At 72.1% G+C, this 56743-nt stretch carries 49 protein-coding genes, 1 tRNA gene, 1 other RNA gene and 1 pseudogene; 19 read left to right on the top strand and 33 right to left on the bottom strand.

Annotated elements, in window-relative coordinates; translation table 11 throughout:
- Positions 1–10 precede the first annotated feature (10 nt).
- Entirely contained in the window at positions 11–1303 is a 1293-nt protein-coding gene (locus QT196_RS21655; RefSeq protein ID WP_290355467.1) for a cytochrome P450, read from the top strand.
- A 145-nt stretch (positions 1304–1448) separates the two neighbouring features.
- Here QT196_RS21655 and QT196_RS21650 read toward each other — a convergent pair whose 3' ends face one another.
- Positions 1449–2282 (bottom strand): class I SAM-dependent methyltransferase, encoded by an 834-nt coding sequence (locus QT196_RS21650; protein WP_168480630.1) that lies wholly within the window; start codon positions 2280–2282, stop codon positions 1449–1451.
- A gap of 246 nt (positions 2283–2528) precedes the next feature.
- Between QT196_RS21650 and QT196_RS21645 the strand changes: the two genes are divergently transcribed.
- On the top strand, positions 2529–4388 hold the full coding sequence (locus QT196_RS21645) for a prolyl oligopeptidase family serine peptidase (protein ID WP_168483890.1): 1860 nt from the start codon (positions 2529–2531) through the stop codon (positions 4386–4388).
- A gap of 467 nt (positions 4389–4855) precedes the next feature.
- Here QT196_RS21645 and QT196_RS21640 read toward each other — a convergent pair whose 3' ends face one another.
- The 11 genes from QT196_RS21640 to ffs all read right to left on the bottom strand — a co-directional run bounded on the left by QT196_RS21640 (position 4856) and on the right by ffs (position 17334).
- Positions 4856–6004: a cation diffusion facilitator family transporter gene (locus tag QT196_RS21640; RefSeq protein ID WP_290356697.1), complete on the bottom strand. Its 1149-nt coding sequence runs from the start codon at positions 6002–6004 to the stop codon at positions 4856–4858.
- Positions 6005–6271: 267 nt separating this feature from the next.
- A complete protein-coding gene (locus QT196_RS21635; protein WP_168480629.1) occupies positions 6272–7228 on the bottom strand; it encodes an SURF1 family protein in 957 nt (318 codons plus the stop codon).
- Positions 7229–7315: 87 nt separating this feature from the next.
- The gene (locus QT196_RS21630) at positions 7316–8905 is read right to left on the bottom strand and encodes a hypothetical protein (protein ID WP_290355466.1); all 1590 of its coding nucleotides are present in this window, start codon (positions 8903–8905) and stop codon (positions 7316–7318) included.
- Positions 8902–9477, bottom strand: a complete 576-nt coding sequence (locus QT196_RS21625) for a SigE family RNA polymerase sigma factor (RefSeq protein WP_042150609.1) — start codon at positions 9475–9477, stop codon at positions 8902–8904. Before QT196_RS21625 ends, QT196_RS21630 begins: the two co-directional genes overlap by 4 nt.
- Positions 9478–10040: 563 nt before the next feature.
- Positions 10041–11156: an aspartate-semialdehyde dehydrogenase gene (locus tag QT196_RS21620; RefSeq protein WP_248001249.1), complete on the bottom strand. Its 1116-nt coding sequence runs from the start codon at positions 11154–11156 to the stop codon at positions 10041–10043.
- Positions 11153–12424 carry an aspartate kinase gene (locus QT196_RS21615; RefSeq protein ID WP_042150611.1) on the bottom strand — a complete coding sequence of 424 codons (1272 nt, stop codon included), beginning with the start codon at positions 12422–12424 and terminating at the stop codon, positions 11153–11155. Before QT196_RS21615 ends, QT196_RS21620 begins: the two co-directional genes overlap by 4 nt.
- A gap of 344 nt (positions 12425–12768) precedes the next feature.
- Complete coding sequence (locus QT196_RS21610; protein ID WP_168480628.1) at positions 12769–13431, bottom strand: DUF5063 domain-containing protein; 663 nt, start codon at positions 13429–13431, stop codon at positions 12769–12771.
- Positions 13424–14023, bottom strand: a complete 600-nt coding sequence (gene recR, locus QT196_RS21605; RefSeq protein ID WP_168480627.1) for a recombination mediator RecR — start codon at positions 14021–14023, stop codon at positions 13424–13426. Before recR ends, QT196_RS21610 begins: the two co-directional genes overlap by 8 nt.
- 51 nt (positions 14024–14074) lie before the next feature.
- Positions 14075–14425: a YbaB/EbfC family nucleoid-associated protein gene (locus QT196_RS21600; protein ID WP_168480626.1), complete on the bottom strand. Its 351-nt coding sequence runs from the start codon at positions 14423–14425 to the stop codon at positions 14075–14077.
- Positions 14426–14591: 166 nt separating this feature from the next.
- Positions 14592–17189 (bottom strand): DNA polymerase III subunit gamma and tau, encoded by a 2598-nt coding sequence (locus QT196_RS21595; protein ID WP_290355465.1) that lies wholly within the window; start codon positions 17187–17189, stop codon positions 14592–14594.
- Between the two features lie 46 nt (positions 17190–17235).
- Positions 17236–17334: signal recognition particle sRNA small type (gene ffs / locus QT196_RS21590), an RNA gene on the bottom strand.
- A gap of 130 nt (positions 17335–17464) precedes the next feature.
- On the opposite strand from ffs, the gene QT196_RS21585 reads away from it, so the two are divergent.
- A tRNA-Ser gene (locus QT196_RS21585) sits at positions 17465–17552 on the top strand.
- A 184-nt stretch (positions 17553–17736) separates the two neighbouring features.
- Here the strand turns inward: QT196_RS21585 and QT196_RS21580 are convergent.
- Positions 17737–18903 carry a serine hydrolase domain-containing protein gene (locus QT196_RS21580; protein ID WP_290355464.1) on the bottom strand — a complete coding sequence of 389 codons (1167 nt, stop codon included), beginning with the start codon at positions 18901–18903 and terminating at the stop codon, positions 17737–17739.
- Positions 18904–18957: 54 nt separating this feature from the next.
- On the bottom strand, positions 18958–20133 hold the full coding sequence (locus QT196_RS21575; RefSeq protein ID WP_290355463.1) for a serine hydrolase domain-containing protein: 1176 nt from the start codon (positions 20131–20133) through the stop codon (positions 18958–18960).
- 141 nt (positions 20134–20274) lie between these two features.
- Between QT196_RS21575 and QT196_RS21570 the strand changes: the two genes are divergently transcribed.
- Positions 20275–21516 (top strand): histidine kinase, encoded by a 1242-nt coding sequence (locus tag QT196_RS21570; RefSeq protein WP_290355462.1) that lies wholly within the window; start codon positions 20275–20277, stop codon positions 21514–21516.
- Positions 21513–22220 (top strand): response regulator transcription factor, encoded by a 708-nt coding sequence (locus QT196_RS21565; protein WP_290355461.1) that lies wholly within the window; start codon positions 21513–21515, stop codon positions 22218–22220. Before QT196_RS21570 ends, QT196_RS21565 begins: the two co-directional genes overlap by 4 nt.
- A gap of 198 nt (positions 22221–22418) precedes the next feature.
- On the opposite strand, the gene QT196_RS21560 is transcribed toward QT196_RS21565, so the two are convergent.
- Together QT196_RS21560 and QT196_RS21555 are read right to left on the bottom strand one after the other, a co-directional pair.
- Entirely contained in the window at positions 22419–23729 is a 1311-nt protein-coding gene (locus QT196_RS21560) for a VanZ family protein (RefSeq protein ID WP_168480622.1), read from the bottom strand.
- Positions 23730–23763: 34 nt separating this feature from the next.
- Positions 23764–24171, bottom strand: coding sequence for a hypothetical protein (locus QT196_RS21555; RefSeq protein WP_266737985.1), 408 nt, complete (start codon positions 24169–24171; stop codon positions 23764–23766).
- Positions 24172–24706: 535 nt separating this feature from the next.
- Between QT196_RS21555 and QT196_RS21550 the strand changes: the two genes are divergently transcribed.
- From QT196_RS21550 to QT196_RS21540, 3 genes are all read left to right on the top strand, one after another.
- Entirely contained in the window at positions 24707–25051 is a 345-nt protein-coding gene (locus QT196_RS21550) for a hypothetical protein (protein WP_168480620.1), read from the top strand.
- 108 nt (positions 25052–25159) lie between these two features.
- Positions 25160–25564 carry a DUF6153 family protein gene (locus QT196_RS21545; RefSeq protein WP_290355460.1) on the top strand — a complete coding sequence of 135 codons (405 nt, stop codon included), beginning with the start codon at positions 25160–25162 and terminating at the stop codon, positions 25562–25564.
- Positions 25565–25658: 94 nt separating this feature from the next.
- On the top strand, positions 25659–26330 hold the full coding sequence (locus QT196_RS21540; protein WP_290355459.1) for a DUF305 domain-containing protein: 672 nt from the start codon (positions 25659–25661) through the stop codon (positions 26328–26330).
- A 236-nt stretch (positions 26331–26566) separates the two neighbouring features.
- Here the strand turns inward: QT196_RS21540 and QT196_RS21535 are convergent, their stop codons facing one another.
- Positions 26567–26863 (bottom strand): SHOCT domain-containing protein, encoded by a 297-nt coding sequence (locus QT196_RS21535; RefSeq protein WP_290355458.1) that lies wholly within the window; start codon positions 26861–26863, stop codon positions 26567–26569.
- A 313-nt stretch (positions 26864–27176) separates the two neighbouring features.
- Between QT196_RS21535 and QT196_RS21530 the strand changes: the two genes are divergently transcribed.
- Positions 27177–29216, top strand: coding sequence for a TerD family protein (locus QT196_RS21530; RefSeq protein WP_290355457.1), 2040 nt, complete (start codon positions 27177–27179; stop codon positions 29214–29216).
- Between the two features lie 34 nt (positions 29217–29250).
- Here QT196_RS21530 and QT196_RS21525 read toward each other — a convergent pair whose 3' ends face one another.
- From QT196_RS21525 to QT196_RS21495, 7 genes are all read right to left on the bottom strand, one after another.
- Positions 29251–30909 (bottom strand): APC family permease, encoded by a 1659-nt coding sequence (locus QT196_RS21525; RefSeq protein ID WP_290355456.1) that lies wholly within the window; start codon positions 30907–30909, stop codon positions 29251–29253.
- A gap of 268 nt (positions 30910–31177) precedes the next feature.
- Complete coding sequence (locus tag QT196_RS21520) at positions 31178–33202, bottom strand: ABC transporter ATP-binding protein (RefSeq protein WP_290355455.1); 2025 nt, start codon at positions 33200–33202, stop codon at positions 31178–31180.
- 116 nt (positions 33203–33318) lie between these two features.
- Positions 33319–33453, bottom strand: a complete 135-nt coding sequence (locus tag QT196_RS21515) for a hypothetical protein (protein ID WP_290355454.1) — start codon at positions 33451–33453, stop codon at positions 33319–33321.
- A gap of 266 nt (positions 33454–33719) precedes the next feature.
- Positions 33720–34916, bottom strand: a complete 1197-nt coding sequence (locus QT196_RS21510) for an ABC transporter permease (RefSeq protein WP_168480616.1) — start codon at positions 34914–34916, stop codon at positions 33720–33722.
- The gene (locus QT196_RS21505; protein ID WP_266737996.1) at positions 34913–35641 is read right to left on the bottom strand and encodes an ABC transporter ATP-binding protein; all 729 of its coding nucleotides are present in this window, start codon (positions 35639–35641) and stop codon (positions 34913–34915) included. Before QT196_RS21505 ends, QT196_RS21510 begins: the two co-directional genes overlap by 4 nt.
- Entirely contained in the window at positions 35638–36735 is a 1098-nt protein-coding gene (locus QT196_RS21500) for a peptidoglycan-binding protein (RefSeq protein WP_168480614.1), read from the bottom strand. Before QT196_RS21500 ends, QT196_RS21505 begins: the two co-directional genes overlap by 4 nt.
- Positions 36732–37367, bottom strand: a complete 636-nt coding sequence (locus QT196_RS21495; protein ID WP_168480613.1) for a hypothetical protein — start codon at positions 37365–37367, stop codon at positions 36732–36734. Before QT196_RS21495 ends, QT196_RS21500 begins: the two co-directional genes overlap by 4 nt.
- A 133-nt stretch (positions 37368–37500) precedes the next feature.
- Here QT196_RS21495 and QT196_RS21490 point away from each other — a divergent pair, with 133 nt between their 5' ends.
- From QT196_RS21490 to QT196_RS21480, 3 genes are read left to right on the top strand one after another with little or no spacing between them, the layout of a single operon-like run.
- Positions 37501–38187 carry a response regulator transcription factor gene (locus QT196_RS21490; RefSeq protein ID WP_168480612.1) on the top strand — a complete coding sequence of 229 codons (687 nt, stop codon included), beginning with the start codon at positions 37501–37503 and terminating at the stop codon, positions 38185–38187.
- Between the two features lie 7 nt (positions 38188–38194).
- Complete coding sequence (locus tag QT196_RS21485) at positions 38195–39685, top strand: HAMP domain-containing sensor histidine kinase (protein WP_290355453.1); 1491 nt, start codon at positions 38195–38197, stop codon at positions 39683–39685.
- Positions 39682–40176, top strand: a complete 495-nt coding sequence (locus QT196_RS21480) for a hypothetical protein (protein WP_168480610.1) — start codon at positions 39682–39684, stop codon at positions 40174–40176. Before QT196_RS21485 ends, QT196_RS21480 begins: the two co-directional genes overlap by 4 nt.
- Before the next feature lie 70 nt (positions 40177–40246).
- Here QT196_RS21480 and QT196_RS21475 read toward each other — a convergent pair whose 3' ends face one another.
- Positions 40247–41377 (bottom strand): questin oxidase family protein, encoded by a 1131-nt coding sequence (locus QT196_RS21475; RefSeq protein WP_290355452.1) that lies wholly within the window; start codon positions 41375–41377, stop codon positions 40247–40249.
- A 62-nt stretch (positions 41378–41439) separates the two neighbouring features.
- Here QT196_RS21475 and QT196_RS21470 point away from each other — a divergent pair, with 62 nt between their 5' ends.
- Entirely contained in the window at positions 41440–41937 is a 498-nt protein-coding gene (locus QT196_RS21470; RefSeq protein WP_266738006.1) for a MarR family transcriptional regulator, read from the top strand.
- Positions 41938–42015, top strand: a pseudogene (locus QT196_RS21465) (arsenic transporter); the annotation flags it as partial.
- Positions 42016–42052: 37 nt separating this feature from the next.
- On the opposite strand, the gene QT196_RS21460 reads toward QT196_RS21465, so the two are convergent.
- Positions 42053–42217 carry a hypothetical protein gene (locus QT196_RS21460; protein WP_168480607.1) on the bottom strand — a complete coding sequence of 55 codons (165 nt, stop codon included), beginning with the start codon at positions 42215–42217 and terminating at the stop codon, positions 42053–42055.
- A gap of 187 nt (positions 42218–42404) precedes the next feature.
- Here QT196_RS21460 and QT196_RS21455 point away from each other — a divergent pair, with 187 nt between their 5' ends.
- Positions 42405–43586 (top strand): histidine kinase, encoded by a 1182-nt coding sequence (locus QT196_RS21455; protein ID WP_168480606.1) that lies wholly within the window; start codon positions 42405–42407, stop codon positions 43584–43586.
- Positions 43574–44218: a response regulator transcription factor gene (locus QT196_RS21450; protein WP_168480605.1), complete on the top strand. Its 645-nt coding sequence runs from the start codon at positions 43574–43576 to the stop codon at positions 44216–44218. Before QT196_RS21455 ends, QT196_RS21450 begins: the two co-directional genes overlap by 13 nt.
- A gap of 87 nt (positions 44219–44305) precedes the next feature.
- Here the strand turns inward: QT196_RS21450 and QT196_RS21445 are convergent, their stop codons facing one another.
- The 4 genes from QT196_RS21445 to QT196_RS21430 form a co-directional block, all read right to left on the bottom strand.
- Positions 44306–46849 carry an ABC transporter permease gene (locus tag QT196_RS21445; protein ID WP_290355451.1) on the bottom strand — a complete coding sequence of 848 codons (2544 nt, stop codon included), beginning with the start codon at positions 46847–46849 and terminating at the stop codon, positions 44306–44308.
- Positions 46846–47700, bottom strand: coding sequence for an ABC transporter ATP-binding protein (locus QT196_RS21440; RefSeq protein ID WP_290356696.1), 855 nt, complete (start codon positions 47698–47700; stop codon positions 46846–46848). The genes QT196_RS21445 and QT196_RS21440 overlap by 4 nt, the downstream gene beginning before the upstream one ends.
- Before the next feature lie 175 nt (positions 47701–47875).
- A complete protein-coding gene (locus QT196_RS21435; RefSeq protein WP_290355450.1) occupies positions 47876–48595 on the bottom strand; it encodes a YafY family protein in 720 nt (239 codons plus the stop codon).
- Positions 48596–48605: 10 nt separating this feature from the next.
- Entirely contained in the window at positions 48606–49544 is a 939-nt protein-coding gene (locus tag QT196_RS21430; protein ID WP_290355449.1) for an alpha/beta hydrolase, read from the bottom strand.
- A 246-nt stretch (positions 49545–49790) separates the two neighbouring features.
- Between QT196_RS21430 and QT196_RS21425 the strand changes: the two genes are divergently transcribed.
- Complete coding sequence (locus QT196_RS21425; protein WP_266738021.1) at positions 49791–50480, top strand: hypothetical protein; 690 nt, start codon at positions 49791–49793, stop codon at positions 50478–50480.
- A 169-nt stretch (positions 50481–50649) separates the two neighbouring features.
- Complete coding sequence (locus QT196_RS21420; RefSeq protein ID WP_235467681.1) at positions 50650–50898, top strand: hypothetical protein; 249 nt, start codon at positions 50650–50652, stop codon at positions 50896–50898.
- Positions 50899–51008: 110 nt separating this feature from the next.
- On the opposite strand, the gene QT196_RS21415 is transcribed toward QT196_RS21420, so the two are convergent.
- Complete coding sequence (locus tag QT196_RS21415) at positions 51009–51743, bottom strand: TetR/AcrR family transcriptional regulator (protein ID WP_168480601.1); 735 nt, start codon at positions 51741–51743, stop codon at positions 51009–51011.
- A 71-nt stretch (positions 51744–51814) separates the two neighbouring features.
- On the opposite strand from QT196_RS21415, the gene QT196_RS21410 reads away from it, so the two are divergent.
- Entirely contained in the window at positions 51815–53542 is a 1728-nt protein-coding gene (locus tag QT196_RS21410; protein ID WP_290355448.1) for an FAD-dependent monooxygenase, read from the top strand.
- Here QT196_RS21410 and QT196_RS21405 read toward each other — a convergent pair.
- Positions 53484–54212, bottom strand: coding sequence for a chitin-binding protein (locus tag QT196_RS21405; protein ID WP_266738031.1), 729 nt, complete (start codon positions 54210–54212; stop codon positions 53484–53486). The genes QT196_RS21410 and QT196_RS21405 overlap by 59 nt on opposite strands.
- A gap of 193 nt (positions 54213–54405) precedes the next feature.
- A complete protein-coding gene (locus tag QT196_RS21400) occupies positions 54406–56547 on the bottom strand; it encodes a UvrD-helicase domain-containing protein (protein ID WP_290355447.1) in 2142 nt (713 codons plus the stop codon).
- Positions 56548–56743 lie beyond the last annotated feature (196 nt).

Here is a 56743-nt window from a genome sequence, read left to right as displayed (position 1 = left end):
AGATCGAAAGATGTCGGCATTATCCAACTCCCCGCTCGCCGCACATGTCGGGAAACACCCTGGCGAGCCGAATGTGATGGACCCGGCGCTGATCACCGACCCGTTCGGCGGCTACGGCGCACTGCGCGAGCAAGGCCCGGTCGTACGGGGCCGGTTCATGGACGACTCGCCCGTCTGGCTGGTGACGCGCTTCGAAGAGGTCCGCCAAGTCCTGCGCGATCAGCGGTTCGTGAACAACCCGGCCGCACCGTCCCTGGGACGCTCGATCGACGAAAGCCCCGCGGTCAGACTTTTGGAAATGTTGGGGTTGCCCGACCATTTCCGGCCGTATCTGCTCGGGTCGATCCTCAACTACGACGCACCCGACCACACCCGGCTCCGCCGACTGGTCTCGCGCGCCTTCACGGCACGCAAGATCACCGACCTGCGGCCGCGGGTCGAGCAGATCACCGACGACCTGCTGACCCGGCTTCCCGAGCACGCCGAGGACGGTGTGGTCGACCTCATCCAGCACTTCGCCTACCCCCTGCCGATCACCGTGATCTGCGAACTGGTCGGCATCGCCGAAGCGGACCGCCCGCAATGGCGGAAGTGGGGAGCCGACCTCGTCTCGCTGGAGCCGGGGCGGCTGAGCACCGCGTTCCCGGCGATGGTCGAGCACATCCATGAGCTGATCCGCGAGCGGCGCGGCGCGCTCACCGACGATCTGCTCAGCGAGCTGATCCGCACCCATGACGACGACGGCGGCCGGCTCAGCGACATCGAGATGGTCACCATGATCCTCACGATCGTCCTGGCCGGCCACGAGACCACCGCCCACCTCATAGGCAACGGCACGGCGGCGCTGCTCACCCACCCCGACCAGCTGCGCCTGCTCAAGGACGATCCGGCGCTGCTGCCGCGCGCCGTCCACGAGCTGATGCGCTGGTGCGGGCCGGTGCACATGACCCAGCTGCGGTTCGCGTCCGAGGACGTCGAGGTCGCCGGGACACCGATCCACAAGGGCGACGCCGTACAACTCATCCTGGTATCGGCGAACTTCGACCCCCGCCACTACACCGACCCCAACCGTCTCGACCTGACCCGCCACCCCGCCGGCCACGCCGAGAACCATGTGGGCTTCGGCCACGGAATGCACTACTGCCTGGGTGCCACCCTCGCCAAACAGGAAGGCGAAGTCGCCTTCTCCCGCCTCTTCACGCACTACCCGGAACTGTCCCTGGGCGTCGCGGCGGACCAGCTGGCGCGGACACAGGTACCCGGCAGCTGGCGGCTGGACACCCTGCCGCTGCGACTGGGGTGACCGCCCCGTAGCCGCTGCGGCTGTGGTGACTGCTCCGTACGGCTAGCGCGCGGCGGCCGTCATCGGACAGGAGCCGACGCAACGAGGGCCCCGTGCGGGCGAGTTCTCCGCACGGGGCCCTCTCTTGCCGACGGTCCTGCCGTCCTCAACTCGGGCGACTGGCTCGCAGCGAGTACATGAGGGGGATACGGGGGCGGTCGGCGGGGAAACGGTGGTAGCCGTCGCCGCTACGGCTCAGAGCGGTGAAGCGCTGGAACATCGTCATGTCGTGCTCGTGCAGGAAGTCGATGCGCAGGCCGGTGGCGGCCAGGGCGGAGACGACGTCGCCGAGCGGGTGCTGCCATTCGACGCTGCGGTTGTTGACCGTCGGTGCGCCGAAGTCCGTGTAGGAACCGGGGGCTTCTTCCACCCAGGCGTCGCGGCGGAAGTAGTCGTGGACGATGCGTGAGCCGGTCTCGTCGTCCAGGGCGTCGCAGAGCGGATGGAATTCGGCGAGGTAGAGGAAGCCGCCGGGGGCGACGAGGGCGGCGGCGGTGTCGGCCCAGCGTTCCAGGTCCGGGAGCCAGTTCAGGGCGCCGAGGCCGGTGTAGACGATGTCGTACGCGGCTTCGGGGACGGCTTCGGCGGCGTCATAGACATCGGCGGCGACGAACGCCGCGCGGTCGGGGCCGTAGCCGAGCTCGGCGGCGAGCGTACGGGCCGTGTCGATGGCCGGTTCGGAGAAGTCCAGGCCGACGACGCGGGCCGCGCCGCGGTGGGCCCAGGAGAGGGTGTCCTGGCCGAAGTGACACTGGAGGTGGAGGAGCGACCGGCCGGTGACATCCCCGACCTCCGCGACTTCGAAGTCACGGAGCACGTCCCGGTCCCGGCGGAACCTGTCCTGGTCGTAAAAATCACTCGCGGTGTGGAGGGCGACGCGCTCGTCCCACCTCGCACGATTCGCTTCCCGCCAGTCCTCGGCACCTGAAATTCTGCGCATTCGGCGAAGTTATCCACAGCCTTGCGGCCCTCGCCAACGGTTTTCCCGCCCCGGGCGCAGAATGGGCCCATGACTGACGAGACGACCCCAGCCCCAGGCCCCGACGCCACCGCTCCGCACCCTTCGACCCCCGACACCCGGCCCGCAGCCGGCACGAGGACCGGCTCGGCCGGCCCGATAGCAGGGGCGGACGGATCGACGGCGGGCGCGACAGGCTCGGCGGACCCCGGCGGCGCGGACGCCTCGATGCCGGACTGGGAGAAGCGCTTCCGCGCACCGCGGATCGGGCTGCCGGACTGGGCCGAGGACGCCCCGGACCGTTCCCTGTTCGTCTCGAACGCCACCGGCACCTTCGAGCTCTACACCTGGGACCGGGCCACCGGTAAGCAGCGGCAGGCCACGGACCGGCCGAACGGCACGACGGACGGCACGCTGTCGCCGGACGGCCGCTCGATCTGGTGGTTCTCGGACACCGACGGGGACGAGTTCGGTGTCTGGATGCGGCAGCCCTTCGAGGGCGGCCCGGATGAGCCGGCGACCCCCGGTCTCGCCCCCTCGTACCCGGGAGGGCTGGCGATCGGCCGGGACGGCACGGCGGTCGTCGGATGCTCCACGGACGAGGAGGGCTCGACGGTCCATGTCGTGCGGCCGGGCGAGGCGCCGGTGGAGATCTACCGGCACCGCGAGTCCGCGGGCGTCGGCGATCTCTCGCACGACGGCTCGCTGATCGCCCTCGAACACACCGAGCACGGCGATGCGATGCACTCCGCGATCCGCGTCGTACGGCCCGACGGCTCCACGGTCGCGGAGCTGGACGACACCAAGGGCGGGACCGAGGAGCTGGGCCTGTCGGTGATGGGCTTCGCACCGGTGGACGGGGACGCCCGGCTGCTGGTCGGCCACCAGCGGCGGGGCCGCTGGGAGCCGATGATCTGGGACCCGCTGACCGGGGTGGAGACCGCCCTGGACATCGAACTCCCCGGAGACGTGGGCGCCGACTGGTATCCCGACGGGTCGGCGCTGCTGGTGGAGCACGAGTACCAGGCCCGGAGCGAGCTGTGGCGCTACGAGCTGGGCACGCCGGGCGGCCACGGCGCCGCGGGCGGCGCCGGTTCCGGAGCCGGTGACGGTGACGGTGACGCGGCCGCCGGGGCCACTGGGGCCGCCGGTCCGCTGACCCGGGTCGAGACCCCGGCCGGCACGGTCTCGGGGGCCACCGCGCGGCCGGACGGCACGGTGGAGTTCCTGTGGTCGTCGGCGGCGCAGCCCCCGGAGGTGCGGTCGACGAGCGGCGAGGTCGTACTGGACCCGCCCGGGATGAAGGCGCCCGGGTCGGTGCCGGTACGGGACGTGTGGGTGGAGGGCCCCGGTGGCCGTATCCACGCCCTGGTGCAGCAGCCGGCGGGCGAGGGCCCCTTCCCGACGGTCTTCGACATCCACGGCGGTCCGACCTGGCACGACAGCGACGCGTTCGCCTCGGCCCCCGCGGCCTGGGTGGACCACGGCTTCGCGGTTGTACGCGTCAACTACCGCGGCTCGACCGGCTACGGCCGCGCCTGGACGGATGCCCTCAAGCACCGCGTCGGGCTGATCGAGCTGGAAGACATCGCCGCGGTGCGCGCATGGGCCGTCTCGTCCGGTCTGGCCGACCCGGAACGGCTGGTGCTGTCGGGCGGCTCATGGGGCGGCTATCTGACGCTGCTCGGGCTCGGTACCCAGCCGGACGCCTGGGCCGTGGGCCTGGCGGCGGTTCCGGTCGCGGACTACGTCACGGCGTACAACGACGAGATGGAAGCCCTCAAGGCGATGGACCGGACGCTGCTCGGCGGCACGCCCGAGGAGGTCCCGGAGCGCTTCGCGGCGTCCTCCCCGCTGACGTATGTGGACGCGGTGCGGGCCCCGGTCTATATCTCCGCGGGCGTCAACGACCCACGCTGCCCGATCCAGCAGGTGGAGAACTACGTCCAGCGCCTGGCCGGCCGCAGCCATCCGCACGAGGTCTACCGCTACGACGCCGGCCACGGCTCCCTCGTGGTCGAGGAACGCATCAAGCAGGTCCGCCTGGAACTCGACTTCGCCCAGCGGCATGTGAACGAGAGGAGCTAGAGGGTTCCTGCGGGGAGCGGCGGGAGCGGCCGGGACGGTCATTGGTCCGTCGTGCGTCTGCGGCTGCGTTGTGGCTGGTCGCGCCGTTCCCCGTGGCCCTGGGGGCGGGCTGTGAACGCGACTGCGGCGGGAGGACGCAGGAGCGGCGCCGGGGCGGGGGCGTGAGCGCGGGTGCGGGAGCAGGGTGCACCCGCGGGACGGGGCCACCGGCGCGGCGCCAGGGCAGGCGGGGCCGCGGGTGCGGCGCCAAAGCAGGTGGGGCTCGTGGGAGCGGGGCGCGAGCGCAGGTACGGCGGGGGTGCCTTGGTGTGAGCGTGGCTGCGGAGGCCGGGCGTGGCCGCGTGGGCTGGGCGTGGCCGCCGAGGCCGGGCCCGGCCGTAGGCACGGCGTTGAGCTGTGGGTGGGTGGTGGTGAGGGGAGGGGTGGGGCGGGGGGGGAGGGGCCCCCGGGGGGAGAGGGCAGGAAGGTCAGGGGGTCATGTGGTGGGTCAGGGCCGCGTGGGGGTTCCGGCCCTCGGGCGTGTTGTCCGGGGTGTGGTCCGTGTGGACGGTGGCGGCGGTGAGGCGGGGGATGGCGTGGATGAGGGCGTGTTCGGCGGCGACTGCGAGGGCGTGGGCCCGGACCACGGTCAGGCGGGAGTCGACGACGATGTCCGCCTCGGCCCGCAGGGTGTGGCCGATCCAGCGCATACGGACCTGCCCGACGCCGTGGACGCCGTCCACCCCGCGTAGTGCGGTCTCGGCGGCGTCGATGAGCGCGGGGTCGACGGAGTCCATCAGCCGCCGGTAGACCTCCCGGGCGGCGTCGCGCAGCACCATGAGGATGGCGGCGGTGATCAACAGGCCGATGAGCGGGTCGGCCTGCTGCCAGCCGAGCGCCGCGCCGCCCGCGCCGAGCAGGACGGCGAGGGAGGTGAAGCCGTCGGTCCGGGCATGCAGGCCGTCGGCGACGAGCGCGGCCGAGCCGATCCTGCGGCCGGTGCGGATGCGGTAGCGGGCGACCCATTCGTTGCCGAGGAACCCGATCACGGCGGCCACGGCCACGGCCCACAGGTGAGTGACATCGCGCGGGTGCAGCAGCCGGTCCACGGACTCGTACGCGGCCCATACCGCGGAGGCGGAGATCGTCAGCACGATGGCGATGCCGGCGAGGTCCTCGGCGCGGCCGTAGCCGTAGGTGTAGCGGCGGTTCGCGGCCCGGCGTCCGAGGAGGAAGGCGATGCCCAGCGGTACGGCGGTCAGTGCGTCGGCGGCGTTGTGGATCGTGTCGCCGAGCAGCGCGACCGAGCCGGACAGGGCGACGATCACCAGTTGGATGAGGCTGGTGAGGCCGAGGATGCCGAGCGAGATCCAGAGCGTGCGCAGGCCCTCGCGGGAGGTCTCCAGCGCGGTGTCGACCTTGTCCACGGCCGCATGGCTGTGCGGGGTGATGAGGTGGGCGAGCCGGTGCCGCATCCGCGCCAAGCGGCCGTAGTGGTGCGGGGGGTGCGGGTGCTGAACGGCATGGCCTTGCTCGTGGCCGTGACCTTGCCTGTGGCCGTGACCTTGCGCGTGCTCGCGGCCGGAACCGTGGCGCTGCGCGTCCTCGCGGCCAGGTGCAGCACCGTGCCCCTGCAAGTGGCCGTGACCCTGCGCGGCCCCCCGCCCCTCCGCAGAACCACGCCCCCGCACACGGCCATGCCCCTGCCCCCGCACATGGCCGTACCCCTCCGCCTGCCCCTGGCCGGGCAGTCGGTCATCGCCCTGCGGCTGCGTGCCTTTGCCTGCCATAGCCCTACCGTGGCACGCCGATCCGATTGCGGCTACCAGCGTGATACGTCCGCTGACCAGGTGCGACCTCGTTGCAGAAGCAGGTTCCGTGCGGGTCGCGCGGCGGTGCCGGATTCAGGCCATACCGGCCCGCGCCGCCTCGCCCTGGCCTTCGCCACTGCCCTCGTCCCGGCCGTCTTCAGCCCGGCCCGACGCCCCCCGGCTCACAGCCCCCGCGGAGCCCTCCGACCTCACGTCCCCATCAGCCCCCACAGCGGCCACGCCGCCGTCGGCCCCCTCAACCCCCACCCCGATCCCCAAAGCCGCATCCCTGGCGGCCTCGGACTCGCGGCGGAAGAGGCGGAACCACATGAAGACGACGAAGCCGGCGAAGACGAACCACTCGCCGGTGTAGCCGAGGTTCTGGAAGGCCTTGAGGTCCAGTCCGCTGCCCTCGGCCGCGGCCGGGGGGACGGCGCGCAGCGGGGCCTGGGTGTCGGTGAGCGTGATCCAGGCGTCGTAGACGTCGTACGGCACGATGTTGACCAGGGACGCCGCGCTGATCATGGCGAGCCGGCCCGGTGCCGGCCCGCCGGCGCCCGGTACGCCGTCGCTGCCCTGGCTCTCGGAGGCCTGGAGTGCGCCGGTGACCGTCACCTCGCCCTTGGGCGGTGCGGGCACCTTCGCCGTGTCGGCCTTGGCGCCGGCGTCGCCGGGCAGCCAGCCCCGGACGACCGGCAGGGCCTTGCCGCCGTCCGTGCGGAGCAGCGTGAGGACGTAGAAGCCCTGCCGCTCGCCGTGTTTGTCCTTCAACGTGCGGCCCGGTACGAGCAGTTGGTGTCCGGTGTCGTAGTGGCCGCGGGCGCTGGCCTGGCGGCCGGAGGTCACCTGGTCGACGGGCAGCAGCCGTTCCAGGGGGCGGGCGGCCGCGGTCTTGGCCCGGGCGGAGCGGTCCTCCTGCTGCCGGTGGCTGTCGACGCGGTCCTCGAAGCGGCTCAGCTGCCAGCTGCCCATGAAGATGCAGACGGGGATCGCCAGTACGGCGAAGACGTTGATTCCCCACCACCGCGGGGTCAGCAGGAACCGGTACACGCCCTCAACGGTACGGGGCCCGGCCCACGGGGCCGCACCGGCCCCTCCACGGTCCGGCCCCGGCGGCCGGGACCTGGGCCGTCGGTGTCACGGCGCCGCGAGCGCCTCGGTGCGGTAGACCGTTCCCGCGCAGGCGTCGGTGACCTTGGCGTCGGCCGCGGCGGGTTCCCCGGCCTCCGGTGTGTGGCTGAGCACGATGCTGCCGGGTGCGGAGCCGCCGTCGCCGGGGCCCTCACCGCCGCCCGCCTCGCCGCCGCCGTCGCCGGGCGGGGTCGCGGCGTCCGGGGACTGCCCCGGGTCCTTGGAGGCCTCGGGCGTCGGCGACGGGCCCGGATTGGCGCATCCGGTGGTGCCGCCGCCGGACTCCGGGATCCAGGCGAACTTGACCTCGTACGCCTGCCCCGGCTTGAGAACCAGCTGGTCAGGGGTGGTGGCCGGGTCGGGCAGTCCGGTGGCCTCGTCGCCTGAGGTGTGGTCGACGACATGGACGCGGTCGGGACTGGTGGAGCCCTGGGCGACCAGGCCGATGCTGCCGCCGCCCTCGACGGAGCATGCGGCGCCGGAGGTGTTGACCACCCGGAACGCGCCGTAGACGCGGCCCGTGGCGTCCGCCGTGCCGACCGTGCTGGTGCCCTGGCCGAGCTGTTCGCGCCCGCAGACCGGCGAGGTGACATCCATGGTCTCGTCCGGGGCGGGGGTGCCGGCGCCCGCGCCGTGGCCCGCGCCGCGCTTCCCCGGGTTCCTGCCCTTGTCCGCGGGCTTGTCCTCGCCGCGCTTCTCGCCGTCCTTGCCGGCCGGCACCGGACCGGCCTGCTCGGTGCCTTCGCCGTGCGCCCCCTCGGCGCCGCCCTGGGGGAGCGTGCTGCCCGCCGCGTTGGCGGGCCGCTCCTCCGAGCTGCCGGCGAGGTGGGCCACATGGACCATGGCGGGGATGGATGTGCCGCCGAGCAGCAGCGCGGCCGCGGCGCCCACGACGGCGTGCCGGCGGCGCTGGCGCCGGGCGGGCACCGCGCGGCGCAGCTGCTCCAGCGCGTCCGGCGCGGGTTCGAGGTCGGCGACGCGGGAGTGCAGCAGCCGCCGGAGATCGTCCTCGCCGCCGAAGTCGCCACCGGTGGGGTGGCTTCGGCCGGGGCCGTCGCCGTCGCGGCCGCCGTTGCCGGTGCCGCCGCCGAAGCCGGAGCCGGTGGGCCCGTCAGTGCCGTACGCATGGCTGTCGGGCTCGTCACCGGCGCCCGGGGCACCCTCCGTGGCGCCGGTCGCACTGTCCGTGACAGCGATGTCATCGCCGCTGCCGGATACTTGGCCGGATTTCGCTCCCGGCCCGCAGGGGTCGTCGGGCTGACGGCCGCCATCCGGCGCACCGTCGGGGCGCTCTTGCGCCGCACGCGCCGCAGGGAGCCCACGCGCCCCATCGGCGGACCGCGCGCGCCTGCCGTCCGGTTCGTCCGCGTCGCGCCGCGCCCCGAGGCCGGGAGCGCCGCGCACGCCGGGCGCTTCGTGACTCCGGTCGTACGGGGTGCCGGGGCGGGCCGAGTGGAGCGGGCCGGGCCCGGGGGTGGTGCTGTGGTTCATGAGGTCGATCGAGGTGCTGGGGGAAATCGGGGTGTTCGGGTGGAGAGTGTCGTACGGGCCGCAGGCGTCGTACGGGTGGTGCCGGCCAAACGTCGTGCCACTCATGCCGGAGCCTCCATCGCGACGCGGAGCGCCGCGATGCCCCGCGACCCGTAGGCCTTCACGGAACCGAGCGATATGCCCAGCGTCTCGGCGACCTGCGCCTCGGTCATATCGGCGAAGTAGCGCAGCACCAGCACTTCGCGCTGCCGGCGCTGGAGTCCCCGCATCGCCTTGATCAGCTGGTCCCGCTCCAGCAGGTCGTACGCGCCCTCCTCGGCGCTCGCCATGTCGGGCATCGGCTTGGAGAGCAGCTTGAGCCCGAGGATGCGCCGACGCAGCGCGGAGCGCGAGAGGTTGACGACGGTCTGCCGGAGGTAGGCGAGGGTCTTCTCGGGTTCGCGCACCCGTCCGCGCGCGGAGTGCACGCGGATGAAGGCCTCTTGGACGACGTCCTCGCAGGAGGCGGTGTCGTCGAGGAGCAGCGCGGCGAGACCTAGCAGCGAGCGGTAGTGCGCGCGGTAGGTCTCGGTGAGGTGGTCGACTGTGGTGCCCGCTGCCATCGCGTCGTCAGTGTCCCCACGCTGAGGGGGAATCTGTGCGGGACGCGTGGTGGGCCAGGGAGCGATCACCGGCATGCCCCCGGACACACGGGACCGCGGTGGGTGCACTGCCGCGCCGGCTGCGCCCGCTGGGGCGATGGTGAATCCGAGTACCTCTGCCACGCCTGTTGGACACGCTTCCCCCTATAAGGGTTGTACGCGCAAGGCACCGCTTTTGACGATGCATCAAATGCCCTCATGCGTACCAGCTCTTCCTGAATGCCCCGATTTGCCCCTACGTGAAGACCCCGACGCCCGAGGGCTCACCCCGTGACTCGCGGGCACCCCTGAGGGCGGCGACAAAGACGCTCCCCACCCAACTGCCGGTTGCAGTACGGCGGGGAGCGAATGGTCGAACGGATCGTCAGCCCAGATCAAGAGGTGCGGACCGGCAATTCGCTCACAGAATCTTCACACGCTCCACAAAGTATCTCCCAGGCGGGTGATGCACGACGGCCGATCTCGCCAACTCTCCCACCACGGCGCCCTGCACGACGGAACGCACGGCAGCAGAACGCGGGGAGACCGGGAAAGCGGGAACGGCGGAGCACCGGGCCAGCAAGACAGTAAGGCACGCGGGGACCGGTCCGGGACCGGGCCTACCCCTGGAGTTCGGCCGCCACCAACTCGCCGATCTGCGCGGTGTTGAGAGCCGCCCCCTTGCGCAGGTTGTCCCCGCACACGAACAGCTCCAGCGCCCGCGGATCGTCCAGCGAACGCCGCACCCGCCCGACCCAGGTCGGATCCGTCCCGACGACATCGGCCGGGGTGGGGTACTCGTCCTGGGCCGGGTCGTCACTGAGGACGACACCGGGGGCCGCGGCCAGGATCTCGTGCGCACCGGCGACCGAGACCTCGTTCTCGAACCGGGCGTGCACGGTCAGCGAGTGGGTGGTGATCACCGGCACCCGCACACAGGTCGCGGTGACCGGCAGCTCCGGCAGCCCCAGGATCTTGCGGGACTCGTCACGGATCTTGAGCTCCTCGGAGGACCAGCCGTCCTCCCGGAGCGAGCCGGCCCAGGGCACCACATTGAGGGCGATCGGCGCGGGAAACGGCCCCAGGGTGTCTCCGACGGCCCGCCGCACATCGCCGGGCGTGTTCCCCAGCTCCGTACCGGACACCGCGGACAGCTGCGCCCGCAGGGTGTCGACGCCGGCTTTGCCCGACCCGGAAACGGCCTGGTACGAGGAGACGATCAGCTCGCTCAGCCCGTACTCGGCGTGCAGGGCGCCCAGCGCGACGATCATCGAGAGCGTCGTGCAGTTCGGGTTGGCGATGATGCCGCGCGGGCGGACCCGGGCGGCGTGCGCGTTGACCTCGGGCACGACGAGGGGCACGTCCGGGTCCAGCCGGAACGTGCCCGCGTTGTCGATGACCACCGCGCCCTTGGCGACCGCGACCGGCACCCACTGCGCGGAGACCTCGTCGGGGACGTCGAACATCGCGACGTCGATCCCGTCGAAGGCCTCCTCGCTCAGCGCGACGACCTCGACCTCCGCGCCCCGCACGGTCAGCTTGCGGCCGGCCGAGCGGGGGGAGGCGATCAGTCGGATCTCGCCCCAGATGTCGGCCCGCTCGGACAGGATGCCCAGCAGGACCGAGCCGACGGCGCCGGTGGCACCGACGACGGCGAGCTGCGGCTTGGCGGCCGTACGGGCGTCCGCCCCCAGCGTGTCAGCGAGGGACGGACGGCCCGCCTCGGCCGGAATCATCGACCGGTGCCGCCATAGACCACGGCTTCGTCACTGTCGGTGTCGAGACCGAAGGCGGTGTGCACGGCGCACACGGCCTCGTTGACGTCATCGGCACGGGTGACGACCGAGATGCGGATCTCGGAGGTCGAGATGAGCTCGATGTTCACGCCGGCGTTCGACAGCGCCTCGAAGAACGTCGCGGTGACGCCCGGGTTGGTCTTCATCCCCGCGCCGACCAGCGAGATCTTGGCGATCTGGTCGTCGTAGCGCAGCGAGTCGAAGCCGACCGCGGCCCGGGTCTTCTCCAGAGCGGCGACGGCCTTGCGGCCCTCGGCCTTGGGCAGCGTGAAGGAGATGTCGGTCAGACCGGTCGACGCCGCCGACACGTTCTGCACGACCATGTCGATGTTGACCTCGGAGTCCGCGATCGCACGGAAGATGCGCGCGGCCTCGCCCGGCTTGTCCGGGACTCCGACGACCGTGACCTTCGCCTCGGAGGTGTCATGTGCGACGCCCGAGATGATTGCCTGCTCCATCGGCTGGTCCCCTTGCGGTTCGTTGCTGACCCAGGTGCCCTTCAGTCCCGAGAAGGACGAGCGGACATGGATCGGGATGTTGTAACGGCGTGCGTATTCGACGCAACGGTGCAGCAGCACCTTGGAGCCGGAGCTGGCCAGCTCCAGCATGTCCTCGAAGGAGATCCAGTCGATCTTCCGGGCCTTCTTCACGACCCGCGGGTCGGCGGTGAAGACACCGTCCACATCGGTGTAGATCTCACAGACATCGGCGTCCAGGGCGGCCGCCAGCGCGACAGCGGTCGTGTCCGACCCACCGCGCCCCAGCGTCGTGATGTCCTTCTTGTCCTGGGACACACCCTGGAACCCGGCGACGATGGCGATATTGCCCTCGTCGACGGAGGTCTTGATGCGGCCCGGGGTGACGTCGATGATCCGTGCCTTGTTGTGCACGGAATCGGTGATGACACCGGCCTGGCTGCCCGTGAAGGACTGCGCCTCATGGCCGAGGTTTTTGATCGCCATCGCCAGCAGGGCCATGGAGATCCGCTCTCCGGCGGTCAGCAGCATGTCGAACTCGCGCCCCGATGGAATCGGGGACACTTCCTGCGCGAGATCGATCAGCTCGTCCGTCGTGTCGCCCATCGCCGAAACCACTACGACAACCTGGTTGCCGTTCTTCTTGGCTTCGACGACTCGCTTGGCAACGCGCTTGATGCCCTCGGCATCCGCAACGGATGAGCCGCCGTACTTCTGCACGACAAGGCCCACGTGCGCTCCTCGCAACTGTCTCTTCGGGAGTTTCCTCCCGGACCCCCGGAAATGGGGGTACTGCGGTCGGCTCAGTCTATCGAGCAGGCGGAGTCCGCCCTGCTGATACCACATCGTGAGACATGGGACTCACCCATTGATCACGGCAATCTCACCGTGCTCACCTGGCTCGTGCGTTCCACGTCCCGCGGCGGCTCCACAAGGCGCACCGTTGCGCCCGCTCGGCGAGCACATGCCCGCTCCAGGCCGGTACACACGGAAACGTAACCCAGGTCACAGGGTCCGGCCACGGCGAGGACGTCCATGGAGCCGGAGAATCCCGCCCCGGCGGCCGTCCCTGGGGCTCACGTCGCCCGCAGTCCCAGCGGCCCGGCGATCTCCGCCGCCATGACCTTCCCGGCCTCCTCGGCGAGCCGCTCCTCGTCGCCGCTGACGTCGCTGTCGGTGTCCAGGCCGTCCAGCTCCACCAGCGGCTGGTCGAGGCGTACGTGGGCGACCAGCGACTGCAGCGCCCGCAGGGCGGCCGAGGCGGTCGGGCCCCAGTTGGAGAGGTAGGAGAACTGCCACCACCACAGGGCCTCGCTGACCCGGCCCGCGCGGTAGTGCGCCAGGCCGTGCCGCAGATCGGTGATGATGTCGGCCAGGTCGTCGGAGATCCGGCTGGCGACCGGCTCACTGCGCGGCACATACGGGTCGAAGACCTCGGAGTACACGTCCACCGGGTCGAGCAGGTTCGCGAAGCGCTCGCGCAGCTCGTCGACGTCCGGCTCCGGGCCGATGTCCGGCTCGTACCGCTCGTCGGGGACGAAGTCCTCATGAGCGCCCAGACGGCCGCCGGTGAGCAGCAGCTGGGAGATCTCCAGCAGCAGGAAGGGCACCGCGCTGTCCGGCTCGTCGCCCTTGGCGACTTCCGTCACGGCGACGATGAAGCTCTCGATCGAATCGGAGATCGATACCGCGAAGTCGTCCGGGTCCTGTGTCGCGTTGTGCAGCGTGGCATCAGACATCGAGAAGTCTCCTCCCTTCGAAGGCCCGCCCCAGCGTGACCTCGTCCGCGTACTCCAGATCGCCGCCGACCGGCAGACCGCTCGCCAGTCGCGTCACCCTCAGGCCCATGGGTTTGATCATGCGGGCCAGATACGTGGCCGTGGCCTCGCCCTCCAGATTCGGGTCGGTGGCCAGGATCAGCTCGGTGACGGTTCCGTCCGCGAGCCTGGCCAGCAGTTCCCTGATCCGCAGGTCGTCGGGGCCCACGCCCTCGATCGGGCTGATCGCCCCACCGAGGACGTGGTAGCGACCGCGGAACTCGCGGGTCCGCTCGATCGCCACGACGTCCTTGGGCTCCTCCACGACGCAGATGACCGCCAGATCGCGCCTCGGGTCCAGGCAGACCCGGCACTGCTCCTCCTGCGCCACATTGCCGCAGGTACCGCAGAACCGGACCTTCGCCTTGACCTCCATCAGCGCGTTCGCGAGCCGGCGGACATCGGTCGGCTCGGCCTGAAGAATGTGGAAGGCGATCCGCTGCGCGCTCTTGGGACCGACGCCGGGCAGCCTGCCCAACTCGTCGATCAGGTCCTGGACCACGCCTTCATACACGGAACGTCTTCTTTCTCTTCTGCCGTGTTGCGTACGCTAGTTGGCTACTCCTCAGAAGGGGAGACCAGGGATTCCGCCACCGCCCAGACCCTGGGCGAGCGGGCCGAGCTTCTGCTGCTGGAGCTGCTGGGCACTGGCGTTGGCGTCCCGGACCGCCGCCAGCACGAGGTCGGCGATCGTCTCGGCCGTCTCCTGCGCGGAGTCGGTGTCGACCGCCTTCGGGTCGATGACCAGGCCCTGGAGCTCTCCGGAGCCGGTCACCGTCGCCTTGACCAGACCGCCGCCCGCGGAACCCTCGACGGGTGTCTCCGCCAGTTCCTGCTGGGCTGCCGCGAGGTCCTGCTGCATCTTCTGAGCCTGCTGAAGCAGCTGCTGCATATTGGGCTGACCACCGGGGATCACGACGTGACTCCTGCCATACGACAACGATTGGTGCGGTAGCCCGAGCCTACGTGTTTCACGGGCCCCGCGCCCTACGCCGTAGGAAGGAGCACGGGTGTACGCCGGGTGTACGCCCGGTTACCCGCTTTCGCCCCTGCCACCCCGCCTACGCGGTGCCGGGTGGCGCCTACTCGTTGTTGAACTCCTCCACCACCGTCGCGCCCAGTTCGCGCACGATCAGGTCGTGTCCGCTGAGCGCGGAGTCGACGAGATCGGCGTCGTCCTCGGCCGGCATGTCGTACTCGATGGACGCCGGCGGGGGCTCCGGCGCGCGGTACGAGGACTCCGCCGCGGGCGCGCTCTGTCCGCCCCCGGAGGACGGGGCGGAGACGGCCTCCCGGGCCAGCCGCGCGCCCTGGCTTCCGCCACCGCTGCCGCCGCTGCCACCCTCCTGCCCGTACTGGCCGCCGGACGACGGGGGCGCCGACGGGCCGCTCTGCTGGGGCGGGGACTGCGGCGCGCTCTGCTGCGGCGCGGCGGGCGCACCGCCGCCGAAGCCACCGCCCCCGCCACGGGGGCCACCGCCGGTCGCGGGACCGGCGCCGCCCGACGGGTCGACGATCGCCTCGACCCGCCACTGCACCTGGAACCGCTCGGCCAGCACGTCCTTGAGGACGTCCTCGCTGCCGCCGTTGGCGAAGCTGTCGCGGGCACCGGCATTGGGGAAGCCGATCTGGAGCGTGGTGCCGTCGAAGCCGGAGACCTGGGCATTCTGGCTCAGCAGGATCCAGGTGAAACGGCGGCGGTCCTTCACCGCCTCCAGGATGTCCGGCCACATCTGCCGCACCTGGGCGGCACCCTGCGCCGCCCCCGGGGCCACGGCGGCCGCGGACGGCTGCGGGGACGCGGGCGCGGGCGCCCCGGCCGGCGGTCCGGACGCGGCCGGCGGCGCGGCGGGAGCCCCGCCCTGCGGCGCCTGACCGCCCTGCCCCGGCGCCACGGCCGTGGGCCAGCCACCGGGCTGCCGTCCGGCACCACCGCCATTACCGGCCGCGGGGCCACCGCCGGGGGCGTTACCCGCGCTTCCGGGCCAGGCGCCGGGCCGGGGGGCCGCTGCCTCACTGCTCTGGGCGGCCTGGCCGCCCTGCGGAGCCTCCGTCGGGGCGCCGCCGGTCCCACTGCCCGCGCTTCCGGGCCAGGCACCGGGCCGCGGGGCCGCTGCCTCACCGCTCTGGCCGCCCTGGCCGCCCTGGCCGCCCTGGGGAGCGTCCGCCGGACCGCCCTGGGGCGCACCCGGGCCACCGCTGTCGCCTTGCTGCTGCCCGCCACCGGGCGCGGCCACCGGCCCGCCGGGGGCCCCGGCATCGGCCGTCGGCGCCGCCGGGGCGGCGGCCGGAGCCCCTGCTCCACCGGCCGGGCCGCCGCTCACCGCGCCCCGCACCGCGGCCCGCGCGGCCGCCGGGCCGGACGGGCCAGCGGGCATCGGCGGATGAGCCTCCGGCCCCGGCACATAACCGGCCGCGGGCCCGCCACCGGACGCCACCACGGGCGGCGCCCCGACCCCGGGACCTCCCCCGGAGCCCGCACCGCCGCCCATACCGCCGGCCCCGCCCAGCAGCGCGCCACCCGCACCGCGCTCCAGACGGTCGAGCCGCGCCTGCACCGACCGCTCGTCGTCGTACGCCGCGGGCAGCAGCACCCGGGCACAGATCAGCTCCAGCTGGAGCCGCGGCGAGGTCGCCCCGCGCATCTCCGTCAGGCCCGCGTTGACCAGGTCGGCGGCCCGGCTCAGCTCGGCCGCCCCGAAGACGGACGCCTGCGCAGTCATCCGCTCCACGACATCGGCGGGGGCGTCGATCAGCCCCTTCTCCCCCGCGTCCGGCACGGCCGCCAGGATCACCAGGTCCCGCAGCCGCTCCAGCAGGTCCGCGACGAAGCGCCGCGGGTCGTTGCCGCCCTCGATGACCCGTTCCACGACCTCGAAGGCCGCCGCGCCGTCCCCCGCGGCGAACGCCTCCACGATCGAATCCAGCAGCGACCCGTCGGTGTACCCGAGCAGCGCCGTCGCCATGGCATACGTCACACCGTCCGTACCGGCACCGGCGAGCAGCTGGTCCATCACGGACATCGAGTCCCGCACCGAACCGGCCCCGGCCCGCACCACCAGCGGCAGCACCCCGTCCTCGACCAGGCTGGCCTCGCGGCCGCACACCTCTGCCAGGTAGTCCCGCAGCGTCCCCGGCGGCACCAGGCGGAAGGGGTAGTGATGCGTACGCGACCGAATCGTCCCGATGACCTTCTCGGGCTCGGTCGTGGCGAAGATGAACTTCAGATGCTCCGGCGGCTCCTCGACGACCTTCAGCAGGGCGTTGAAGCCCGCGGAGGTCACCATGTGCGCCTCATCGATGATGTAGATCTTGTAGCGGCTGCTGGCCGGCCCGAAGAACGCCTTCTCCCGAAGCTCACGGGCGTCGTCCACACCACCGTGCGACGCCGCGTCGATCTCGATCACATCGATGGAGCCCCGGCCGTTCCTGGCCAGGTCCACACACGACTGGCAGGTGCCACAGGGTGTGGGGGTGGGACCTTCCTCACAGTTGAGGCAGCGCGCCAGGATCCGCGCACTCGTCGTCTTGCCGCAGCCGCGCGGGCCGCTGAACAAATAGGCGTGGTTGACCCGGTTGTTCCGCAGAGCCTGCTGGAGCGGATCGGTCACGTGCTCTTGCCCGATGACCTCGGCGAAGGTCTCGGGCCGGTAGCGGCGGTACAGCGCAAGGGACGACACGCATACGACGATATCGGGCCGCACTGACAACCGACGGGGCCCCGCAAACGCAAGCGCCCCCCACGCACCCGCCAGAGCCAACCTACCCTTGCTGCCTTCCGGCCCTGGGGGAGTTCAGTCAGATAGCGCCACGTGAGGGGCTGCGCACCACACTAGCGGATCCCCCGCCCAAGAAACGAACCCGGACCCACCCCGGACCCGATCCCCACCCCCGCCATCCCCTCGCGAAGGATCATGGTCGCGAGCACTCCCCAACGTCTTGTATTGTTTGCGGCGGAGGATTCGCCTAGTGGCCTAGGGCGCACGCTTGGAAAGCGTGTTGGGGGCAACCCCTCACGAGTTCGAATCTCGTATCCTCCGCCATTGCTCTCACCGGGCAATACGTCGAAGGCCCCGACCGGGAAACCGGCCGGGGCCTTCTGCGTTCTCTGGTCGCAAGTGCCGCGGAGGCAACCCCGTCGGATTTGTGGCGCGGCGGCTGTGTGCGGATGTGCCTATGGGCCCGACGTCGTTTCGGACCCACAGGCACGGAACGCCTCGGCGGGGGTCAGCGGCACAAGGCGGTATCCACCGCGCGTTCGAGACTCCTCCGGGCCGCCTCGCCGGTGAACTGCATGGTGACCGCGACATTGGCGGCGCGGCCGTCGTCGGTGGCGCCGCCGCGGGTCTCGTACCCCGGAAAACTGCCGCCGTGGCCCCAGGCCAGGCCGCCGCACGGCAGCGGCCTGCTGACGAGTCCCAGACCGTAGCGGGCGCCCGGGCCGAAGGTCGCTTCGGCCGGGACCGTGGAGCGCATCTGGACAAGCTGGGCCGCGGGCAGGAGGCGGCCGGCCAGGAGCGCGGTGAAGAAGCGGTTGAGGTCGGAGTTGGTGGAGATCATCTGTCCTGCCGCCCAGCCCCAGGAAGGGTCCATCTCTGTGATGTCGCGCAGCGGCGTCCCCGCCGGCTCCTGGTAGTAGCCGTGCGGGTGAGGCTCTCGGATGCGCGCGTCACCCGGAGCGGGGAAGTAGGTGTGGCGCAGCCCCATGTGCTTGATGATGCGGCGGTCGATCTCGTCGGCGAGAGGGCGGCCGGTGACCTTCTGGACGATCAGGCCGGCGAGCACGTAGTTGGTGTTGCTGTACTTCCAGCTCTTCCCGGGGACGAATTCGGCCGGGTGGCGGAGAGCTGTGGCGAGCAGTTCACGGGGGTCGTAGTACCGGACGTCGTCCCCGAGGCGGTTGCTGTAGTCGGGAAGTCCGCTGGTGTGCTGGAGGAGTTGGCGGACGGTGATGTGCCGTCCGTCGATGCCCTCTCCGCGGACGAGGCCGGGCAAGTAGGTGTCGACGGTGGCGTCCAGGCCCAGTCTCCTCTCCGCGACGAGCTGGAGAACGACGACCGCGACGAAGGTCTTGGTGTTGCTGCCGATCCGCACCTGCCCGTCGACGGGTACCGGCGCGCCTGTGGCCAGGTCACCGATCCCAGCGGTGTAGGTCCGATTGCGGCCGCCAGGGCCCTTGACGCTCGCCAGCGCGGAGGGCGTCCCGCCTTCGCGCACCAGCGCGTTCAGGCTCTGCTGGACGGCGTCCGGCCTGGCTGCTGAGGCGGCGGGCGGGACCAGGGCCCCCAGCGTCATCACACCGATGGTCACTGCGGCTGCGGCAGGCAGGATCTGTCGCCGCGTGCCGTGCTGCCGGCCCGTCGAGCGGAATACTCGCCGCTTCTGTCCACCCATGAGTCAACTCCCGAGGAATCGTTGGATCGTCGTTCGGGTTGCCCTTTGAGTGATTCAGCCGCACAGGGCCCTGTCCACGGCGTCCTTCACGTGCTGCGTGGCTGCCTCGTCCGTCGGGATGCTGGTGACCGCGACGTTGGCGGCGCGGCCGTCGTCGGTGACACCGCCCCGCGTCTCGTACCCCGCGATGTCACCGCCGTGGCCCCAGTAGACGCCGCCGCACGACAGTGGCCTGCTCGTGAGCCCCAGCCCGTAGCGGAGGCCGGAGGTCCCGGCGGGGACGGTCGTGCGCATCTCGGCGAGCTGGGCCGCCGGGAGGAGGCGGCCGGCGAGGAGCGCGGTGAAGAAGCGGTTGAGGTCGGAGTTGGTGGAGATCAACTGGCCTGCGGCCCAGCCTGCGGAGGGGTCCATCTCCGTGAAGTCGCGCAGCGGTGTGTTCGCCGGGTTGCGGTGGTAACCGTGGGGGTGCGGCTCTCGGATGGTCATCTCGCCGGGGGTGGGGAAGTAGGTGTGGCGCAGCCCGATGCGCTTGATGATGCGCCGGTCCATCTCCTCGGCGAGGGGGCGGCCGGTGACCTTCTGGACGATCAGGCCGGCCAGGACGTAGTTGGTGTTGCTGTACCCCCAGGTCTCCCCCGGAGCCGCGTCGGCCTGGTGCTTGAGCGCGAGGTCAAGCAGCTCGCGGGGCTCGAAATACCGGTTCCTGATCTCGTCGTCGTCGAGGTGGATGCCGTAATCGGGGAGTCCGCTGGTGTGCTGGAGGAGCTGGCGGACCGTGATGCGGCGCCCGTCGATACCCTTGCCGCGGACGAGGCCGGGCAGGTAGGTGTCCACGAAGGCCTTGAGGTCGATCTTTCCCTCGCCGACGAGCTGCAGCACCACAACCGCCGTGAACGCCTTGGTGTTACTGCCGATCCGCACCTGGCCGTCCCTGGGCACTTTCGAGCCGGTGGTCAGGTCGCCGACTCCCGCGGTGTAACTGCGGGTGCGGCCGTTTCGGCCCTGGACGCTCGCCAGCGCGGCGGGCATCCCATCGTCGCGCACCAGCGTGTTCAGGGCCTGCTGGACGGCGTCCGGCCTGGCGGCGGCATCAGCGGAGGCGGCGGGCGGGGCGAGGGCACCCAGCGTCATGACACCGATGGCCACCGCGACCGCGGCCGGAACGGCTCGTCGACGCCGACCGCCCTGCCGGGTCGAGGAACGAAGGCTCTGCCCTGTCTGAGCACGCATGAGTCAACTCCTGGGAAATCGTTTCGTCTTGGGCACGATCCTTGCTTCCAGGGCCCTCTGAACGCATCGCGGGAAAGCGGGAGGAATAGCTCCCCCGATGGGGGGAGGCCGCATGTGGGCCGCCCGGTGATACTGGCGACCATGATCAGGGGAATTCGGCTGCTGCTGCGCGGCTCCACGTACTCAGGTGTGCTGTTCGCCTATTGCGGCGCGTTGGCGAGCCTTCCGCTGCTGCCTTTCGCCCTGCTGCCGGCGCTGTCGTGGCGATCCGCACCTGAGAGCGTGCAGATCGTCCTGGTCCTGCTGATCTGGGCGGTACTGGTCGGCGTGGTCGGACTGGCGGGCCCCGTACGGCGAGCACTGGTCGTGTCCGCCCGCCGGCTGCTGCGGGTACCGCTGCCGAATCCGGTGGCCGGTCACCGAACCTCCGGTTCACTCGGCCTCGACCGCTGGCGGACCCCGCTCTGGCTGGTGCTGCACGTGGCCGTCGGGTGGACGGGGGCACTGGCGAGCGGGGTGCTGTTCATCATGGGCCTCTCCCTGCCGGCGAACTGGCTCGGCGGCGAGGTGCGGGCGAGCCTGTTCGGCACGTCGGTCCGGGTGTCGGGCGGATGGAGCTGGGCGGCGGCGGCCGTGTGCATCCTGCTGGCGGTCGCTGTCTGCGTACTGGTGACGAAGGCCCTGCGGTGGTCGGCGCCACGGCTGCTGGGGCCGTCGGCGGCCGAACGGCTCGCGCTGGCCGCCGAGCGGGAACTGCTGCTGGCCGAACGTAACCGGATTGCCCACGAGTTGCACGACTCGATCGGGCACACGCTGACGGCGGCCACCATCCAGGCGGCGGTGGCGGGCGAGGTGCTCTCCGCCGACCCGGCGGCGGCGCGGGCCGCCATGCGCAGCATCGAGGAGTCGACGCGGGCCGCGCTGGAGGACCTGGACTACGTGCTCGGAGTGCTGCGCGAGGAACAGTCGGGGACGGCACCGACCCGGACCCTGGCCGACCTCCCCGAGCTGCTGGACCGCCTGCAGCACGCGGGGGCGATGGTGGAACCGGAGCTGTCAGGCGAGCTGGCGCAGGTACAGGGGACGCTCTCCCGGGCGGCGTACCGGATCCTCCAGGAGGGGCTGACGAACGCGCTGCGCCACGGGGCGGGCGGCCCGATCGAGGTCCGGGTGGCGGCCGGGCCGAACGGTCTGGACCTCACGGTGGTCAACCGGACCGGGGCACGGACGGGGCCGGGCACGGGAGCCTTCCCGACGTCCGGCCACGGTCTGTCCGGACTGGCCGAGCGCGTCCGGCTGCTGCACGGTGAGTTCCAGGCCGGCCCGGACGGGATGCAGCACTGGCGGCTGGCCGTCCGGTTGCCGGTACGGATGTCGGCGTGAGTGGATCCGACGCGGGCGAAGGCACGGCCCTCCCCGCAGTCGCCGGCCCCGCCGTCACCCTCCTGATCGCGGACGACGACGACGTGACCCGCAGCGGCCTGGGCATGCTGCTCGCCGCGCAGCCGGGGATCACGGTGGTCGGCGAGGCCGCCGACGGCGTCGAGGCGGTCGACCGGGCGCGGAGCCTGCGGCCGGACGTGGTCCTGATGGACGTCCGCATGCCGCGTCTCAACGGGATCGACGCCACCCGGCAACTGCTGGCCGAAGCGGCCGACCCGCCGAGGATCGTGGTGATCACCACCTTCGAGAACGACGGCTACGTCACCGCCGCCCTCAGCGCGGGCGCCAGCGGCTTCGTCCTCAAACGCCTCCCGGTCCGCCAGATCGCCGAGGCGGTACGGGTGGTGGCGGCGGGCGAAGCGGTCCTCTTCCCGGCCGCACTGGGCCGCATGGTCGCCGCCCGTCCGCTGGGCTCCGCCGAGGCCCTGCCGCAGGCTGCCCTGACCGGCCGGGAGGAGGAGGTGCTGCGCCTGATGTCCACCGGGCTCTCCAATCCGGAGATCGCGGAGTCCCTCACGGTGAGCCTGGAGACGATCAAGACCCACGTCGGAAACGTGCTGACCAAGCTCGGCGCGCAGAACCGGACCCATGCTGTGGTGATCGCGTACGAGTCCGGCCTGGTGGTCCCGGGCTTCGCCGGCTGACCGGCTTCCGCTCCTCTTCACGGTCGCCCGCACGGATCTCCGGTCTCAGTCCTGGTCTCATCCAACCCCGTCCGGAGCCTCCGCCAGTGCTCTCACCGGGCACAACGCTGAAGGGCCCCACCGCTTGCGGTGGGGCCCTTCGCGGTTCTCCGGCTCGGTTCCCGTGGGGCGGCGGCGCTCGCGCTCCGGGTCTTGAGGTCAGTTCTGGGCGTCGTCGGCTTCTACGGGCTCCGGTGTGACCGGATCGCCGGTGACGGCATCGATGAAGACCGTGGACTCGGCCCTCTGTTGTGGTCCCGGCGCGAGGGCGACCATCCATACCGGCCGCCAGGCGTGGTCGACGCGCTGCGCGAGGAGCTTCACCGGGTTCGCCACGGAGTTGCCGACTCCGCGTTCGGCCTGTTTCTTCGCGGCGGCTTTCGTGACGGTGGCCTCCGGGAGCTTCGGGTCCGGCGCACTGCGCGCAGCCAGGCTCGTGACGCGACCGGTGGACGAAACGCTCACATCCAGCCGCATCGGCATCATTACTCCCTTCACATAGCGGCGGTAAGTCAGTACGAAGGGGCCTTGTTTACCGTGAAGAGCGGTAGCGGTGACCTTGGCGCCCGCCACCTCGCCGGGAAACCACTTTTCGGCGAACCGCTCCCCGGCTGCGCGCCGCTCGGCCACCGAGAGAGATCCGGTGCCGCTTTCTCCCCTGTTCGGGGTGAGGCGTTCGAGTTTTCTGTCCGGCCACAGAGCGGCGACGGTCCCCCGTGAGGTTTCCACGGTCAGGCGCCAGTGCCCGTCTTTCAGCTTTTCGCTGGAGCTCTGTGTGGCCCGTGCTTCCTTGCCGTACAGCTCGGCCACCGTGCGTTCCATCCAGGCGTCTTGCGCGAGCATTTCCGTAGCCCGCGCCCGCAGGCGCTGTGTTTTCTCTTCCCCGTGCATCGGTTTCACCGCGAGGGCGAAGGATGCAGTGAACAGCAGAGCCCCGAGCGCGCCCGCACCGGCACCCCACACGAAATCTTTGCGGGAGAAAGGTGGGCGGCGCTTATGAATCCACAGGGCTGCGATGCCGAGAACGACGCCGAGGAGGCCCCCGAGGCTGTTCGCCTTGATGTCGTCATAGCTGCATGCACGGCCCATATCTGTCCAGGACTGCACCCATTCGATACCGCCCGTGAGCGCCAGGATACCGGCGAGGGTCATCACCGGGCGCCGGAAGAGCAGTACGGCGAAACAACTCACGGGGACGAACAGCAGGACATTGAGGCGCGCGGATTCGGATGCCAGGAAGGCCCCGTCGGGCAGGCCGACATCGCAGATGCCGGCCTGCCCTGAGCCTCCGCCTCCTGGCATGAGTGTCACGGTGAGCACGCCGGCCAGGGCCACTGCGAACAGCAGCGCCAGGCTGACGGATTCCCCCCTGGCCTTCGCCAGCAGGGCCGTCGGAACGCCCAGCAGCACCGCGATGACCAGGACTGCCGGGATCAGGCCAGGGAGTGCACCGATGGATGCGTCAATCACCAGGTCTGTCTTTCAGGAGAGCGGAAGGGGTGATCTAGCAAAGGTGATGGACCCAAGGGGTTTCGTACCATTCGCCATTCGCACGCATGACACCGACAGCTTTGCAATCCGGTGCGTCACTTACGGGACTGGACCAGCCGGCCTTGATCGACTGCCCCTTCTTGACCGTCCTGACCTTGCCCTTCAGGACGATATTTTCCGTGTGGAGTTGCAGCTGCGCAGTCACCGCACCTCCACCGGTCTTCGTGTACTTGATGCCGGTGAAGAACTTCGAGGACGACTGGCCGATATCCCGCCCGTTATGAGCCTCGAAGTAGAGCCGGCCATTGTCCAGCTCGGTGCTCGTGGAGCCACCGGCGTACGCCGCCGTGGCCCCCATGGCGGCAAGCAGAGCTCCGCCGACAGCAATACTGCGAACCGTGTTCCGCGAGAAGAAACTCACGCGTACATCCCCCTTGTTCCCCCGGGCATCTCGGCGGTCAAACCGAGATGCCATATTCCCCGAATTCGGCAAGCGCCTACCGGCGCTTAACCATGAGATGATCTTACGCGGAGCCAACCACCCGGACAAGCGCTTTTCAAGCCGCGGGCGACGGCCTGAATCACCGATACCGAACTGGTCAAAGTCTGGCCAGTTCCTGTGACTGCGGAGAGTCGAGTTGCCATGCGCTCGCCGATCGTGCGGGTCAGGCGTACCCATGTCCCGAATTTCCGTCCGGGGCGGGGAAGAATTTTCGAGCTCAGGGGAATTGCCCGGCAGCGCTCATCCCGTAGCCAAGGACGGTCGGAAGGTGGGGAGCCGGCGGTGCGTGGCGCAGTCGTGAAATTACCGGCATGCGGCAAGGGGGTGCTCGGCGGTGCGGACGGAGGCTCGACCGGAGCGCGGGAAAGCGGGTGGTCGCTGATGATGCCGAGTGGTTATCGAATCGCAGGCAGAAGGGTGGTTTCGCTTACCCGGCCCCGGCAAACACGAAGACATGAACAACACCCACGAACCCATACCCACAAACCACTCCTATGACGGCTATGGACACAACCGGTCCGGTCTCGGCGCAAATCGGGCTGCGCTGATCATCCACACGATCGGCGATGTGGCCGCCGGCTTCCTGGGCCTGTGGATACTGCTGTACCTGCTCGAAGCGAACCAGGGAAATGTCTTCGTCGATTTCGTCCATGGCGTGGCCGACGCGCTCGCTTGGTGGTCGCAGGACATCTTCACCATGGACGGCGAAGGGGTGCGGGTATTCCTCAATTACGGTCTGCCTGCGGGGCTTTACCTGCTGCTGGGGCATGGGATCGCCGCTCGGGTTCGTCGTATCTGACCGGTTTCCGTCACCAAGTGGGCGGCTGGGTCGCGGGCCCTGGGCTGAGCGGCTTCCCTTGGGGGAGCCGCTCGTTCGCGTCTTTCGGCTGCTGCCTAGCATGAGGGCGTGAAGTCCAGCCGCCTGTTCATCCCGCCACGGGCCGCCGCACGGCGGTGGCGTGTGTGGTGTGTGCTCGGGCTGCTGGCGGGGCTGTTGGGTATGCACGGACTCGGCTCCGCCGTTGCCGCGCCCTCGCCCGCGTCCTCGCACGAGCACCGGATGACCGTGGTGACCACGGTCCAGGCGCACTGCCCCGGGGACGGTGACTGTGGTGGCACCGGACATGTCCATCACGCGGACTCGACCTGTGCGTCCGCCGCGCTGCACGGGCCGCCCGCGCCCCCGGCGCTGACCCCCTCGCTCGACTGCCCCGTACAGCCCGCCGCCGCGGCAGGCGTGGGCGCACCGGGCAAGCGGGACGGCGGGCGGGCGCCGCCCGATCTGGCCGAACTCCAACTCCTGCGGATCTAGGAACACCCCGACGGCACGCACGCCCCGATCAAGGGCGCGGTGCCGCCGTTCGGCATGTTCCGAATACCGCTGCTTTTTCCAGGAGTTCAGCCGCATGAGTAGGTCCAAGTCCCACCGTTCGTTCTCGCGCCGCCTCGTCGTCGTGGCCGCAACCGCCGCCTCCGCGGTGGTGCTGGCCGCCTGTGGCGGCAATGACAGCGGCAGCCACACCGCGCACCGCTCCCCGTCACCGTCCGCCTCTTCGCCCAGCGCCTCGGCCGGCGCGCACAATGCGGCCGATGTGGCGTTCGCGAAGGGGATGATTCCGCACCACCGGCAGGCCGTGGAGATGGCCGACCTCGCTGCCGGACGGGCCTCGTCGAGCCAGGTGAAGGAACTCGCCGCCAAGATCAAGCAAGCGCAGGACCCGGAGATCAAGACCATGTCCGGGTGGCTGACGGCCTGGGGCGAGCAGGTGCCGCAGGAGATGCCCGGCATGGATCACTCCGAGCACTCCGGCTCCTCCGATATGCCCGGCATGGATCACTCGGTCATGCCCGGAATGATGAGCGCGAAGGCGATGGCCGCGCTGAAGAAGAAGTCCGGCAAGGACTTCGACAGGGCCTTCATGGAGATGATGGTCGGGCATCACCAGGGCGCGGTGAACATGGCGGGCACCGAGAAGGCGAAGGGCGCCTACGGCCCGGCGAAGACGCTGGCCGACGCCGTCATCAAGGCCCAGGAGGCGGAGATCGCGCGGATGAACCGGTTGCTGGGGAAGGGGTGAGCCGCCCGCCACTTCCGGTGCGGCAGCCGGTGGCTGCCAGTGCGCCTGGTGGTGGCGGCCGGCGGCAGGCCGTAACTGCCGGTGGTTGGACGTGGCTGCCGGTGGTTACGGCAGCCGGCGCCCGGCATCGGCCGTAGCCACCGGCAGGCCGTAAGCCGCCTGACCGTTGTCCGTCGGCCCTCCGTGCAGACGGCGGGCCGATGGGCGACGGTCAGGCATCGGCGGCGGAGTGCCCCTCAAGGCGAAGCCCCACCCGGCGGTGCCCCACCCGGCGGTGCCCCCCGGAGCGTGGCCAGTCGGCGGCGGTACTCCTCCTCGTCGATCTCACCGCGGGCGTACCGCTCCGCGAGGATCTGTTCGGCGTGCGGTCCGCCGCGGTGCGCCGGGGGCTCGCCGCGGGCGGGGGCCGCGTGGCTCAGGGCCCGGACGATCAGCAGAGCGATGACGAAGAGCAGCGCCAGGAACAGGAAGATGCTGATCGACATCGCGAGCCAGGCCCACCCGCCGCCATGGCGGCCGTACCAACACCACATCGCCCTCCACCTCCCGCGCGCCGCGGGGTGCGGGCCCGGTGCCCGCAGGGGACCTCGGCTTCGTGCCCTTCCATGGTCTCTCGGTCGGGGGCGGGGGGCCATGGGTTCGTCGTGGAGGCGGAGGGCGCGGGAATTCCGTCGGCCGGGGCGGTCGTCGTTCCTCGTCAGGCCCCTTTCTTCACATCATCTCGGCGTCCGCCCGCCGTGAGCGCTACGGTGCAATCCGTGCGCAGCGAGTACACGTTGCGTCACGGATCGACATGTCGTGGCTGCCTGGGCATGCCCGAGTGCCGCCGCGCGTCTGGGGGACTGCATGCACGAGATGACCAAGGGCTCCAATGTCGGCCTGGCAGCCCTGAGCGACGACACCGGCTCCGTGATCGTGAGTCTGGGCTGGAGCAGCGCGGCGGGGGCGGGGGACGCCGATGTGTCCGTACTGCTGCTGGGCGGCAACGGCAAGGTGCGCAGCGACGCCGACTTCTTCTTCTACAACAACCCGGCCTCCCCCGACGGCAGTGTGCAGCTGCTGGGCAAGACACCGACCGGCAGTGGCAGCGAGGACCGCATCAGCCTCGATCTGACCGCGATGCCGCCCGAGGTGGACCGCGCGGTGCTGGCGGCCAGTCAGTACGGCGACGCCCGCTTCGGGGAGCTGGACGATCTGCGGCTGACGCTCGCCGATCGTGCGGGTGAGGCGCTGCTGGGCTACACCATCGCCGGGGCCACCACGGAGAGCGCGTTCCTGTTCGGTGAGCTCTACCGACGGGGCGAGGAGTGGAAGTTCCGGGCCATCGGCCAGGGTTACGAGACCGGGCTGGCAGGGCTCGCCACGGACTTCGGAATCGACGTGGACGAGGGGAGCGAGGAGAGCGGCGAGAGCGACGGCCTGCCCGCGGAGGGGGCCGCCGTGAAGGCGGCGTCCGCGGGCAAGGTGCTGCAAGCGCCGGCTGCCGCGCCGGGGGTGGCACTGCCCGCACAGGCGGCACGTGCGACGGCGCCGGACGGGGGCGCGGCGGCCCGCGCCCGGCGTCCGCGTACCGCCAAGAAGAAGGTCACGCTGCCCAAGGCGGAGAAGAAGTCGCTGGCCGAGAACGACAGTTGGCAGGCCGCACGGCTCTTCCCCGCGGGCTCGCTGAAGAGCGACCGGGAGCGGGAGGGCCGGGCCACGTCCGTGCTGCTGTCGGTCATGGCCGAGGTTCCGGAGTTCGGCCGGCGGCTCATCGCTGCGTTCGGCGCGCCGGCCGGCCGGATGCAGACGTTCACCGAGGTCGCGCTGCCGCACGGGGACAGCCCCAAGCGGCCGGACGGGGTGATCCGGGTGGAGCGCGCGGGCAAGTTGTGGACCGCGCTGGTGGAGACGAAGACGACCGGGAATCCGCTGCGGTCCGAGCAGGTCCAGAACTACCTGGACATCGCGGCCCGTCGGGGCTACGAGGCGGTGATCACGCTCTCCAACGACGTGGCCCTGGAAGGCCGTCCGCTGGTGCAGGTCAAGACGGACGGGCGGCGTAAGCACAAGGTGGCGCTGTGGCACCTGTCGTGGGCCGAGGTCACCTACCAGGCGCAGACGCTGATCCGGCACGAGGGCGTCGGCAATGCCGCCCATGCCTGGCTCCTTCAGGAACTTCTGCACTATCTCCAGCACGAGAACTCCGGCTGCCACGGCTTTCAGAACATGGGCCCGGCCTGGGTGCCGGTGCGCAACGGCATCGACACGGAGACGCTCTGCCGGGGGGACGCCCGCGCAGTGGAGGTCGTGGAGAGCTGGGAGCGGCTCATCCGGCAGGTCTGCCTCCGGCTGGGCGGGGAACTCGGCCAGAAGGCGCTGCCGGTACAGCGCGGCAGGCGCGGCACCGATCCGCAGGACCGGCGGGCCGTGCTCGCCGACCGGCTGTGTGACGAGGGCCGGCTGTCCGCCGAATTGCGCGTCGACGGTGCGCCGGGGGTGCTCGCCCTCGCCGCCGATCTGCGGACCGGCAAGCTCCGCACCTCCATCGACGTCCCGGCTCCTGAAGGCGGTTATCCGCTCACGTCCGCCAAGCGGCTGATCCGGCTCCTGGCCAAGGCGCCCGCGGACCTCCATGTCGAGACCCTCATGGAGGGGGACAACGGGCCCCGCGGCACCCTGGAACGGCTGCGTCCGGAACCGGCCGACATGCTGCCCAAGGGAGGGGACCTGATCACCGGTTTCCGGCTGTCGCTGTTCAAGGGCATGGGCGCCACGCGGGGCAGCGCCGCCTCCGGATTCATCCGTAGCGTCGATGAGGCCGTGGATCAGTTCTACGCGAGCGTGGTCGCTCATCTGCCGCCGCCCGAACGGCGGGCCGCCCGCGCTTCGGACGGGGTGGGCTGACCTCGGCAGGGTCTCTGGGCCGCGGATCCGGTCGTCAGCGCCCGGAACCCCCCTGCGACTCCGGCACCGACTCGTCCGCTTCCTCGTGCTGTACGGCTGCGTTCACGGCCTCGGGGGGCATGGCGAGGTGAACTGCGGTGTAGTGGATGGCCAGGCTGAAGACGACCACGATGACCAGGTCCCACCAGTCGGGGAGTGTCTCGGTGCCGCCGTAGCGACCGAGGCGGCCGATGAGGATCATGCCGGCCAGCCAGGGCCAGACCCACAGGGCGGAGCGGGCGCGCAGGCCGCTGCGTTCGGCTGCCGGGATGCCGCGGCGGGTGAGGGCGAGGAAGACGAAGCCGAGCAGGGCGGCGATGCCGAGTTTCCAGTCGGCCTCGTAGCCGGACCAGTAGAAGATCAGGTTGGCGAAGACGAAGCCGAGCGGGGCCATTACCGGTCCGGCGGGCAGCCGGTAGGGGCGGTTGCGGCCGCCGTCCTGGAGGCGGAGGGCGTGCAGTGACACCGGGGCGAACGCGTACATGATCGCCGCTGCCGAGGTGACCAGGCCCACCAGGGCCTGCCAGCTGGGGAACGGCAGGAAGGCGAGTTCGCCGACCACGAAGGCGAGCAGGGTCGAGACGACGGGGACCCGGCTGCGGCCGACCTGGGTGAGGGGCTGGGGCAGCACCCGCTCGCGTCCCATGGCGTAGGAGAGGCGCGCGGCGCCCGCCATGTAGACGAGGCCGGTGCCTGCCGGGGAGATGACGGCGTCGACGTAGAGGATGGTCGCCAGCCAGCCGGCGCCGACGGTGGTGGCGAGCGTGGCGTAGGGGCCGAAGTTGCCGGCTCCTACGGGGTTGTCCCAGCTGCGGGACAGGGCGTCGGGGGCCAGGGCGGCGATGAAGGCGATCTGGAGCAGGAGGTAGAGCGCGGTGCCGACGGCCATGGCCACGACCACCGCGCGGGAGATGTCGCGCTGTGGATTGCGGGCCTCACCGGCCAGCTGGATGGCCTGCTCGAAGCCCAGCAGGGCGAACACCACTCCGGCGGGCAGGGCCGCGAAGACACCGTGTGCCCCGTGGGGGGCGAAGCCGCCGCCGGCGGTGAAGTTCGAGGCGTGGAAGGACAGCGTCATCAGGACGATGACGGTCAGCAGGGGTACGGCCGTCTTGAACACGGCGGTGACCGAGTTGATCCCGGACATCAGCCGGACCCCGAGGACGTTGATCACCGTGAAGATCATCATGAAGACGGTGGCGATCAGCAGGCCCGGGGTGGTGAGGGTGCCGTTGGGGTGCAACAGCTGCACCCGGTCGTGGATCCAGCCGATGCGGTCCAGGTAGGAGAGCGTGGCCTCGACCTCGATGGGGGAGATCAGCGCCGACCGCAGCCAGGACATCCAGCCCGCGGTGAAGCCGGTCAGCGGGCCGAAGGCGAAGAACGGGAACCGGGCGGTGCCGCCCGCGATCGGGTAGGTGGCGCCCAGCTCCGCGTGGGCCAGCGCGAGCACGGCGAGCATCGCGGAGGCGAGCACCCAGGAGATCAGCGAGGCCGGGCCGGCGATGACGGCGGTGGTGAGCGCGCCCAGTAGCCAGCCGGAGCCGATGATCGACCCCAGGGAGAGGAACATCAGCCCCCAGAATCCGACCGCCCGGCGCAGATGACGGCTACCGCCCGCGCTCTCGCTCCCCGCTACGGCTGCCTTGCTCACGCGCGCTCCTGGTTCACCGGGCCGGCTTCGTCCTGGGACGCGGGCCTCGCGCTGCCGGCGCGCGGCGCGTCGCCCGTATACGGAGAGTCAACGCGCGGTGGCGCGTCAGGTTCCGGTCTGGGCGGGGAGTTCCCTCGTCGGGCCGTGTGGGCCGGTGCCGGGTGGGAGGGCGCTGTGGGGCGGTTGCGGGGCTGTGTGGGCGCTTGTCCGGTGTGGAGCGCGGGGTGGGAGCGGGGCCCCGGCGGGCTGGGCGCGGCGCCGCTTCTGGTTACCGCCGGTGACTGCTGGACGGGTGGGCGAGGGGGTGGGGGGAGCCGTTGTGGGGCGGGGGGTGAGTGTGGAAGAGGGTGGCGTAGAGGCCGTGGCGGGCGAGGAGCCGGTCGTGGGTGCCCGACTCCACCAGGCGTCCCTCGTCCAGGACCAGGATGCGGTCGGCGTCCGTGGCGAGGTCCAGGTCGTGCGTGATCACGATGGTGGTGCGGCCCTCGGCGAGGCGCCGCAGGGGCCCGAGGATGCGCTGGGTGGCGAGGGTGTCCAGGCCGGTGGTGGGCTCGTCGAGGATGAGCACGGGGGCGTCGCGCAGCATGGCCCGCGCGATGGCGACGCGCTGGAGCTGGCCGCCGGAGAGCCGGGAGGTGCCGGGCGCGATGACGGTCTGGTAGCCGTCGGGGAGGGCGGCGATGAACAGCTCGGCGTCGGCGGCGCGGGCGGCGCGGACGACATCGCCGTGGGTCACGTCGTCCCGCCCGCAGGCGATGTTCTCCTCCACGGTGTCGTGCAGGACGAGGGTCTCCTGGGGCAGCAGGGTGATGTTGCGGCGGAGCCGGTCGAGCGGCGTCCGGTTCACGGGGATGCCGTCGAGCCGGATGCTGCCGGCGTCCGGGTCGTAGAACCGCAGCAGCAGGGCGGCGAGCGTCGACTTGCCCGCGCCGCTGGGCCCGGTGATCACCACCAGTTCCCCGGGGACCGCGCTGAACGAGAAGTCCTGGAGGACCTCGTTCTCGCTGCCGGGGTAGTGGAAGTGCACCTGGCAGGCTTCCACCGCGCCGACCGCGCGGCTCGGTGCCGGGACGACGGTGGCGGGGTCCGGGTCGGTGACGGCGGGGCGGGAGTCGAGGATCTCCAGCAGCCGCTCGGACCCGGCGGTCGCCTCGGTGACCGTCAGCCCCAGCTGGCCGAGGTCGCGGATCGGCGGGTAGAGGTAGCCGACGAAGGCGGCGAAGGCCAGCAGCTCGCCGAGCGTCATCCGACCCGTGGAGATCTCCCACGCGCCGAGGCCGATGATCGCCAGGACGCAGAGCGTTTCGAGGACCTCGACGATCTGCTCGTACAGCTCGTTGAGGCGGGCGCTGGTCACCGACGCCCGCAGCCAGCTGCGGGCCTCGCGGCGGAGCCGTTCCTGCTCGTCGTGCTGCCGGTTGTAGGCCTGGGTCAGGACGACGTTGACCAGCCCTTCCTCGACCACCGAGGTGATGGCGCCGTCGGCCGCGCGCTCCCGGCGGGAGACCTCCTTGACCCGGCCGGTGAAACGGCGGGTGGCGATCCAGAAGAGCGGGGCCAGGGCGAAGGTGACCAGGGCCATGTCCCAGCGCAGCCAGAACGCGGCGCCGGCGTAGAAGATGACGCCGAATACGGCGGTGGCCGCCTGGACCAGCCCGGTGACCACCAGCTGCTCGATGGCGTCCACATCGCCGGTCATCCGCTCGACCAGGTCACCGCGGCGATTGCGCTGGAAGAAGTGCGGCGGGAGCTTCTGGAGGTGGGCGAAGACGCGGGCCCGCAGCCGCATCACGAAGCGCTCGGCCGTCCATGCGGCGAGCGAGTTGCCCAGATACCCCACCACCCCGCCGGCGACGGCCACGCCCAGCCACAGGCCGGCCGGTGCCCAGAAGGCGCTGACCGAGCCCTTCTGGAGAGCGTTGTCGGTGAGGTTGGCGAAGACCAGGATGGCCACGGTCTCCGTGAACGCGGCCAGGATGGCGCTCAGACAGACCAGGAGGATCCAGCGCCGGTCGCCCCGGGTCAGCGGCCAGAAGCGCCGTACCGATTCCTTGAACCCCACCCGCCTGGTGCGGATCGGGGCATCCGCCACGAGGCCGCTGCCCAGGACCCGGTCCGCACCGGACTTCAGGAGCGGCTGCGCCGCTGCCCGCGGGCCGACCGCAGGGATGGCGGACGCGTCAGTGCCCTGCTTCGACAGCGACGAACCCTGTCCAACAGGCGGTGGTTCCGTGCCTCGTTGAGGCGACGCCGCACGGCGCTCCGCGCGCCGGCGCGAGCTGCGGAGGTACATGGTCGCTACTCATATCGTCGCTGCTCGGGCGGTGGGCCGGGACCGGAACGGGCCCCTCAAACCAACGAGGCGGACCCGCGCGGTACGCGAGCCTGCCTCGGACTCAGGTTTTTGAGTCAGTAGCCACGACGCCTGCGCAGATACCTGCGTCCGCGCCTCCTGCGGCGCCGGCGACCGTGGTCGTGGTCGTAGCCATGGTCGTGGTCGTGGTCGCGGTTACGCCTTCTAGGGAAGACATTCCGGAAGCTCATTCTCGCCTCCTAGGATTTTGTTCCTTGTTTGTCGAACCGTTACCGGTGACGACAACTCCCAAGCTACGACGCTCACCTGTCCCCAACAAGCCGATTTGCGTGAAAATTCAGACATAAGCCAAGATTCTTGGAAAATATGTCAAAGCGTGCCGAATCGTCACTCTCTGGATACCGTGGAAGGAGAGCGCGACGGGCCGGAGCGAGCGCCCCCGATGACGCCCGCTCCGGCCCGTCCGAGCACCGCAGACCGGCACCGTCGGCCTCGGTCAGGTCGCGCTGAGCGCCACCGTCGGATGCAGCCGGGAGGCCCGTACGGCCGGGTAGAGGCCGGCGACGACCCCGATCACCAAAGTGGCGCCCAGTCCACCGGCCAGGGACCAGGGCGGTACGACGGCGGTCCACCCCTGAGCACGGGCGAAGGCGACGGTGGCGGCGGCACCCAGGGCCGCGCCCGCCAGTCCGCCGAGGGCCGACAACAGCAGCGACTCGGTGAGGAATTGGATCCGGATCGAGCCTCGCGTCGCCCCCAGGGCGCGGCGCAGCCCGATCTCCTGGCGGCGCTCCAGCACCGAGATCACCATGGTGTTGGCCACGCCCACACCGCCGACGAGCAGCGCCACCGCACCCAGGCCCAGCATCAGGCTGGTCAGCCCCTTGTCGGTGGCGGCCTTGGCCGCGAGGGCGTCGGAGGGGCGGGAGACCTTCACCGAGGTCGCGTCGCTCGGGTTGACCGTACGGGCCAGGACCCCCTGGACCGCCTCCACCGAGGCGTCCGGCGAACGCTCGAAGATGACGCTCGGGTGGCCGCCGAAGCCCAAGTAGCGCTCGGCGGACGGGTATCCGACCAGCGCCGTACGGTCCAGGGTCGGCACCAGCTCGATGGGCGCCAGGATTCCGGTGACGACGTACCAGCGGTCGTCCAGCAGGATCTTGGCGCCGGGCGCGGTGATCCCGAGACGGTCGGCGGCCACCGAGCCCAGCACGACGGTGGGCAGTCGTTCACTGGCGCGGTTCAGCCAACTGCCCTGATCGATACGAGCGTTGAGGGTGTCGAGCAGATCGGTACGGGCCGCCTGCACCGTGACGCCCGCCGCCATCTCCTCCGGCACGGCGTCGCTGCGCCGCACCCGGGCGTCGACGGTGCCGATGGAGGTGGCGTGCTGGACCGGGCCGATCCGCTCGACCATCGACACCGCGTTCTTGGGGAGTTTGGCGTCCTGGCCCATGGCGTCCTGGCCCGCCTCGGCGGTGAGCAGATTGGTGCCGAGCCGGTCCAGCCGGTTCATGAGGTCGGCGCGGCTGGAGGTGGACAGCCCGATGACCGCGACCATCGTCGCGATGCCGATCGCGATGCCGAGGGCGGACAGCACGACGCGGGTGCGGCGGCTGCGCAGGCCCTCGGCGCCGACCCGCAGCACATCGGCCGGGGAGAGCCGGGCCGACCGGAGTGCGGGGCCGCTCATCGGGTCACCTCCTCGGTGGGCTCCGCGGGGGAGCCGGGTGCGGCAGGAGCGGCACCGGAGTCGTCGACGATCTCGCCGTCGCGGAAGCGGATCCGGCGGGGCAGCGAGTCGGCGATGTCGTTGTCATGGGTGATGACGCAGACGGTCGTCCCGGCCGCGTGCAGCTCGCGGATGAGGTTCATGACCAGCTCGCCGGAGGCGGTGTCCAGCGCACCGGTCGGCTCGTCCGCGAGCAGCAGATCGGGGTCGCCGACCAGCGCGCGGGCAATGGCGACCCGCTGCTTCTCGCCGCCGGAGAGCTGGTGGGCGAGGTGGCCGATGCGGTGGGCGAGCCCCACCTCTTCCAGGGCCGTACGGGCCCGCGCGCGGCGCTCCCGCAGCCCCGTACCGCCGTACAGCAGCCCGTCCGCGACATTGTCCTGGGCGCTGCGGCCGGGGGCGAGGTGGAAGTGCTGGAAGACGAAGCCGATGTGCCGGGCGCGCAGCGCGGAGAGCTGGGCGTCGGACAGCGTGCTCACGTCGTACCCGGCCACCCGGACCTCGCCCGAGGTGGCCCGGTCGAGGGTGCCGAGCAGGTTGAGCAGGGTGGATTTGCCGGAGCCGGACGGACCGACGATGGCGGTCAGTTCGCCGCGCTCCACCCGGAGGTCCACGCCCCGCAGGGCGTGCACCCCGCCCGGGTACGACTTGGTGGCCGCCCGCAGTTCGATCACGGGTGGGGTCATTGCTCGGCCGCTCCGACCTTCATGCCCTCAGCCAGGCCGGTCCCGCTGACCTCGATCCGGCCGTCGGCCGTCAGCCCCGTCTCGACCGCCACCATGCGGGTCTTGGAGCCCTGGACCAGCTCCAGCCCGTAGCCGCCCTCGCGCAGCGCGACGATCGCCTCGACCGGCACCGTCAGCACGTCCTTGCGGCTTTCACTGACGAACTTCACCCGGAGGGTGCCCTGACGGTCCTTCTCCTGGACCTTGGCGCCGTCGTCGAGCGTGATCTCCACGTTGATGGCGTCCCCGGACGAGCCACCGGAGTCGGCCGCCCCGCCCTCGGCGGACTCGGATTCCTCGGGGGTCACCACTCCGCTGACCTTGCCGCGCCGGTTGCCTCCGCCGGGCATGGCGATCTCCACCTTGGTGCCCTTGGCGGCCAGCGCCCCGTCGGCCGCGTCCAGCTCGGCCCGGACGACCGGCTTGGTGGAGGCGACCGTCAGGACCTTGGTGTCCGGGCCGATGCTGTCGGCGAGGGCGGCGTCGGCGGACACCACCCGCACGGGGCCGCGCTGGAAGACGACGTCCCCCTGGCCGATCTCTCCGTTGGAGGTCACGTCGAGGGACTTCTGCCACTGCTTGACGGCGGCCTTGGTCGCCTCGTCAAAGCGGACGTCCACATACAGCCCCGCCCCGAAGCCCAGGTCGCGGAGGTTGCGCTCCAGCTGGAGGACGTCCGGGCCGCGGGCGCCGACCTTCATCGTGCGGAACATCGGTGTCGCGCCGTAGAGGAGGGTCACCGGCCGGGCGTCCCGCTCGTACAGGCGCTGCCCGAGCGACACGGTCTTCCCCGATGTGGCGGCCTTGGTGACCGTGCCCTCCACGGGGGACTTCACCACCCGGCGCTGCGCGTAGTCCAGCTTCCCGTCGACGGTCTTGCTCTGGACCAGATCGGTGCGGGTGATCTCGGTCGTGGTGGGCGGCCCCTTCGGCTTCCCGGCCGAGGCGCCCTTGCCGGGGTCGGTGAGGATCATGACCCCGGCGGTCGCCGCGGTCGCGGTGACCGCAGCCGCTAGGGCGATGAGGCCCCGACGGCGCTTTGGTGCGGGGCTCACTGCATGCCGTCCAGGCCGTCGAGGAGCTTGCCCTTGCAGGCCTGGCGAGCCTGCTTGTAGGTGGAGGAGTCCTGCGAGACCTCGGGCGAGGTGGGGTTCGGGTCACCGCCGGGCATGACGTTGCCGTCCTGGAGCTGCGGGTTGGTGAACTTCGATACGCCGTTGGCGCGCATGCACTTGGCGTGCGCGAGCATCGACTCGTATTCCTTCTGGGTGTCGCGGGGCGGCTCCAGGCTCGAAGCCTTTTGCATCTCGGGCGTACAAGCTCCCTTCCGGCCGCCCTTGACGATGCTGTCGTCGCCCGTCTTCTCCTGCAGCGCGTCGATCTTCGTCCAGTCGAGATAGCCGCTCAGCTTGGGATCGGGGAAGTCCTTGTTGATCTTCTTGCGCATGCACTGGACGAACTTCATCTGTGCGTCATAGAAGGCGCTCTTGCCCTTGGGTGCACCGCCCTTGGACGAGTCGGCGGCGTCCTTGGTCCGGTCGGTGGAGGGCGCCTTGCTGACGGAGGCGACCCCTTCGTCGGACGACCCGGCAGCGCCGCCGCAGGCCGTGGTCAGGGCGAGGGCGGGTACGGCGATCAGCAGCGCGAGGCGTGCGGCACGGGAGCGGGAGCGTGTCTTCTGCGTCATGCGGACAATGTCAGGGGCGGAGTTGGTGGCCGCTCCATGGCCGGATGATGAGAACGTAACAATGCCACGGACCGGCCATCTCACCCTGTGGATAACTCCTGAGCTGCACAAACCCTCGCCCATAATCGGCAGCATGCCGCATGTGCTGCTGATCGAGGACGACACCTCCGTACGGGACGGAATGGAGCTGGTGCTGCGCCGGCACGGCCACGAGGTCGACGCCGTCGCCACCGGCGAGGCGGGCCTGGAGCTGCTGTCCCGCCCGGGCGGCGGCGGCATCGAGCTCGCGGTGGTCGACCTGATGCTGCCCGGTATCGACGGCTTCGAGGTCTGCCGCCGCATCCGGGGCCGGGGCCAGCTGCCGATCATCATGCTCACCTCCCGCGGTGACGATCTGGACGTGGTCAGCGGGCTGGAGGCGGGCGCCGACGACTATGTGGTCAAGCCGATCACCGGCCGGGTGCTGGAGGCCCGTATCCGGGCGGCCCTGCGCCGGGCCGGACCGGTGACCCGTACGAACAGCGACAACTTCGCCGGACTCGCCATCGACCGAGCCGGCCTGACCGTCACCAAGCACGGCACCCCCGTCCCCCTCCCGCCCACCGAACTGCGGCTGCTGCTGGAGCTGTCGGCGGCCCCCGGCCGGGTCTTCAGCCGGGAGCAACTCCTCGAATCCGTCTGGGAGCACGACTTCCTGGGCGACTCCCGGCTGGTGGACGCGGCGGTCGGGCGGCTGCGCGCCAAGCTGGAGGACCTCCCCGCCAGGCCGCGCTACATCCAGACGGTGCGCGGCTTCGGCTATCGCTTCGGGCCGCTGTGAGTGTGCGATGAGGACCACGGCCGAGTCCGCTCCCACAAAGCCCGAGAGGACCGCGGTGCGGGCCCGTTTGCGGCTCCCGCGTCTCGACGGGCTCCGCGGCCGGCTCATCATCACCGTCGTCGTGGTCGCCCTGATCAGCGCGGTCACCGCCACCGCACTGGCGTACCGGGACTCGCGCAACGCGGTCCTCAAGCGGGCCCAGAACGCCGCCGTCGATGACTTCCACAACCGCGTCGAGCAGCTGGCACCGGAGCTCGATGTCCCGCCCGACCTGCGCTCCCTGACCCGGTTCGCCACCAATGTCTCCTCCGGCTTGCGCAGTGCGCCGGTCATCGCCCGGTACCGCGACTACACCGCCTCCTCCGACTCGCTGGCGGACCGCACCCGGATCACTCCCGAGCTGCGTGCGGCCGTGCACACCGACAACCGGCTCTCGCTCCAGCGGGTGGAGTACAGCGGCGAGCCCTGGCTGGTGCTCGGCGCCCCGGTCGTCCTGGACGGCAGCTCCGCAAAGCCGTCCGGGGTCGAGATCTTCGCGATCGTCTCCCTGGAGGAGGAGGAACGCGACACCGCCGACCTGGTGCGCAGTGTGCAGGGCGGCCTGGTACCCGTGGTGCTGCTGGCCGCCGTCCTGGCGCTGCTCGCGGCCCGTACGGTGCTGCGGCCGGTGCGCAGACTGGCACGGGCCACCCGCCGGCTGGCCACCGGCGAGCTGAGTACCCGGGTCGAGGAGAAGGGCCGCGACGAACTGGCCGAGCTCGCCCATACCTTCAACGAAACGGCCGGCGCGCTGGAGCACACCGTCGGCGAGCTGCGCGAGCAGGAGGCCCTGGCCCGCCGTTTCGTCGCCGATGTCTCCCATGAGCTGCGCACCCCGCTCGCCGCCATGACCATGGTGTCCAGCGTCCTGGAGGAGGACGCCGACCAGCTCACCCCCGACACCGCACACGCGGCCCGTACGGTCAGCGCGGAAACCGCCAAGCTGGCCCGGCTGGTCGACGACCTCATCGAGATATCCCGCTTCGACGCCCGCGCCGTGGCGCTCACGGTGCACGAAGTGGACATGGCCGAGGTGGTGCGCGCCTCACTCGCGGCCCGCGGCTGGACCGACCGGGTCGAGGCCGATCTCCCCCCGGGCATACGGGCCCGGCTCGACCGCCGCCGACTCGATGTCATCGTCGCCAACCTCGTCGGCAACGCCCTGCGGCACGGCGCACCGCCGGTGACCGTCACCGTCCGGGCGGCGGAAGAGTGGCTGACCGTCTCGGTCTCCGACCGCGGCCCGGGGCTGGCCCCCGAGGTCGCCCGCCATGTCTTCGACCGCTTCTACAAGGCCGACAACGCCCGCACCCGCTCCGAGGGCAGCGGTCTGGGTATGGCCATCGCCCTGGAGAACGCCCGTCTGCACGGTGGCACCATCGAGCTCGCGCCCCCGGCACCGGACGCCGGCGCCGTCTTCACCCTCCGCATCCCCCTCCGTACGGAATCCGCCTCATGACGCGTCCCCGCACCGCCCTCATCTGCTGTGTGCTCGCCCTGGCCGCCACGGGCTGCGGCATACGTCCCACCGGCGTCATGGACTTCGGCACCGCCCCCTCCGGCATCTCGCAGGGCATGCGGGTCTACTTCGTCTCCGACCGCGGCCTGCGGGGAGTGTCCCGGCCCGGCACGAAGGTCGACCACTTCCAGCTCGCCTACCGGCTGTTGCTCAACGGGCCGACCGAAGAAGAGCGGGCCGACGGGCTGGCCAATCTCGTCCGCCCCGACAAGTGGCTCAAGGTCACCGCCCACCACGGCAATGTCACCGTCAGGACTCCCGGTTACACCGCCGAATCCCCCGGGGACCAGAGCACCGGCCAGCTGGTCTGCACCTTCGCTCGTGCCGAGGTCCTCCTCCACGGCACCCGCCCGGACAAGGTCCAGGTGACCCTCGTGACCGGCAAGGAGCGCGCCGGGCCGTACCAGTGCCAGCAGTTCCTGTCGCACTGAGCACCGGACCGGGCCGTGTCCGACGGCCGGCGTGGTCCCGCGGCGACCCGCCCGTCCCGCTGGTCCCGCCCTACGGCGTATCGGCCCGCACACCGCCGACCCCGCCGCCGGCGTCCAGGCGGGGGATGCGCCGCTGGGCGGCGAACGCGGCGGCGGGATAGCGGGGATCGGGCCGCAGGGCGTATTCGCGCAGGCAGGCCTCGGTGAACTTGATGACGTGCTCGTCGCCGTGCTCGGCGGCCCGGGCGCCGAGTTCACCCAGCGGTGGCAGGTCGCCGAGCGATGACCGCCAGGCCGCCGTGCCCTCGTCGCGCCGGTCGGTGGTGAAGGCCAGCAGAAAGGCCGTCTGTACTTGCCACAGCCGGTCCAGCGTCGGCTCGTACAGCTCGGGCGGCAGATGCGGAAGCACCAGGCGTACGGCGGCGGGCGCGGTGACGCCGTGGATCAGCGGAACCGGGTACACCTCCGGGTGGCCGAGGTAGACATCGGCGAACTGGGCGGTCATCTCGGACAGCATCCGGGGCGCCGGTTCCTGGGCGGGCCACTCCAGCGCGTCCTGGTAGCCGGGCAGTTCGGCGAGGGTGTCCAGACGGTGCCGGGCGGTGCCGGGCCCCAGTCCGCCGTCCTGCGGCACCCGGGGCAGCGCGGCGACCGCGGCCGGCAGGTCGTAGCGGCCGCGCAGCCGGGGCCGGCCGGGCAGCGCGGTGTAGCGGGCGGCCCAGTACGCCAGCCCGCGCGCGAGTTCGTTCAGCTGGAGCCGGGTGGGCTTGCCGGCGGCGTACAGGCCCCGAACCGCGTGGGCGGTGCGGATCAGGCCGTGGGTCAGTCCGGCGAACAGGCCCGGGATCAGGCGCGGCCACCACCGGACGAGGACCTCGCGCCAGTGCGCCTCGGCCAGTTCGCGGGCGAAGAGCCGCTCCCAGTCCCCGGCGCGGGGGAAGTCGCCGAGCGCGGGGCGCCAGGAGGACTCGTCCGCGGGGTCCAGGGCGAAGCGGGCGGCGGGCGGCTCATGGTGCTCCATCGCCCGCCGGTAGCGCCGGACCCAGGAGGCGACCGCGTCCTCCTGCCCCAGCAGGGCGAGCGCCTCGGCGCCCATCGGGCCGTGGTTGGCGAGATCGACGCCCTGCCCGCGTTCGTATCCGAGGTCGTCCATGCGCTCCAGCGCGTCATTGAGCGCCTCGTGGTAGCTGATCGACGGCATAGGGGCTTCACCTTTCGAATGTCCCAACAGTTTGGAAATCCAAACCATCTAGACTGCGCAGTATGCCGCACATGCACGAGGCCGGGAAGGCGCCCCGGGTACCGACCCCCGACGAGGTCGAAATCGTCGGCCTGGTACCGCTGTTGGAGCCGTTCTTCCGTGGCGGAGTGGTGCGGGAGCTGATGCCGGCGCCGCTGCGTGAGGCGATGGAGACCAACGGGCTGACCCCGCGCCACGGCGCCGTCCTCCCACAGCTGCTGGCCGGGCAGCCGCTGACCGTCAGCGAGATCGCCCGGCGGCTCCATGTGTCGCTGCCCACCGCCAGCGAGCTGGTCGGCGGCCTGAGCCGGGCCGGGATCGTGGAGCGCGCCGAGGACCCGGCCAACCGCCGCCGGATCCTGGTGTCCCTGGCCGAGGACTTCCGCCCGCCGCTCGAAACCTTCGTCGCCCGCCGGACCGAGCCGCTGCTGCGCGCCCTGGACGGGCTGTCGCCGGGCGAACGGGCCGGGTTCCTGGCGGGCCTGACGGGCTGGGTCCGCGAGGTCCAGGGCGAGCGGTAACTCTGCGACAACCAGGGGCTCTTCCACGCCTGCGGCACCTGGATGGCGCGCTGGTCAGCGGGGCGGCCCGGCCGCCTCAGGACCGCTTGGTCCGCCTCAGGACCACTCGCCCGCCTCAGCACCGCTTGGTGCGCATCAGGAACAGGCCCACCCCCGACCCGATCACCACGACCCCGCTGCCGACGCTGACCAGCACCTGCTGCACCCCGTCGAAGGCGAAGCTGGTGGCGACGTTGAAGAGGAGGGCGAGCACGAGCACGCACCAGAGCAGGGCCTTCATGGGAGCTCTTCCTTCCGGAGGGTCACCCGCCGCACCGAGCTGAGGCGGGTATCGCTGCGCCCCAGACTGCCCGCCGCTGACCGCCGGTTCGAGGGAGCGCCCTCCCGAATGCGGGGTGTAGCGCGCTACACCCCGGCCGGGGAGCACCCGCCCGCGCCCCCGGTGGCGGTCCCTTAGCCTGAGCCCCATGGGGGAGACGATGCGGCGGGCGGGGCGGGCCACGGCTCAGCTGATGACGGCGGGCGGGCTGGCGCTGCTGTCGTATCTCTTCCTCGCGCTGCTGTTGTTCACCGCCGTGGTGACGGTCATCGTGGTCGGCGCGGGGGTGCTGCCCGAGACGGTTCTGCTGCTGCGCAGGATGGCCGGGTTCAAGCGGCGGCGGGTGGCGGCCTGGTCGGGGGTGCCGGTGCCGGAGGCGTATCTGCCGCTCACCGGGGCGCTGTCCGAGCGGGTGCGTACCGCGCTCGCGGACCCCGGTACCTACCGGGATCTGCGCTGGCTCGCCGCCCACTTCGGCTACGGCTGGCTGCTGGCGTATCTCGCGCTGCCGCTGTGGGCCGTCGGGCTGCTCGTCGACGGGGTGTGGTGCGGGCTGCTGGGGCGCCGGGCCGTCGTCCTGCCGCTGATCGGGCGCCTCGCCGACCTCGACGCGGCCTGGTCGCACGCGCTGCTGCGGCCGTCGCCGGACGGCGGGCACCGGGCCGGGCTCGCCGAGCGGGTCGAGGAGCTGACCGTGACCCGGGCCGGCGCCGTCGCCGCGCACGGCGCCGAACTGCGGCGTATCGAACGGGATCTGCACGACGGCACCCAGGCCCGGCTGGTGGCGCTCTCGATGCGGGTGGGACTGGCCCGGCGGGCCTACGACAAGGACCCCGAGGCGGCCCGCACGCTCCTCGACGACGCCCAGAACCAGGCCGAGGAGGCCCTCACCGAGCTGCGCCAGGTGGTCCGCGGCATCCATCCGCCGATCCTCACCGACCGGGGCCTGGTGGGGGCGGTGCGGGCGCTCGCGGCGAGCAGCGGCCTGGAGGTGGCGGTGTGCGAGGAGGGGCTGGCGGAGGGCCCGCGCGCACCGGCGGCGGTCGAGGCGGCCGCGTACTTCGTCGTCGCCGAGGCCCTGACCAACGCCGCCAAACACAGCGGGGCGGACCGGGCCCGGGTGGAACTGGCCCGCAGGCCCGGCGGGTTGACGCTGTCGGTGCGTGACGAGGGGCGCGGCGGCGCGGAGACCGGCTCCCCGGGGGCCGCGGGCGGCAGTGGGCTGCTCGGCATCCGGCGCCGGGTCGCGGCGCTCGACGGGACCGTGGAAGTGACCAGCCCCGCCGGGGGCCCGACCGTGATCGATGTGGAGCTGCCGTGCGTGTGGTGATCGCCGAGGACAACGCCCTGCTCAGAGAGGGCCTGGTGCTGCTGCTGACCTCCGCCGGGCACGAGGTGGCCGCGGTGGCGGCCAGCGGGCCCGAGGTGCTGCCCGCGCTCCTCGAACACCGCCCGGACGCCGCCGTACTGGACGTCCGGATGCCGCCCGGCTTCCGCGACGAGGGGCTGCGGGCGGCGCTGGCGGCCCGCCGGGAGATCCCCGGGCTGCCGGTGCTGGTGCTGTCCCAGTACGTGGAGGAGGCCTACGCCGCGGAGTTGCTGGGCGGCGGTGCGAGCGGGGTCGGCTATCTGCTGAAGGACCGGGTGGGCCGGGTCGACGAGTTCCTGGACGCGCTGGAACGCGTCGCGGCGGGCGGTACCGCGCTGGACCCGGAGGTCGTCACGGAGCTGATGACCCGGCGCCGCGACGATCCGCTCGACACCCTGACCCCGCGCGAGCGGGAGGTGCTGCACCTGATGGCGGAGGGCCGGGACAACACCACGATCGCCCGGCTGCTGGTGGTGTCGGACCGGGCGGTCAGCAAACACATCGGCAATGTCTTCACGAAGCTGGGCCTGCCGGCCGGCGACAGCGGCCATCGGCGGGTGCTGGCCGTGCTGGCGTATCTGAACGGGGGGTAGGGCGGGGGCGGGACGTCCCGCCCGGCCCGCGACGGCCGGGGCTTCGCGGACCCGCCCTGGCGCACTCACCGGCGGCTGCCCGCCCCCTCACCCACCCGCCGCCCCGCTCCCCGGATACCGCCCCCGCAGCACCGCCCGTGCCGGCAGCAGCGTCCCCGCGCCCGTCGTCGCGGCCACCACGGCGACGATCACCACGGCGGGTACCGGCGGCAGATGCGGCACCGTACGGGCCACCCCCAGGCTGAACGCCAGCAGCGGCACCATGGCCACCGCGGCTCCCACGGCCAGCCCGGTCAGTGCCAGGGCCGCCGCCTCCAGCCGCAGCATCCGCCGCAGGGTGCGCCGCCCCGCCCCCGCCAGCCGCAGCAGCCGCAGCTCGGGGCGGCGGCCGACCGCGATCAGCGACAGGGTGCTCAGCACCGCGATCACCGTGAAGCCCCCGATCACCGATACCGCCGCCATCGTGACCACTTCGACGAGCGCCTGGTGCTCCGCCGCGACCCGTACCGGTGCGGGTGTCGTCTCCACCCGCGCCCCCGGCACCGCCGCCGCCAGCGCCGCCGCGACCGCCGTGCGGTCCCCTCCCGGTGCCACCGTGACCAGCACCCGTGCGCCGTCCGGCCGCGACCCGTGCCGCAGCAGCTCGTCCCGGGAGAAGAGGAAGTCCCCCAGGGCCAGCGACCGTTCGTAGACCGCGACGACCCGGAGCCGGGCCGGAGCCCCGTCGCCGAAGCGCAGGGTCACCGTCGCGCCGGGCCGCAGATCGAGCGAGCGCGCCCGGTCGGCACCGACTGCGACCGTGCCGGGCCGTAGTTGCCGTACGGTCCCCTCGCGCACCCCCGGGTCGAGGGTCCGCGTCAGCCGCTGCGGGGTGACGCCGAGGACCGGCAGCCGGTCGAGCCGGGGCTCGCCGGTCTCGCGCCGGGCCAGTACCACCGTGCCGGGCACCACGTCCGTCGCCGCCCGCACCCCTGGCACGCCGCGGATCCGCTCCATGGCACCGGCCGGCAGCCCGCCGTCCGCCCGTACCGCGAGACCGGCCCGCAGCGCCTCGCGGGCCTGCGCCGCCCCCGCGTGGGTGAGGGTCGCCCCCGCCGAGAGCTGGACGCCGATGAACGCGGTGACCAGTACGACGGGCGTCAGGGCGGCTCCCGAACGACGGGCCGCGGCCCGGCAGTTGGCGGCGGCGAGATGGCCGGCCGGACCGCAGTACCGCCGCAGCGGCGCCCCCAGCACCCGCATCGCACCGTCCGCGATCCACGGCCCGAGCAGCGCACAGGCGCTCACCATCGTCACCGCCGCCGCCCCGGCCGCGGCCCCGGCGGCCGCCCCGCTCTGGAGGGCCGCGGTGCCCGCCGAGCTGACGCCGGCGAGCAGCAGCACCAGCCCGGTGACCTTGCGGGCCGTGCCGGGCGCCGCCTCGTGCAGCGCCTCCGCCGGGCGCAGCTTCGCGGCCCCGGCCCCGGCGAACACCGCCGCGAGCCGCGCCATCAGGACCGTCACCGCGGCGCCGACCAGCGGCGCGGACCACAGCCAGGGCGGAAGGGGGAGTTCGAGCCCAGCCGGGAGCGCGCCGCGGGCGTCCAGCACCCCGCGCAGCGCGAGAAACGCCGGGACCGCGCCGACGGCCCCCACCAGCGCGGCCCCGACCGCGACCCGTCCCACCTCCTTCCCCACCACCCCGCGCACCTGCCGCGGCGTCGCCCCGACCGCCCGCAACAGCCCCAGCTCACCCGCGCGTTGCCGCAGCGCCTGCACCACCGTCGACGACACCACCAGCAGGGCGGTCAGCACGACGGTGGCGGCCACCGAGCCGAGCAGCTCCAGCAGCCCCACACGGGCCGGTGCGGCATCGAGGAACTCGGCGGCGCCGCGCCCGTTCCCGGTCAGTACGCGCAGGCCGGCCGCATCCCCGTCCGCCCGCGGTCCGACGCTCCGGGCCCCCGCCGCGTCCAGCGCCGCCCGCACCCGGGCGGCCAGCTCCTCGGTCGCCACACCGGGCCGGGCGAGCACCCCGATCGCGTCCAGGGAGCCCGGATGCCCGGCCAGGCGGCGGGCTTCGCCTTCCGTGAAGTAGACGGCGTCCCGCGGCCCGTCGGCGACACCGACGACGGTGTACGCCGTGTCGGCGCCCCGCACCCGCAGCACCGTGCGCGCCCCGACCCGGGCCGCGCCACCCACCACGACCTCGTGCGCACCCCGCGGCGCACGGCCGTCCCGTACGGCACGGGGCGCCAGCCGCGCGGCAGTCCAGGGCCGTCCGACGGCGGCGCGCCCGGCCCGCCCCACCGGGAACCCCGCGTCGGCGACCGCCGCCCGCACCCCGGGCACTTTCCGCACCACCCCGAGGGCGGCCGCCGGGACACGCACCCGCTCGGTGAGCCCGGCCTCGGTGGTCCGGGGTTCGCTGCCCCACGGCGTGGCGGTGAAGCGGGTGTACTGGTCCCCGGCCACGACGAGCGGCGCCGCCGCGTAGCGCGCCACCCGCGGATGTCCGAGCCCGGCCGAGGCGAGGGTGAGCGCGAGGGCGCCGAGCAGCAGGGAGGTGACGGCGAGCGCGGCGAAGACGGCGGCCCAGGCCCTGCGGTGCGTACGCGCGGCGCGGGCGGCCAGGAACGTGGTCACCTTCATGCCGCGCGACCCCCGTCCGACCCCGCGTGCCGTCCGCCTCCGACCCGCTCGTCTCCCCCGTCCGGATCCGCGCCCTCCCCGCGCCCCAAGCCCCGCATGATGCGGCTCACTTGGGCCACTTCAGGAGATGTCACGCTCCCGACGACCCGTCCCCCGGCGAGGAAGAGAGCCTCATCCGTCCAGGCCGCGGCGGCCGGATCGTGCGTGACCATGACGACGGTGTGGCCGTCCCGGTCGACGGCCTGGCGCAGCAGGACCAGCACGTCGTGCGCGGCGGCGGGATCGAGGGACCCCGTGGGCTCGTCGGCGAAGACGATGTCGGGCCCGGTGACCAGCGCGCGGGCGATCGCGACCCGCTGGCACTGCCCGCCGGACAGCTCCGCCGGCGCGGCGTCCCCCCGCTCCCCCAGCCCGACGTCCGCGAGCCCCTGCCGCACCCGCTCCGGCCCGGTCGTACCGCCGAGCAGCAGCGGCAGCGCGACGTTCTCCGCGACGGTCAGCGACGGCACGAGATGGTGGGCCTGGAACACGAACCCGACGCGCTCGCGCCGCAGCCGGGTCAGCGCGGCCTCCGAGAGCGCGGACACGTCCGTACCGCCGATGCGCACCGTCCCCGCCGTCGGCCGGTCGAGCCCCGCCGCGCACTGCAACAGGGTCGACTTCCCCGAGCCGGACGGCCCCATGACCGCGAGGAACCGCCCCCGGGGCACCGCGAGATCGACGGGGTGCAGGGCGACCGCCCCGCGCCGGTACTCCCGGCCGACCCCTTCCAGGGTGAGCGCGTCGGACACCCCCTCCGCCACCACCCGCTCTGCGGTAGCAGTCGCCGCACCTCGCCGCCGCCGGAACATACGCACGCCCTCTCAGTGGGTCGGATGGATCACCGGGCCACTGATGACGCTAGAAACGGCGGGGCGCGCGGAGGAGAGAGCACGGTCCCGTCTTGAGGGTGGAGCGCACTCCACCACGGGCGGGGGGCGAGCGGGCGAGTGCCGTGACCGGACACCGGAGCGGCGCCCCGGTTTCTCAACCCGGCGAGGTGAGCGGCGCCAGCGTGGTGGGCCGCACCGCGTCGGCCGCCGCCGAGGCGCGCAGGAGTTCCGTCAGGTCGTGCGGCTGCGCCTGCTCCGTAGTGGGAGCCGCCGCGGTGATGCGGTCCAGCCGGAAGCCCCGGCCGGCCTGGCGCGTGCGGCACCAGGCGATGAGGTACCACCTGCCCTTGGCGGTGAGCAGCCCGGCCGGTTCCACCACGCGGTCGCTCACGCGTCCCGCCGCGTCGGTGTAGGACAGCCGCAGCACCGTGTGGGTGGTGAGGGCCTGTTCCACCGCGGTGCGGACCGTGGCGTGGGCGGGCGAGGGCAGCGCGACGATCCGTGCGGCGAGTTCCTGTGCGGCCGCCGAGGCGGGGCCGGGCATCGAGGCCGCGATCTTCTGGGCCGCCGTGCGGGCCGCGGCGGCGTACGGGGCGGCGGCGTCGGCCGCGGCGAGGGCGACGGCCAGGGCCGAGGCTTCCTCGGTGGTGAAGTGGATCGGGGGCAGGGTCATGTCCGGGTCGATCGACCAGCCGCCGCCCCGCCCGGGTGTGGTGCGTACCGGGACACCGGCCTCCATCAGCGCCTGGAGGTCGCGCTGCACCGTACGCGTGCTCACCTCGCACCGCGCGGCGAGCGCCGCGACCGTCAGCGGCCGCGGCGCCGCCGCGCGCAACTCTTCGACCAGCGCATAGAGCCGGGCAGTGCGATTCATCCGGGCGACGCTACCGTCCCGTGGTGGACAGGAATTCCCGCTGGCGCCGCAGTTCCCGCTCAGTGATGGTCAGCGGGAACAGGGTGAAGCCGTGCATGGCGCCGGCGACGACTCCGAGGTGCACGGGCGCGCCGGCCGCCTGCCACCGCCCGGCCAGGAACAGCGAGTCGTCCAGCAGCGGATCCTCGGTGCCGACGACGATCCGTGCGGGCGGCAGACCGGCGAGGTCGGCGAAAAGCGGTGAGACCTCGGGATCGCGGCGCTGTTCCGGCCCCGTGCCGGGTGTGAACAGCTCGTAGGTCCGCCGCAGCGTGTCCGTATTACTCAGCAGCCGCCTGGATCCGAAAGAGCGCTGGCTCGGCGTCATGGACAGGTCGTAGGGGCCGAAGAGCAGATGGGCCGCCCGGAACGCGCCGGTGATGCCGTGCCGGTCACGAAGGCGCAGCAGCGTCACGACACTGAGGTGGGCACCGGCCGATTCACCGCCGATCAGCAGCCGTTGGGTGCCGAACTCGGTCGCGGCGTGCCGCACCAGCCACCGGGCGGCGGCCTCGCAGTCGTCGGGCCCGGCGGGGTACGGGTGTTCCGGCGCGAGGCGGTACTCCACGCTGACCACGGCCAGCCGTGCCCCCTCGGCGAGCTGCCACAGCCGCTCGTCCTGCCCGTCCGCCGCACCGAACACCCAGCCGCCGCCGTGAATGTGCAGGTACACGCCCTCCACGCGGTCCGGTACGAAGACCCGTACCTTCACCCCGCCCTCAATGACGCGGTCCTGGCCCTCCGGCAGCCTGACCGGTGGCGTGTCGCCACCGAGCCGGTTGCGCCGAAGACTGGCCAGCAGGGCTGCGTCCGGCGCCCCTTCGCGCGCCGGGCGGCTCGCGGCAGTGGTCTCGAATTGCTTGTTGAATGCCTGAGTTTCAGCGAGGCAGTCCTCATCGGTGAGCGTCATGCACCCACGCTCGCAGCGGTCCGCGACAACGCCCTGTCACCCTTTTCCGGTGAGCCGCGTCACACCCCACCAGCCGAACGAGGAGACGCTGCCCGGAAGTTCGCGCCCCCCTTGGCCTCCTCCCCCTCCTCATCAACGTGTTAGCCGGGTGTTAGCGGAGCGGCAGCCTTGCGCTAGTGGCCTCGCCCAGAGTGGGTGACGTACCGAGGAGACCACGTCACCAACTGTCCTTGGGGGGACCCCGAAATGAGCTCCAGCACCACTGCCCGCACCGCCCGTCGCCGCACTCTGCGGATCGCCGCCGCATCCCTGGTCGCGGCCGCCGGCCTCACCCTGACCGCCTGCGCAGGCTCGAACGCCGCCGACGCGAAGTCCGCGGGCCACACGAACTCGGCCGCCGCCGAGTCCAGCGCCTCGGGCTGGTCCGGGTTGCAGAGCACCGGCGCCAAGGCCGAGGTCAAGGCGGGCGTCGCGGGCAAGCAGTCGGCCGGCGCGCACGCCACCAACAGTGGCAAGGCGACCTCCGCGGTCCGCACCCAGCGCCTGGCGGACGGCATCAGCACGGCCGAGATCACCAAGCTCGGCGACCAGCAGTACCGCGCCAAGATCGTCGCCCACGGTTCGGTCCTGGCCACGCTGGAGACGAACGGGCACGACGACGGGCTCGACGCCAACGACATGTTCGTCACCCTCACACTGGACGGCCAGGTCCACTCCTGGATGGGCGGCGGCCACCAGGGACCGGGCACCTTCAAGCTCGCGGGCGGCTGGACGGCCAAGGTCACGAAGGTCGGCGAGCTGAAGTACCGCGCGCAGATCATCGGCCATGACGGCGTGGCCGCCACCCTGGAGACGAACCAGCACGACGTCGGCCTCAACGCCAACGGCATCTACATCGTGCTCAGCAGCGGCGGCGTGATCAGCGCCCACGCGTAACGCCCACCCGGCTACGGCGGTGGTGCCCGCTCTTCCACCAGCTGGGCCCCCACCCGGCCCTCTTCGTCAGCCCCATCGGTTGACCACCTCGGTACCGCCGTGGACAGGGGCCAAGAAGATCTCCGAGCGGGACCAGCTCGGAGAAGTAGAGACAAGCAAGGAGAACACCATGAAGTCGTGGCGTACCCGTATCGGTGTCGGTCTCGCTGTCAGTGCGGCAGCGATCGCCATCCCCCTGACCGCCACCACCGCCTCCGCCGCCCCGCCGCCCGGCGACGGCTGGGTCCCCGTCGGCGCCCTCAAGTACCCGTCAAAGGCCGAGTGCGAAGCCAAGGAACTCCCGCAGGCCCAGGCGAACGGCTACCACGAGGTGTGGTGCGACGACAGCGAAACCATCATGCCCATCTACAGCCGCTGACCACTCCCCACCCGGCGAGCCGACGGGACCCGTCCCGCCGACACTGCGCCAAGAAGCCCGCTGCCCCGGTGTCCCACACCGGGGCAGCGGGCTTTCCGCTGCCCGGTTCGTCACCCGCCGGTCCCCGGGGGCGCGGTGCCGGGCCCGAGGGCGCGCAGGCCCTGGAGCAGCAGCCCCAGCCCGAATTCGAAGTGGGCGGTGAAATCCGTACTGGTCACCACCGGCAACGCGGTGGCGAGATGAGGGTATTGCCCCGGCGTCACCGCCGCGCGCAGCCGTTCCGGGTCGGCCGGTCCGGCGTCCGCACCCTGGCGGGCGGCCTGCTCCTCCAGGGTGTGGCCGAGGGTGAAGTGGACGACCGTGAGCGCGGCCCGGCCCGCGTCGTCGGCGGTGAAGCCCGCCTCCCGCAGGACGCCGATGAGGGCGTCGGCGAAGCCGAGGGTGTGCGCGCCGGTGGCGTGCGTACCGGCGTAGACGCGCGCGCCGTCGCGGTGACCCAGGAGCGCCGTACGCATCCGGCGGGCCAATTCGGCCACGCGCTCGCTCCAGTCCGGCGACCGGAACGGCCGGCCGAGACAGTCGGCCAGCAGCACCTCGGCCATCGCGGTCAGCAGCTCGTGCTTGGTGGCGAAGTAGCGGTAGAGCGCACCGGCCCGTACGTCCATGGCCTCGGCCAGCCGCCGCATGGTCAGCGCGTCCAGCCCGACCTCGTCCAGCAGAGCCAGGGCGACCTCGACGGTCCGCGCCTGGTCGAGCTTCGGGGGCCGGCCCCGCCCCGTGGTGGCGGGCCGGGCGCCGGAAGGGCTGGACGGGCCGGACGGGCTGGGGGTTGACGCGGCGCTCATGGACCTCATTATAGTGAACAACGTTCACGTGAACATCGTTCACTAAATACGTAGAGGGCAGGAGGCAGCCGATGGACGCCGCTACCGAAGTGGCCGACGAGGTCGATGTTCTCGTGGTGGGTGCGGGGCCGACCGGGCTGATGCTCGGTACCGAACTGGCGCTGGGCGGCGTACGGGTGCAGATCCTTGAGCGGCGGACCGCGGCACAGCGGGATTCACGGGCATTGACCCTGCACCCGCGCAGTATCGAGGTGATGGACCAACGCGGCCTGGTGGAACGCTTCCTGGCGCGCGGCCGCGCCGTACCGGAGTGGCACTTCGCCGGACTGGCCACCCGGCTGGACTTCAGCACGCTGGACACCCGGCACGGCTACACCCTGTTCCTCGCCCAGGCCCGCACCGAGCAGCTGCTGACGGAGCGCGCCCACGAACTCGACGTACCGGTCCGGCGCGGATACGAGGTGGTCGGGCTGCGCCAGGCCGCCGACGGCGACGGGGGCCGCGACGGCGAGCAGGGCGGGCGCGCGGCGGCGGACGGAGTAGAGGTGGACGTCCGCGGGCCCGACGGCGGCCTGCGGACCGTCCGCGCACGGTATGTGGTCGGCTGCGACGGCGGACGGAGCGCGGTACGGCGGGCCGCCGGTATCGCGTTCCCCGGCACCGACGAGACCCTGACCGGCGCCCTGGGGGATTTCGCGGTTGTCGACCCGGCGGCCCTCGACCATGCCCGCGCCGCCGGCGTCCTGGTCGCCCCACTGGAGGCGGACGGACCGACGGACGGACCCGCAAACGGCCCCTCAGAGGGGCGCACGGGCGGCCTCACCCGCCTCGTCCTCATCGACCCGCGGCGGATGCGCACACCGTCCACCGAACCGCTGACACCGGAGGAGTTCCGCAGCTCCCTGGTGGATATCTGCGGCACCGACTGCGGGGTGGCGCGGCCCCGTTGGCTGTCGCGGTTCGGCAACGCCACCCGCCTCGCCGCCCGTTACCGGGCCGGACGCGTCCTGCTGGCCGGCGACGCCGCCCATATCCACTTCCCGGCCGCCGGACAGGGCCTCAACACCGGACTCCAGGACGCGATGAACCTCGGCTGGAAACTCGCCGCCGAGATCAACGGCTGGGCCCCGCCCGGACTGCTCGACAGCTACCACGCCGAGCGGCATCCCGTCGGACAGGCGGTCACCGAGAACACCGAGGTCCAGACGCTGCTGATGGAGCTGACCCTGCTCCCCCCGTATCAGCGCCCGGCCGCCGCGCTACGCACGCTGCTGACGGAACTCCTGGGCATCGAGGAGGTCAACCGCCGTCTGGCCGGACGGATTTCCGCGCTCGACACGGTCTATCCGCCCACCGCCGCCGACGCCGACCCCCTGACGGGACGACGGATGCCCGATATCGCCCTGACGGCGGACGGTTCCGCGGCGCTCCGCGTCCACGAGCTCCTCCCGCACGGCCGGTTCGTCCTGCTGGACCTCGCGGGCGACGAGCAGCTACGGCAGACCGTCACCCCGGGCTGGGGCCCCCGGGTGACCGCCCTGACCGTCACCCGCCACGACCACCACGCCGACCTCGACGGGGTACGGGAGATCCTCATCCGCCCCGACGGCCATATCGCCTGGGCCACCCGCACACCGTCCCTGCCGGACCGCCGCATCGAGCGCCACCGCGCCCTGACCGACTGGGCGGGCACCCCGGCGCGCCTGCGACGGCCCCACGAGCCCGCCCCCTCAGCCCGTCTCAGCCCGCGACCCCCGGGCGTCCCGGCCGTCCATGGCGTCCCGGGGTCCCCGCATTGACCGGGTCCACCGGGCTTGCCGAACTTGCGGGCCGGTCGCGGTCCTCCGAGCGGTCGGGGTCCTGCGTGTCACCCGGGTGGTCGGAGTGGTCCAGGTCGTCCGAGGGGTCGGAGCTGCCGGAGGAGTCCCGGGTGTCGGAGCGGTCCGGACGGTCCGCGGGGTCCTGGCCGTCGGAGCGGTTCGGGCGGTCGTTGGTGGCCGGGTCCCGGTCGTTGTCGGCGGGGTCGCGGTCGTTGGCGGCCGGATCCCGGTCATCGGCGGCGGGGTCGCGGTCGTCGGAGCGGTCCGGGTTGTCCGAGCGGTCCGGGTCCTCGGGGCGGTCCTCATCAGCGGAGGGGACCTCTTCGCGGGGACCGTCCGAGCTCAGCTGGAGGCTGCCGAACCTCGCGGTGAGCCAGCCGCGGGCGCGCACGACGGTCACCACGGAGCCGGTGCAGTCGCGGCCGTTGTACAGGACGAGGTCGGTGGGGGTGTCGTTGTCCACCTCGCCGTAGCCGTCCCCCACTCCGTAGCAGTGGTCGTCGCCGGGGTCGAGGATCTCGTGCGGCCGGTTGTCGGGCCGGGTGTGGTACGTGATGACGCCGGTGATGGCATGCGCGCCGGAGGGAGCGAACGCGACGAGCCCCCCGGTGAGAGCCAGCGCACCAAGGAAAGCGATCTTGCGTCGCACAGTCGGAACTCCTGTCAGCCATGGCGGCGGGCCGGTCCTGGGCCAGGCCCCTACGGGATGTCGCCATGTGGGGTTCCCGACGCCCTCCCGGGATATTCCCGCCAAAGGGGAGATTCACCGTGCAGAAGGACATTACGGGCGGCATCGGCCGGCTCGGGGAGGGTGCGTCGGGGCGGACGCCGCCTCCCGTCGCTCAGTTCTCCCGTACCGGCCGGACGCTGCCCAGCCAGAGGACGTCGCGGGCGCGGGTCATGGCGACGTAGAGCTGACTGCGAGCCAGTTCGGCGCGCTCAGCGGCGGTTTCGGCGGGGGTGCGGCCGTCCGGGGTGCCCGTGGGCGGCGGGGTGTCGTGCTGCGGCAGATAGACGCGCTTGAATTCCAGACCCTTGGCACGGCGGTAGCTGCCGAGTTTCACCGCCTCCACCGGGTGTCCGTCGTAGCGGTCCAGTGAGCAGACCCGCAGGCCGGCCCGGGTGAGCAGGCGCTGGTAGTGCTCGATGGCGCGCTTCGCGGGGCACAGGACGGCGGATCCGGCGAGCTCCTGCGGGGTCAGGCCGCGCAGCGCGGTCAGCAGCGCCTCGTCGTGCGCGGCAGGGGTGGGCAGGACCGCGCGCTGCACCTCGCCGTCGTGGTAGGTCAGGTCGATGTCCCGCCGGCCCGGGGTGCGCAGCCCGTCGAGGTCCTCGAAGGCGTCCTCGGCGACGACGGAGAGCGCGGTGTCCACGATCTCCTTGCTGTTGCGGTAGTTGGCGCGCAGTACCTGGGCGCGGTCGCCGCGGATGTCGATGCCCGCGTCCGAGAGACGGAACCCGCCCGGGTAGACGGCCTGTTGGCCGTCGCCCACCAGGAGGAGACCGTTGGGGGTGTCGCCCACCAGGGCGTGGAGCAGGCGCACCCCGACGAGGGTCAGGTCCTGGACCTCGTCCACGACGACGGCCGTGTAGGCGCTGTGCCCGATCCGGCCGGCCGCCTCGGCGAGCGCGAGGGAGAGCACATCGTTGAAGTCGTGCACGGCGCGCTCGGTGCGCTGCGCCTCGTACGCCTCGTACAGGGACCAGACGGCCTGCCGGTGCGGGCGGCGCAGCCCGGCGCGGCGGCGACGGCGCGGCAGCGCGGCGTACTCCTCGAAGGAGGTGATGCCGCGGCCCTTGATGACGTAGTCGATCTCCTCCCGCCAATACGGGTGCAGCGGATCGATCTCGGTCAGGCAGCTGTTCCGGCCGACGTGTTTCCAGGCGAAGCTGAAGGCCGTCTCCGCCTTCTCCTTGTGCAGATGGACCGGTACGCCCCGGTCGCGCAGATAGTCCTGTGCCCAGGAGTGCAGGCTGCGGAAGTCGACCCGGTCGGCCACCGCGGGGGCCATCGTCTTCAGGAAGGTGGCCTGGACGCGGGGCAGGTTGTTGGCGAACGTGACGTACAGGATGCGGCCGTTGGTGCGCTGGGCCAGGTAGGCGGCGCGGTGCAGGGCGATGACCGTCTTGCCGGTGCCGGCCGGGCCGCTGATCCTGGCCGGGCCCGCCCAGTTGCGCCGTACGAGGGCGAGCTGATCGGGGTCGAGGAAAGTCATCCACTGCTCGATGGGGGCCCGCCGCGCCTCGTCGAGGGCGGCGTCCCGCAGTCCGTCGAGGTCGAAGAGGCCGTCGGACGTGGCGTCCGGTATTCGGGAAGCGGTGTCCGATGTGGCGGCGTCCGGGGTGTCGGCGGGCGGGGTGTCGGCGGCGGGCGGTGCCTCGTACTCGGGGAAGACCCGTTCCAGATGCTCGGTGAGAGCGCGGACGGACTGGGCCGACAGCCGGGTGCGCTCCGACAGCAGCGCCGGTCCGATCTCCCGCTCGCCCAGCAGTCGCACCCGGCCCAGCTCCGCGTCGACCCGATGCCCCGCGAACGCCAGCAGCGGACGCACCGCCACCGGGGACATCCCCAGGGACGCCACCGCGCTCTCGGCGGCCTTGGTGACCGCGAGCAGCTTGCGGCGGTGCTCGTCACGGGAGAAGCCACCGGCCCGCAGCCGGCCGGCCGAGGCCTCCGGCGCGGCCCGCCAGTTCTTGACGTCGATGACGAAGACTCCGCCGGGGCCGATCAGCAGCATGTCCACATTGGCCGCGCGGGTGCCCGGCCAGCGCCGGTCCACCAGCAGCCGCCAGCCCCGCTCGGCCAGCATCAGCAGCTGGGCGGCGACCCGCTGCTCCCCCTCGCTCGCCGCCTCCCAGCGCTCGGCCCGCGCTCGGGCGGCCTGCCACTGTTCCCGTAACAGGCGCTCCTGCCGACGGGCCTGCTGCGCCCGCCGGGCCGCCGACGCACCCGCCGACCCGCCCGGTGCACTCCCTGCCGCCATCGTTCGCCCCCTCACCGCTCGCCCCCGAACGCATGGGCCACGCACCACATGGGTCATGACCCACATGAGTCGTGAACCACATGAGTCATGAACCATAGGTCGATGGCACATGACGCGGAAGTGCGCACGGGCGGGGCACGGGCGCATCGGGCGCGGAGCCCACGACGGCCCGGCCCCGGCCCCGGCGGCAGCGAGC

Origin of the sequence: Streptomyces sp. P9-2B-2, assembly GCF_030406865.1 — a bacterium.
Classification (GTDB): Bacteria; Actinomycetota; Actinomycetes; order Streptomycetales; family Streptomycetaceae; genus Streptomyces; species Streptomyces platensis.
This window is presented reverse-complemented; position numbering and strand designations above follow the sequence as displayed.

Excerpts from the sequence above, each read along its gene's own strand:
- QT196_RS21655 (WP_290355467.1), top strand. The coding sequence starts at position 11 with ATGTCGGCATTATCCAACTCCCCGCTCGCCGCACATGTCGGGAAACAC.
- QT196_RS21650 (WP_168480630.1), bottom strand. The coding sequence starts at position 2,282 with ATGCGCAGAATTTCAGGTGCCGAGGACTGGCGGGAAGCGAATCGTGCG.
- QT196_RS21645 (WP_168483890.1), top strand. The coding sequence starts at position 2,529 with ATGCCGGACTGGGAGAAGCGCTTCCGCGCACCGCGGATCGGGCTGCCG.
- QT196_RS21630 (WP_290355466.1), bottom strand. The coding sequence starts at position 8,905 with ATGAGTGGCACGACGTTTGGCCGGCACCACCCGTACGACGCCTGCGGC.
- QT196_RS21625 (WP_042150609.1), bottom strand. The coding sequence starts at position 9,477 with ATGCCGGTGATCGCTCCCTGGCCCACCACGCGTCCCGCACAGATTCCC.
- QT196_RS21620 (WP_248001249.1), bottom strand. The coding sequence starts at position 11,156 with ATGATTCCGGCCGAGGCGGGCCGTCCGTCCCTCGCTGACACGCTGGGG.
- QT196_RS21610 (WP_168480628.1), bottom strand. The coding sequence starts at position 13,431 with ATGTCTGATGCCACGCTGCACAACGCGACACAGGACCCGGACGACTTC.
- QT196_RS21580 (WP_290355464.1), bottom strand. The coding sequence starts at position 18,903 with ATGGGTGGACAGAAGCGGCGAGTATTCCGCTCGACGGGCCGGCAGCAC.
- QT196_RS21575 (WP_290355463.1), bottom strand. The coding sequence starts at position 20,133 with ATGCGTGCTCAGACAGGGCAGAGCCTTCGTTCCTCGACCCGGCAGGGC.
- QT196_RS21570 (WP_290355462.1), top strand. The coding sequence starts at position 20,275 with ATGATCAGGGGAATTCGGCTGCTGCTGCGCGGCTCCACGTACTCAGGT.
- QT196_RS21550 (WP_168480620.1), top strand. The coding sequence starts at position 24,707 with ATGAACAACACCCACGAACCCATACCCACAAACCACTCCTATGACGGC.
- QT196_RS21540 (WP_290355459.1), top strand. The coding sequence starts at position 25,659 with ATGAGTAGGTCCAAGTCCCACCGTTCGTTCTCGCGCCGCCTCGTCGTC.
- QT196_RS21535 (WP_290355458.1), bottom strand. The coding sequence starts at position 26,863 with ATGTGGTGTTGGTACGGCCGCCATGGCGGCGGGTGGGCCTGGCTCGCG.
- QT196_RS21530 (WP_290355457.1), top strand. The coding sequence starts at position 27,177 with ATGCACGAGATGACCAAGGGCTCCAATGTCGGCCTGGCAGCCCTGAGC.
- QT196_RS21520 (WP_290355455.1), bottom strand. The coding sequence starts at position 33,202 with ATGTACCTCCGCAGCTCGCGCCGGCGCGCGGAGCGCCGTGCGGCGTCG.
- QT196_RS21515 (WP_290355454.1), bottom strand. The coding sequence starts at position 33,453 with ATGAGCTTCCGGAATGTCTTCCCTAGAAGGCGTAACCGCGACCACGAC.
- QT196_RS21510 (WP_168480616.1), bottom strand. The coding sequence starts at position 34,916 with ATGAGCGGCCCCGCACTCCGGTCGGCCCGGCTCTCCCCGGCCGATGTG.
- QT196_RS21505 (WP_266737996.1), bottom strand. The coding sequence starts at position 35,641 with ATGACCCCACCCGTGATCGAACTGCGGGCGGCCACCAAGTCGTACCCG.
- QT196_RS21495 (WP_168480613.1), bottom strand. The coding sequence starts at position 37,367 with ATGACGCAGAAGACACGCTCCCGCTCCCGTGCCGCACGCCTCGCGCTG.
- QT196_RS21490 (WP_168480612.1), top strand. The coding sequence starts at position 37,501 with ATGCCGCATGTGCTGCTGATCGAGGACGACACCTCCGTACGGGACGGA.
- QT196_RS21485 (WP_290355453.1), top strand. The coding sequence starts at position 38,195 with ATGAGGACCACGGCCGAGTCCGCTCCCACAAAGCCCGAGAGGACCGCG.
- QT196_RS21480 (WP_168480610.1), top strand. The coding sequence starts at position 39,682 with ATGACGCGTCCCCGCACCGCCCTCATCTGCTGTGTGCTCGCCCTGGCC.
- QT196_RS21475 (WP_290355452.1), bottom strand. The coding sequence starts at position 41,377 with ATGCCGTCGATCAGCTACCACGAGGCGCTCAATGACGCGCTGGAGCGC.
- QT196_RS21470 (WP_266738006.1), top strand. The coding sequence starts at position 41,440 with ATGCCGCACATGCACGAGGCCGGGAAGGCGCCCCGGGTACCGACCCCC.
- QT196_RS21460 (WP_168480607.1), bottom strand. The coding sequence starts at position 42,217 with ATGAAGGCCCTGCTCTGGTGCGTGCTCGTGCTCGCCCTCCTCTTCAAC.
- QT196_RS21455 (WP_168480606.1), top strand. The coding sequence starts at position 42,405 with ATGGGGGAGACGATGCGGCGGGCGGGGCGGGCCACGGCTCAGCTGATG.
- QT196_RS21445 (WP_290355451.1), bottom strand. The coding sequence starts at position 46,849 with ATGAAGGTGACCACGTTCCTGGCCGCCCGCGCCGCGCGTACGCACCGC.
- QT196_RS21440 (WP_290356696.1), bottom strand. The coding sequence starts at position 47,700 with ATGTTCCGGCGGCGGCGAGGTGCGGCGACTGCTACCGCAGAGCGGGTG.
- QT196_RS21435 (WP_290355450.1), bottom strand. The coding sequence starts at position 48,595 with ATGAATCGCACTGCCCGGCTCTATGCGCTGGTCGAAGAGTTGCGCGCG.
- QT196_RS21430 (WP_290355449.1), bottom strand. The coding sequence starts at position 49,544 with ATGACGCTCACCGATGAGGACTGCCTCGCTGAAACTCAGGCATTCAAC.
- QT196_RS21425 (WP_266738021.1), top strand. The coding sequence starts at position 49,791 with ATGAGCTCCAGCACCACTGCCCGCACCGCCCGTCGCCGCACTCTGCGG.
- QT196_RS21420 (WP_235467681.1), top strand. The coding sequence starts at position 50,650 with ATGAAGTCGTGGCGTACCCGTATCGGTGTCGGTCTCGCTGTCAGTGCG.
- QT196_RS21415 (WP_168480601.1), bottom strand. The coding sequence starts at position 51,743 with ATGAGCGCCGCGTCAACCCCCAGCCCGTCCGGCCCGTCCAGCCCTTCC.
- QT196_RS21410 (WP_290355448.1), top strand. The coding sequence starts at position 51,815 with ATGGACGCCGCTACCGAAGTGGCCGACGAGGTCGATGTTCTCGTGGTG.
- QT196_RS21400 (WP_290355447.1), bottom strand. The coding sequence starts at position 56,547 with ATGGCGGCAGGGAGTGCACCGGGCGGGTCGGCGGGTGCGTCGGCGGCC.